General features: G+C 30.6%; 46 protein-coding genes, 22 tRNA genes and 1 riboswitch (2 of these 69 cut by a window edge). Of the genes, 63 read left to right on the top strand and 5 right to left on the bottom strand.

The window, feature by feature from the left end; genetic code table 11:
• From gltA to Q6H37_RS27030, 11 genes are all read left to right on the top strand, one after another.
• Positions 1-1,148 carry the 3' portion of an NADPH-dependent glutamate synthase gene (gene gltA / locus Q6H37_RS27080; protein WP_318737969.1) on the top strand. 241 nt of this gene lie to the left of the window's left edge, so 1,148 of the gene's 1,389 nt are visible here — the last part of the coding sequence; its start codon lies off the left edge, out of view; it ends in the stop codon at positions 1,146-1,148.
• Positions 1,149-1,400: 252 nt separating this feature from the next.
• Positions 1,401-2,291, top strand: coding sequence for a sulfide/dihydroorotate dehydrogenase-like FAD/NAD-binding protein (locus Q6H37_RS27075; protein WP_318737968.1), 891 nt, complete (start codon positions 1,401-1,403; stop codon positions 2,289-2,291).
• 91 nt (positions 2,292-2,382) lie between these two features.
• Positions 2,383-2,883, top strand: coding sequence for an NAD(P)H-dependent oxidoreductase subunit E (locus Q6H37_RS27070; RefSeq protein WP_318737967.1), 501 nt, complete (start codon positions 2,383-2,385; stop codon positions 2,881-2,883).
• Position 2,884: 1 nt separating this feature from the next.
• Positions 2,885-4,639: an NADH-quinone oxidoreductase subunit NuoF gene (locus tag Q6H37_RS27065; RefSeq protein WP_318737966.1), complete on the top strand. Its 1,755-nt coding sequence runs from the start codon at positions 2,885-2,887 to the stop codon at positions 4,637-4,639.
• A gap of 20 nt (positions 4,640-4,659) precedes the next feature.
• Positions 4,660-8,271, top strand: a complete 3,612-nt coding sequence (locus Q6H37_RS27060) for an FAD-dependent oxidoreductase (RefSeq protein WP_318737965.1) — start codon at positions 4,660-4,662, stop codon at positions 8,269-8,271.
• Between the two features lie 244 nt (positions 8,272-8,515).
• Positions 8,516-9,295 carry an RNA polymerase sigma factor gene (locus tag Q6H37_RS27055; RefSeq protein WP_318737964.1) on the top strand — a complete coding sequence of 260 codons (780 nt, stop codon included), beginning with the start codon at positions 8,516-8,518 and terminating at the stop codon, positions 9,293-9,295.
• 276 nt (positions 9,296-9,571) lie between these two features.
• Positions 9,572-10,018: a DUF3795 domain-containing protein gene (locus Q6H37_RS27050; RefSeq protein WP_318737963.1), complete on the top strand. Its 447-nt coding sequence runs from the start codon at positions 9,572-9,574 to the stop codon at positions 10,016-10,018.
• A 133-nt stretch (positions 10,019-10,151) separates the two neighbouring features.
• A complete protein-coding gene (locus Q6H37_RS27045) occupies positions 10,152-10,565 on the top strand; it encodes a C-GCAxxG-C-C family (seleno)protein (RefSeq protein ID WP_318737962.1) in 414 nt (137 codons plus the stop codon).
• A gap of 676 nt (positions 10,566-11,241) precedes the next feature.
• A complete protein-coding gene (locus Q6H37_RS27040) occupies positions 11,242-12,159 on the top strand; it encodes a DNA-3-methyladenine glycosylase (protein WP_318737961.1) in 918 nt (305 codons plus the stop codon).
• Positions 12,160-12,564: 405 nt separating this feature from the next.
• Positions 12,565-14,052, top strand: a complete 1,488-nt coding sequence (locus Q6H37_RS27035) for a 4Fe-4S dicluster domain-containing protein (RefSeq protein WP_318737960.1) — start codon at positions 12,565-12,567, stop codon at positions 14,050-14,052.
• 126 nt (positions 14,053-14,178) lie between these two features.
• Positions 14,179-14,904, top strand: coding sequence for a TVP38/TMEM64 family protein (locus tag Q6H37_RS27030; RefSeq protein ID WP_318737959.1), 726 nt, complete (start codon positions 14,179-14,181; stop codon positions 14,902-14,904).
• 11 nt (positions 14,905-14,915) lie between these two features.
• Here Q6H37_RS27030 and Q6H37_RS27025 read toward each other — a convergent pair whose 3' ends face one another.
• Entirely contained in the window at positions 14,916-15,551 is a 636-nt protein-coding gene (locus tag Q6H37_RS27025) for a TIGR01906 family membrane protein (protein ID WP_318737958.1), read from the bottom strand.
• A 365-nt stretch (positions 15,552-15,916) separates the two neighbouring features.
• Between Q6H37_RS27025 and groES the strand changes: the two genes are divergently transcribed.
• Both groES and groL read left to right on the top strand, forming a co-directional pair.
• Positions 15,917-16,201, top strand: coding sequence for a co-chaperone GroES (groES, locus tag Q6H37_RS27020; RefSeq protein WP_007061534.1), 285 nt, complete (start codon positions 15,917-15,919; stop codon positions 16,199-16,201).
• A gap of 19 nt (positions 16,202-16,220) precedes the next feature.
• A complete protein-coding gene (gene groL / locus Q6H37_RS27015; RefSeq protein ID WP_007061535.1) occupies positions 16,221-17,852 on the top strand; it encodes a chaperonin GroEL in 1,632 nt (543 codons plus the stop codon).
• Between the two features lie 67 nt (positions 17,853-17,919).
• Here the strand turns inward: groL and Q6H37_RS27010 are convergent, their stop codons facing one another.
• The gene (locus Q6H37_RS27010; RefSeq protein WP_318737957.1) at positions 17,920-18,657 is read right to left on the bottom strand and encodes a tRNA 2-thiocytidine biosynthesis TtcA family protein; all 738 of its coding nucleotides are present in this window, start codon (positions 18,655-18,657) and stop codon (positions 17,920-17,922) included.
• A gap of 437 nt (positions 18,658-19,094) precedes the next feature.
• Positions 19,095-19,192: riboswitch (purine riboswitch) on the top strand.
• Positions 19,193-19,310: 118 nt separating this feature from the next.
• On the opposite strand from Q6H37_RS27010, the gene guaB reads away from it, so the two are divergent.
• The 12 genes from guaB (at position 19,311) to Q6H37_RS26950 (ending at position 32,902) form a co-directional block, all read left to right on the top strand.
• The gene (gene guaB / locus Q6H37_RS27005; RefSeq protein WP_318737956.1) at positions 19,311-20,765 is read left to right on the top strand and encodes an IMP dehydrogenase; all 1,455 of its coding nucleotides are present in this window, start codon (positions 19,311-19,313) and stop codon (positions 20,763-20,765) included.
• Between the two features lie 77 nt (positions 20,766-20,842).
• Positions 20,843-22,375: a glutamine-hydrolyzing GMP synthase gene (guaA, locus tag Q6H37_RS27000; protein WP_318737955.1), complete on the top strand. Its 1,533-nt coding sequence runs from the start codon at positions 20,843-20,845 to the stop codon at positions 22,373-22,375.
• A 401-nt stretch (positions 22,376-22,776) separates the two neighbouring features.
• Positions 22,777-23,262, top strand: coding sequence for a hypothetical protein (locus Q6H37_RS26995; RefSeq protein WP_318737954.1), 486 nt, complete (start codon positions 22,777-22,779; stop codon positions 23,260-23,262).
• A 139-nt stretch (positions 23,263-23,401) separates the two neighbouring features.
• The gene (locus Q6H37_RS26990) at positions 23,402-24,091 is read left to right on the top strand and encodes a response regulator transcription factor (RefSeq protein WP_318737953.1); all 690 of its coding nucleotides are present in this window, start codon (positions 23,402-23,404) and stop codon (positions 24,089-24,091) included.
• Complete coding sequence (locus Q6H37_RS26985) at positions 24,081-25,190, top strand: HAMP domain-containing sensor histidine kinase (protein ID WP_318737952.1); 1,110 nt, start codon at positions 24,081-24,083, stop codon at positions 25,188-25,190. The genes Q6H37_RS26990 and Q6H37_RS26985 overlap by 11 nt, the downstream gene beginning before the upstream one ends.
• Before the next feature lie 192 nt (positions 25,191-25,382).
• Positions 25,383-26,246 (top strand): ABC transporter ATP-binding protein, encoded by an 864-nt coding sequence (locus Q6H37_RS26980; RefSeq protein WP_318737951.1) that lies wholly within the window; start codon positions 25,383-25,385, stop codon positions 26,244-26,246.
• Positions 26,247-26,248: 2 nt separating this feature from the next.
• The gene (locus tag Q6H37_RS26975) at positions 26,249-27,475 is read left to right on the top strand and encodes an ABC transporter permease (protein WP_318737950.1); all 1,227 of its coding nucleotides are present in this window, start codon (positions 26,249-26,251) and stop codon (positions 27,473-27,475) included.
• Positions 27,476-27,479: 4 nt separating this feature from the next.
• Entirely contained in the window at positions 27,480-28,595 is a 1,116-nt protein-coding gene (locus tag Q6H37_RS26970; RefSeq protein ID WP_318737949.1) for a hypothetical protein, read from the top strand.
• A 93-nt stretch (positions 28,596-28,688) separates the two neighbouring features.
• Positions 28,689-29,450, top strand: coding sequence for a prepilin peptidase (locus Q6H37_RS26965; protein WP_318737948.1), 762 nt, complete (start codon positions 28,689-28,691; stop codon positions 29,448-29,450).
• A gap of 303 nt (positions 29,451-29,753) precedes the next feature.
• Positions 29,754-30,800 (top strand): PocR ligand-binding domain-containing protein, encoded by a 1,047-nt coding sequence (locus Q6H37_RS26960; RefSeq protein ID WP_318737947.1) that lies wholly within the window; start codon positions 29,754-29,756, stop codon positions 30,798-30,800.
• A 216-nt stretch (positions 30,801-31,016) separates the two neighbouring features.
• Complete coding sequence (locus Q6H37_RS26955; protein WP_318737946.1) at positions 31,017-32,366, top strand: glucose-6-phosphate isomerase; 1,350 nt, start codon at positions 31,017-31,019, stop codon at positions 32,364-32,366.
• Between the two features lie 83 nt (positions 32,367-32,449).
• Positions 32,450-32,902: a YaiI/YqxD family protein gene (locus tag Q6H37_RS26950; RefSeq protein WP_318737945.1), complete on the top strand. Its 453-nt coding sequence runs from the start codon at positions 32,450-32,452 to the stop codon at positions 32,900-32,902.
• A 31-nt stretch (positions 32,903-32,933) separates the two neighbouring features.
• Here Q6H37_RS26950 and Q6H37_RS26945 read toward each other — a convergent pair whose 3' ends face one another.
• A complete protein-coding gene (locus Q6H37_RS26945; protein WP_007062265.1) occupies positions 32,934-33,104 on the bottom strand; it encodes a hypothetical protein in 171 nt (56 codons plus the stop codon).
• A 150-nt stretch (positions 33,105-33,254) separates the two neighbouring features.
• Here Q6H37_RS26945 and Q6H37_RS26940 point away from each other — a divergent pair, with 150 nt between their 5' ends.
• From Q6H37_RS26940 to Q6H37_RS26900, 9 genes are all read left to right on the top strand, one after another.
• Positions 33,255-35,258, top strand: coding sequence for a triple tyrosine motif-containing protein (locus Q6H37_RS26940; RefSeq protein ID WP_318737944.1), 2,004 nt, complete (start codon positions 33,255-33,257; stop codon positions 35,256-35,258).
• A gap of 88 nt (positions 35,259-35,346) precedes the next feature.
• The gene (locus Q6H37_RS26935) at positions 35,347-36,006 is read left to right on the top strand and encodes a lytic transglycosylase domain-containing protein (RefSeq protein ID WP_318737943.1); all 660 of its coding nucleotides are present in this window, start codon (positions 35,347-35,349) and stop codon (positions 36,004-36,006) included.
• A 92-nt stretch (positions 36,007-36,098) separates the two neighbouring features.
• Positions 36,099-36,815, top strand: coding sequence for a pseudouridine synthase (locus tag Q6H37_RS26930; protein WP_318737942.1), 717 nt, complete (start codon positions 36,099-36,101; stop codon positions 36,813-36,815).
• A gap of 377 nt (positions 36,816-37,192) precedes the next feature.
• Entirely contained in the window at positions 37,193-37,504 is a 312-nt protein-coding gene (locus tag Q6H37_RS26925; RefSeq protein WP_318737941.1) for a YerC/YecD family TrpR-related protein, read from the top strand.
• Positions 37,505-37,632: 128 nt separating this feature from the next.
• Positions 37,633-39,897 (top strand): DNA helicase PcrA, encoded by a 2,265-nt coding sequence (pcrA, locus tag Q6H37_RS26920; RefSeq protein ID WP_318737940.1) that lies wholly within the window; start codon positions 37,633-37,635, stop codon positions 39,895-39,897.
• 17 nt (positions 39,898-39,914) lie between these two features.
• Entirely contained in the window at positions 39,915-41,924 is a 2,010-nt protein-coding gene (gene ligA / locus Q6H37_RS26915) for an NAD-dependent DNA ligase LigA (RefSeq protein ID WP_412523891.1), read from the top strand.
• Positions 41,925-42,029: 105 nt separating this feature from the next.
• A complete protein-coding gene (locus Q6H37_RS26910; RefSeq protein WP_318737939.1) occupies positions 42,030-42,299 on the top strand; it encodes a hypothetical protein in 270 nt (89 codons plus the stop codon).
• A 191-nt stretch (positions 42,300-42,490) separates the two neighbouring features.
• Positions 42,491-42,916, top strand: coding sequence for a hypothetical protein (locus tag Q6H37_RS26905; RefSeq protein WP_318737938.1), 426 nt, complete (start codon positions 42,491-42,493; stop codon positions 42,914-42,916).
• Positions 42,917-43,015: 99 nt separating this feature from the next.
• The gene (locus Q6H37_RS26900) at positions 43,016-44,617 is read left to right on the top strand and encodes a peptide ABC transporter substrate-binding protein (RefSeq protein WP_318737937.1); all 1,602 of its coding nucleotides are present in this window, start codon (positions 43,016-43,018) and stop codon (positions 44,615-44,617) included.
• A 101-nt stretch (positions 44,618-44,718) separates the two neighbouring features.
• Here the strand turns inward: Q6H37_RS26900 and Q6H37_RS26895 are convergent, their stop codons facing one another.
• Positions 44,719-46,116, bottom strand: coding sequence for a hypothetical protein (locus tag Q6H37_RS26895; protein ID WP_318737936.1), 1,398 nt, complete (start codon positions 46,114-46,116; stop codon positions 44,719-44,721).
• Between the two features lie 86 nt (positions 46,117-46,202).
• On the opposite strand from Q6H37_RS26895, the gene Q6H37_RS26890 reads away from it, so the two are divergent.
• From Q6H37_RS26890 to Q6H37_RS26765, 26 genes are all read left to right on the top strand, one after another.
• The gene (locus Q6H37_RS26890) at positions 46,203-47,192 is read left to right on the top strand and encodes an AIR synthase family protein (RefSeq protein ID WP_318737935.1); all 990 of its coding nucleotides are present in this window, start codon (positions 46,203-46,205) and stop codon (positions 47,190-47,192) included.
• 46 nt (positions 47,193-47,238) lie between these two features.
• Positions 47,239-47,988: a ribonuclease PH gene (gene rph, locus Q6H37_RS26885; protein ID WP_007064103.1), complete on the top strand. Its 750-nt coding sequence runs from the start codon at positions 47,239-47,241 to the stop codon at positions 47,986-47,988.
• Positions 47,985-48,590, top strand: coding sequence for an XTP/dITP diphosphatase (locus Q6H37_RS26880; RefSeq protein ID WP_318737934.1), 606 nt, complete (start codon positions 47,985-47,987; stop codon positions 48,588-48,590). The genes rph and Q6H37_RS26880 overlap by 4 nt, the downstream gene beginning before the upstream one ends.
• A 3-nt stretch (positions 48,591-48,593) precedes the next feature.
• Positions 48,594-49,064 (top strand): metallophosphoesterase, encoded by a 471-nt coding sequence (locus Q6H37_RS26875; protein ID WP_318737933.1) that lies wholly within the window; start codon positions 48,594-48,596, stop codon positions 49,062-49,064.
• Between the two features lie 122 nt (positions 49,065-49,186).
• Positions 49,187-49,262: transfer RNA gene (locus Q6H37_RS26870), tRNA-Pro, on the top strand.
• A gap of 39 nt (positions 49,263-49,301) precedes the next feature.
• A tRNA-Pro gene (locus tag Q6H37_RS26865) sits at positions 49,302-49,377 on the top strand.
• Between the two features lie 50 nt (positions 49,378-49,427).
• Positions 49,428-49,501 (top strand) — tRNA-Gly (locus Q6H37_RS26860).
• A 5-nt stretch (positions 49,502-49,506) separates the two neighbouring features.
• Positions 49,507-49,583 (top strand) — tRNA-Arg (locus Q6H37_RS26855).
• 7 nt (positions 49,584-49,590) lie between these two features.
• Positions 49,591-49,666 (top strand) — tRNA-His (locus Q6H37_RS26850).
• A gap of 23 nt (positions 49,667-49,689) precedes the next feature.
• Positions 49,690-49,764 (top strand) — tRNA-Gln (locus Q6H37_RS26845).
• A gap of 3 nt (positions 49,765-49,767) precedes the next feature.
• Positions 49,768-49,843: transfer RNA gene (locus tag Q6H37_RS26840), tRNA-Lys, on the top strand.
• 79 nt (positions 49,844-49,922) lie between these two features.
• Positions 49,923-50,007: transfer RNA gene (locus tag Q6H37_RS26835), tRNA-Leu, on the top strand.
• Positions 50,008-50,030: 23 nt separating this feature from the next.
• Positions 50,031-50,105 (top strand) — tRNA-Gly (locus tag Q6H37_RS26830).
• Positions 50,106-50,110: 5 nt separating this feature from the next.
• A tRNA-Gly gene (locus Q6H37_RS26825) sits at positions 50,111-50,184 on the top strand.
• A 5-nt stretch (positions 50,185-50,189) separates the two neighbouring features.
• Positions 50,190-50,266: transfer RNA gene (locus Q6H37_RS26820), tRNA-Arg, on the top strand.
• A gap of 6 nt (positions 50,267-50,272) precedes the next feature.
• Positions 50,273-50,348 (top strand) — tRNA-Lys (locus Q6H37_RS26815).
• A gap of 9 nt (positions 50,349-50,357) precedes the next feature.
• Positions 50,358-50,433: transfer RNA gene (locus Q6H37_RS26810), tRNA-Pro, on the top strand.
• A gap of 18 nt (positions 50,434-50,451) precedes the next feature.
• Positions 50,452-50,525: transfer RNA gene (locus tag Q6H37_RS26805), tRNA-Gly, on the top strand.
• A 7-nt stretch (positions 50,526-50,532) separates the two neighbouring features.
• Positions 50,533-50,609: transfer RNA gene (locus Q6H37_RS26800), tRNA-Arg, on the top strand.
• Positions 50,610-50,616: 7 nt separating this feature from the next.
• Positions 50,617-50,692, top strand: a tRNA-Lys gene (locus Q6H37_RS26795).
• Positions 50,693-50,702: 10 nt separating this feature from the next.
• Positions 50,703-50,778, top strand: a tRNA-His gene (locus Q6H37_RS26790).
• Between the two features lie 15 nt (positions 50,779-50,793).
• Positions 50,794-50,869: transfer RNA gene (locus Q6H37_RS26785), tRNA-Lys, on the top strand.
• An 80-nt stretch (positions 50,870-50,949) separates the two neighbouring features.
• Positions 50,950-51,033 (top strand) — tRNA-Leu (locus tag Q6H37_RS26780).
• Positions 51,034-51,048: 15 nt separating this feature from the next.
• A tRNA-Gly gene (locus Q6H37_RS26775) sits at positions 51,049-51,123 on the top strand.
• Between the two features lie 5 nt (positions 51,124-51,128).
• Positions 51,129-51,202, top strand: a tRNA-Gly gene (locus Q6H37_RS26770).
• 82 nt (positions 51,203-51,284) lie between these two features.
• Positions 51,285-51,361, top strand: a tRNA-Arg gene (locus Q6H37_RS26765).
• Between the two features lie 350 nt (positions 51,362-51,711).
• Here Q6H37_RS26765 and Q6H37_RS26760 read toward each other — a convergent pair.
• Positions 51,712-53,424 (bottom strand): methyl-accepting chemotaxis protein, encoded by a 1,713-nt coding sequence (locus Q6H37_RS26760; protein ID WP_318737932.1) that lies wholly within the window; start codon positions 53,422-53,424, stop codon positions 51,712-51,714.
• Positions 53,425-54,462: 1,038 nt separating this feature from the next.
• On the opposite strand from Q6H37_RS26760, the gene ilvA reads away from it, so the two are divergent.
• The 3 genes from ilvA to Q6H37_RS26745 form a co-directional block, all read left to right on the top strand.
• On the top strand, positions 54,463-55,677 hold the full coding sequence (ilvA, locus tag Q6H37_RS26755) for a threonine ammonia-lyase (protein ID WP_318737931.1): 1,215 nt from the start codon (positions 54,463-54,465) through the stop codon (positions 55,675-55,677).
• 293 nt (positions 55,678-55,970) lie between these two features.
• Complete coding sequence (locus tag Q6H37_RS26750) at positions 55,971-57,119, top strand: double-cubane-cluster-containing anaerobic reductase (RefSeq protein WP_318737930.1); 1,149 nt, start codon at positions 55,971-55,973, stop codon at positions 57,117-57,119.
• 115 nt (positions 57,120-57,234) lie between these two features.
• On the top strand, positions 57,235-57,671 hold the start of the coding sequence (locus tag Q6H37_RS26745) for a double-cubane-cluster-containing anaerobic reductase (protein WP_318737929.1). Its footprint extends 823 nt past the window's final position; the window shows 437 of its 1,260 coding nt (coding positions 1-437); the start codon lies at positions 57,235-57,237; the stop codon falls past the right edge of the window.

Genomic DNA, 57,671 nt, shown 5'->3' with positions numbered 1-57,671 from the left:
AATCTAGTGCACTTCCAGCTGTATGTGGAAGAGTATGTCCTCAAGAAAGCCAATGTGAAGGAAAATGTGTACTTGGAATAAAAGGAGAGGCAGTAGCTATAGGAAAGCTTGAAAGATTTGTAGCAGATTATTCAAGAGAAAACAATGTAGATCTATCAGAAAAAGAAACTAGTAATGGCAAAAAGGTTGCAGTAATAGGCAGTGGTCCTTCAGGGCTCACTTGTGCAGGAGATTTAGCTAAACTAGGTTATGATGTAACTATATTTGAAGCTTTACATGAAGCAGGTGGAGTTTTAGTTTATGGAATACCAGAATTTAGACTTCCAAAGGAAACTGTAGTTAAACATGAAGTAGAAAATGTTAAAAAATTAGGTGTTAAGATAGAAACTAATGTAATTATAGGAAGAACTGTAACTATAGATGAACTTATAGATGAAGAAGGCTTTGATGCCGTGTTCATAGGTTCAGGTGCAGGATTGCCAAAGTTTATGGGAATACCAGGTGAAAACTTAAATGGAGTATTCTCAGCAAATGAATTCTTAACAAGAAATAACTTAATGAAAGCCTTTAGAGAAGAATATGACACACCTATAAAGGCAGGCAAAAAGGTTGCTGTAGTAGGTGGAGGAAATGTTGCTATGGATGCTGCAAGAACAGCATTAAGGTTAGGTGCAGAAGTACACATAGTTTACAGAAGATCAGAATCAGAACTTCCAGCTAGAGTAGAAGAAGTACATCATGCAAAAGAAGAAGGTATAATTTTTGACCTTCTTACAAATCCAGTAGAAGTAGTGGGAGATGAAAATGGCTGGGTTAAAGGCATGAGATGTGTAAAAATGGAGCTTGGAGAGCCAGATGCATCAGGTAGAAGAAGACCTGTAGAAATTCCAGGTTCAGAGTTCGAAATGGAGATAGATACCATGATAATGTCTCTTGGAACATCACCAAATCCATTGATATCTTCAACTACTAAAGGATTAGAAATTAATAAGAGAAAATGCATAGTAGCAGAAGAGGAAACAGGCTTAACTTCAAGAAAAGGAGTATATGCTGGTGGAGATGCTGTAACAGGCGCTGCAACAGTAATACTTGCTATGGGAGCTGGAAAGAAAGCTGCTAATGCTATACATGAGTATTTGAGTAAATAAATATATACAATTAAATATACATGATTTAAATAGTAGAAATTGAGTGAATGAACTCATTTCTACTATTTTTTTATACTCTTTTTGAAGAAGTTTAACTTTTATTAACGTGGTTATAGATGCCTTTTAAACAAAATAATAAATTTTATGTTATTAGAAAATCAAAAATAAGAAGTATATTTTCACAATTTGATATATATATTTATACTAGCAACTGGTTATAAAAAACAAATGTTTATATAGGGGGTAAGTAAAATGTATGAAATTCTAGAGAAAAAGGAGCTAGCAGAAAATGTTTTTTCAATGGATATAAGGGCACCAAGAGTTGCAAAATCAGCTAAGCCAGGACAATTTGCAATACTAAGAGCAGATGAAAGAGCTGAAAGAATACCTCTTGCAATTTGTGACTATGATACTGAAAGAGGAAGTGTAAATATAGTATTTCAGGTAAATGGTACTTCAACAAAAAAAATAGCTGAGTATGAAAAAGGCCAAGCCTTTGCCGATTTTGCAGGACCTTTGGGACAACCATCGAAATTAGTGAATGAAAATTTAGAAAATTTGAAAAATAACAGAATGTTATTTATAGCGGAAGGAATAGGGGTGGCATCAGTATATCCTGAAGTTAAATGGCTGCATGAACGTGGAATTAATGCGGATGTAATAGTTTCATGCAAATCAAAAAAAGATTTGATAATGGAAAAAGAATTTAGAACAATATCAACTAGTTTATATATATCAACAGATGACGGAAGTTATGGATATAAAGGTTGCAGCATAGATTTACTAAAGGAATTGGTTGAAAAAGAAAGAAAAAAGTATGATTACGTTATAGCTATGGCGTCTATGGATATGATGAGAAATATATGTAGGGTTACACAGGAGCTAGGTATTAAAACTATAGTAAGTTTAAAATCCATAATGGTAGATGGTATAGGAATGTGTGGATCTTGTAGGGTTACTGTTAGTGGAGAAACTAAATTTGCATGTATAGATGGACCTGAATTTGATGGCCATTTAGTTAATTTTGAAGAGGCTATTAGAAGACAAACCATGTACAAAACAGAAGAAGGAAAAGCATATATGGATCAACAAGAAAAGGAAGAGGGACATGTATGTCATGTAGGATTAGAACATCATAAGTAATAGTAAAAATCAGAGATATTGAAGTTTTAAGAAACAGCTAAAATAACAGCTGTTTCTGAGTTTATTTAATATGTAAAAGGAGTGATAACATATGACTAGTGAATGTGATAAGAAAATTGATTTATCGTTGATGGACAAGGTGTTTGACAAGTATTATAAAGGGAATGGAAACATTGTAAGTATGCTGCAGGATGCTCAAGATATATATGGTTACTTGCCTCTTGATGTGTTAAAAGCTATTGCAGATAAGACTGGTAATAAGAGAACAAAGGTATATGGAGTTGCCACTTTTTACTCACAATTTAGATTAAATCCAAGAGGAAAGTATATGATTCTCCAATGCCAAGGAACAGCTTGTCATGTAAACAATTCTGAGGTAATAGGAAATGCTATTTGTGATGAATTAGGTATTAATCCAGGGGAGACAAGTAGTGATGGAATGTTTTCTTTTGAACACGTTGCATGTCTTGGATGTTGTAGTCTTGCACCGGTAATAATGATTAATGGCGAGGCGTATGGAAATTTAACTCCAGATAAAGTAAGGAAGATAATTCGTGATATATATGCTAGAGAAAAAGAGGAGGCTATTTAAAATGAAGATTAGGATAGGATTTGGCAGCTGTGGTATTGCTGCAGGAGCCAAAAAAGTTAAAGATAAACTTGAAGCTATAATTGATGAAAATAAATTAAAGGTTGATGTTTCAATTACAGGATGTATAGGTATGTGTTTTTATGAACCTATAGTGGATGTTATTGATGATAATGGTGTGTTTAGTTATGGAAATGTTACACCAGAATTAGTACAGGAAATAGTTGAAAAGCATATCATCAAGGGAGAACCAGTTTATGATTATATAGTATCTACTGATAAAGAACCATATACCCAGCTAAAAAATCAAGTCAGGATTGTTTTAAAAAATTGTGGAATAATCAATCCTGAAAAGATAGAACAATATATTGATAAGGATGGTTATAAAGCTCTTAATAGAGTAGTAAAAGAAATGACTCCTAATGAGGTTATAGAAGAAGTAAAGATAGCTGGATTAAGAGGTAGAGGAGGAGCGGGCTTTCCTACCTGGTTTAAATGGGATGCAGCTAGAAAATCTAAGGGAGAAGACAAATATGTAGTGTGTAATGCTGATGAGGGAGATCCAGGAGCATTTATGGATAGAAGTGTTTTGGAAGGAGATCCACATGCAGTTCTTGAAGGTATGGCCATTGCAGGTTATGCAATAGGAGCAAAAAAAGGATATATATATGTTCGTGCGGAGTATCCACTAGCAATAGAAAGACTTAAAATAGCAATCAAACAGGCAAGGGAAAAGAGTTACCTAGGAAAAAGTATAATGGGTTCAAGTTTTGACTTTGATATATTAATTAAAACAGGAGCAGGAGCTTTTGTATGCGGAGAAGAAACAGCATTAATTGCATCTCTAGAGGGTGAAAGAGGCATGCCAAGATTAAAACCACCCTTCCCAGCTCAATCAGGATATTTTGGAAAGCCAACAAATATAAACAATGTTGAAACCTATGCTAATGTTCCTTGGATATTAGTACATGGTGGTAAGGCATTTGCAGCATATGGCACGGAAAAGAGTAAAGGAACTAAGGTATTTGCTTTAGCAGGAAAAATTAAGAATGGTGGGTTAGTTGAAGTGCCAATGGGAATGACTTTGAGAGAAGTTATATATGGTATAGGCGGAGGAATAAAAGGTGATAAGGAATTCAAGGCAGTTCAGATGGGAGGACCTTCTGGAGGATGTATACCACGAAAATTACTTGATACACCTGTTGATTATGAGTCAATAAACAAAACTGGTGCCATTATGGGTTCAGGTGGTATGGTTGTAATGGATGAAAATACATGTATGGTAGATATGGCCAGATTCTTCCTTGACTTTACTTGTAAAGAATCCTGTGGAAAATGTATATATTGTAGAATAGGTACAAAGAGAATGCTTGAGATACTTAAAAAAATATGTTCAGGAGAGGGAAGTACTGAAGATATTGATATACTCGAAGAATTGTGTATAAGTGTTAAAGATGGATCACTATGTGGACTAGGACAAACTACACCTAATCCTATTCTTACAACATTAAAATATTTTAAGGATGAATATATAGCACATATAAAGGATCATAAGTGTCCGGCTAAGCAATGTAAGAAGCTTTTAACCTATAGTATTTCTTCTGATGTTTGTAAAGGATGTACCCTATGTGCAAGAAAATGTCCAGCACAAGCTATTGAAGGTGAAACTAAAAAAGCACACAAAATAGATCAACAAAAGTGTATAAAGTGTGGCAATTGTATGACAGTATGTAAATCTAATGCTGTTATGGTGGAGTAAAAAGGGGGCGGCATAGGAATATGATTAGAATAAATATAAATAATAGAGAATTAACTGTTGAGGAAGGGACAAACATATTAAAAATAGCTACAGATAATGGAATAAAGATTCCAAATCTTTGTTATGATGGAAGAATGAAACCTTATGGAGCGTGTGGATTATGTGTTGTTGAAATAGAAGGAATACCAAAACTACAGAGAGCATGTTCAACAAAAGCAGTAGATGGGATGATAATAAAAACTAATACGGCAAGAACATTAGCAGCTAGAAAGGTAGCTTTTGAATTAATAGCGTCAGATCATAGGGGGGATTGTAGACCACCATGTGTAAATGCATGTCCAGCACATACAGACTGCCAAGGATATGTTGGGTTAATTGCTAATGGTCAGTATGAAGAAGCAATTAAACTTGTTAAAGATGTTGTTGCTTTACCAGCAAGTATAGGTAGAGTATGTCCACATCCTTGCGAAACAGCATGCAGACGTCAAAATGTTGATGAATCAATCGCAATTGCTGATCTTAAAAGATTTCTTGGAGATATAGATATAAAGAATGGAACATTTGTACCAGAAGTTAAAGAAAAGACAGGCAAAAAAATTGCTGTTGTAGGAAGTGGGCCTGCGGGAATATCTTGTGCATATTTTCTTGCCATGGAAGGTCATCAGGTTTGCATATATGAAAGTATGCCTCATCCAGGTGGAATGTTAAGATATGGCATACCAGAATATCGTTTGCCAAAAGATATATTGGATGCTGAAATAAATACATTAGTAAAAATGGGCGTGGAAATTAAGTGCAATGTTAAACTTGGAGAAGATATAAGTATAAAATATCTTAAAAAGTCATATAATGCTGTGTTTATAGCAATTGGTGCTTGGTCAAGCTCAAGTATTGGATGTAAAGGCCAGGATATGGAAGGTGTTCTTGGTGGTATAGATTTTCTGAGAAAGGCTACACAATCGGAAAAAATATATATGGGCAGTAAAGTTATAGTTATAGGCGGAGGAAATACCGCTATGGACGTAGCTAGAACAGCAGTGAGACTTGGAGCAGATTATGTACAAGTTTTATATAGAAGGACAAGAAATGAAATGCCTGCGGAAGATGTTGAAATTGTTGAAGCAGAAGAAGAAGGTGTTAAGTTTAATTATCTTGTAGCACCTATAGAAATTACAGGTGACGGAAATAGAGCAAATAATGTAAGGTGTCAGAGAATGAGACTTGGAGAGCCAGATGCATCAGGAAGAAGAAAACCAGAACCTATTTTTGGAGAAGAGATTTCCTTTGAATCAGATCTTGTTATATCAGCTATTGGACAAAGGGTAAATGCAGAATCCGTAAAGGAATTAACAACCACTAAAAAAGGAAACATTTTAGTTGATGAAAATACCTTTGAAACAAATATTGAAGGAGTATTTGCTGGAGGAGAAGCAGCTACTGGTCCAAAGATAGCTATTGAAGCTATAGCTCAAGGAAAAAATGCAGCAAAAGTAATCCATAGTTATTTAAATGGAAAAATAACACCAGTTGTTTATCCAAATTATATAGTTCAAGATGATCTGTGCGAAAAAGATTTTGAGGGACATGAAAAGCAAAGCAGGGAACATCAGGTAATGGTGAAGGCAGATAAGAGAAAACTTAGTTTTGCTCCAATATCTGAAACATTTACAGAAGAAGCTGCACTAAGAGAAGCTTCAAGATGTCTTGAATGTGGATGTCATGATTACTTTGAATGTAAGCTTGTAAATTATATAGAAGATTATAATGTAGATACTAAAAAAATATCTGGAGAAAAACATAAGAGGAAAGAAGAACAAAATCACCCATTTATAGAAAGGAATCCTGATAAGTGTATATTATGTGGCCAATGCGTAAGAGCTTGTGAAGAGTTTATAGGAATAACAGCTATAGGACTAGAGAAAAGAGGATTTGATTCTAAGGTAATTCCAGAATTTAATTTACCTCTTGAAGAAAGTTCATGCATATCTTGTGGTCAGTGTGTAGATGTATGCCCAACAGGAGCATGTATGGAAAAACAAGCTGTAAAAAAACAAGTTCCAGTAAATTTGGACAATGTAAAATCTGTATGTAATTACTGTGGAGTGGGATGCAATCTAGTACTTCAAACTAAGGGAAATCTTGTGTTTAAATCTTTACCTGATAGAAGTAAGGAAGAAGGACTATTATGCGTTAATGGTAGGTTTGGAATAAACTTCATTAATGATGGAAATGGTATAAAAGCACCTGTTGTAAGGAGAGAAAATAGTAGTACTGAGGTTACTTTAAAAGAGGCATTAACGCTTATTTCAAAAAATCTTCAATTAATTAGAGGACAATACGGAAGTAATAGTATAGCAATTCTTACATCGCCTAGGTTTACCAATGAAGAAGCCTTTGTGATTAAGAAAATTGCAGATAAGCTTGATACTGAATTTGTTGGTTCATTGGCTATGGATGAAGCTTCAGGAATGGAAAGTGTACTTGGTTATAATGCGTCATCAAATAGTTATGGAGAATTATATAGTACTGATTTAATAGTTTCTGTAGGAAATGTAGATGAAAATCACCCTATAATGGCTGTAAAAATGAAATATGCAGCACAGAAAAAAGCTAAACTTGTATCTATAAGTAGCGCTGAAACTAGAATGGAAGAGTATGCAGATGTTTCAATAAAGCTTCATAATAGTGTAGAGTTCTTAAAATCCTTTATTAAAGCTTTATTTAAAGGCGGATATGTAAAAGAAGCTGAAGTTGAAAAGAAAGCTGTTAATCTTCAGAAATTATGGGATTTTGTAAAAGACTGTGCTGATAATGAAGAAGCAAATAAACTTGCTAAGATGTATGGGGAAGCTAAAAAGGCAATAATAGTTGCTGATGATGATATGGTTACTGCTGATGGTTATAAATTATTAGCAGATGCTGCAGTAATAACAGGTAAGATAGGAAAAGCACATAGTGGAATAATTACTGTACGTTCTAACAGTAATTATCAAGGGTTTATAGATATGGGTATAAAAGCTAGCGGAAAGTCAATACTTGAACAAATAGAAGAAGGAAAAATAAAGGCTGCAGTTATCATTGGTGAAGACCCAGTGGGAGCTGATGAAAATACTACTCAGATTTTGAAAAAGCTAAAATTTATAGCAACCTTTGATATGTTTATGACTGATACAGCATTGATGTCAAATGTGGTTGTTCCAATAGCAAGCTTTGCTGAATCTGAAGGTACATTTACTAGATCAGATAGAAAAATACAAAAAATTGTTCCAGCTGTACATGTTGATTATAGAAAAACTGTATTTGATAACATGTCGAAATTAGCACAGTATTTGGATATAAATATTAAAAATTTAAAACAAGCTGTAGAAATGATTTCTTGGGAAATACCAGAGTATAGTGGATTAAATGATGTTAATGTTGAAATGGAAGATGTTTATACACTAAATACAATATCAAATACTTATGGTATTCAAGTCCTTTATACAGATGGATTTAATAAGGAAGATAAAAAAGCTGTTTTGAGTTTACCAGAAAGTGATGTAATGTTTACAAATAAAAAAGTTTATGATTCTATTAAAATGAAATTTGATGATTATTTAAAAAAGTATTATAGTTACAGGATAAAAATTTAATAAAATAATTTGTTTATAAAAAATAGCTGCATTAATCTTAATTAATGTGGCTTTTTTAGATAATTTTAACGAAGTCAAGATTATAAGATTTTTGATGAATATAATACTATTAGTATTAATAATTTTAATTGAGTTAAACTAGAATTCCTTAATTTATGAGAAAATTATTTTTGTTTCTTATGGTAGAAAAAAAGTATACTATGCATGTTATAATTAATAAAAAGTATAGAAATGAAGTGAATTGATGAATATTGAGATACTTATAAATACACATGGAACTTATATTTTTAATTATGCACTAAAATTATCTTGTGATCCTCATGCTGCAGAAGATTTAGTACAAGAAACATTTGTTAATGCATGGCTAAAAATTGAGACTTTAGAAAATTCAAATGCAATTAGAGCTTGGCTTAGAAAAATATGTTTTAATAATTTTCTTATGAAACAAAGAAAAAACAATGGATATAGTGAATTGCCTTATGAGGATATAAATCTTCTTGAAAAAGAAGAACGCCTATTTGTGAATAATACTCCCAAACCTGAAGATGAATTAGTTGTAGAAGAAGCTATTAGGGATCTACAAAATGGTTGCTTCCTTGCTATGGTAAGACGTCTCACATTGCATCAACGAATAGCATTTTCGCTAATTGATATGTTTGGGTTATCTTTAGAAGAAGTTTCAGAAATAATTGGTATATCAAAAGGTGCCACAAAGGGTCTTCTTTACCGTGCTCATATGAACCTAGATTCATTTTTTAGTAGCCATTGTAATATTTTGGATGTAAACAACCCTTGCAGTTGCAAAGCTTGGATTGAATTTTCTAAGACTCGGGATAATTTGCAAAAAAATTCTCATAAACTAATAACAAAATTAGATTACACTAAATCAAATTATGTTTTTAATGCTGAAGTACGTGGAAAGATAAACTTCTTATATAAAAATATGCCAGATAAAAAACCTTCAAAAGAATGGTATGAAAAAGTTATTAATATAATAAGTAAAATGTATATTAGTAAAAATTAAATAAAAATTTTACATAAAACGTGACTTCCTCATTTTTCATGCATCTATATAAGTGAAAAGAAATATTTTTATCCGATCGCTACCAGTGCTAATACCACATCTTCTTCAAGCTGGGGATAATCACTGTTACGCGTCTGGATAAGTTCTTCTAAGACTCAGATGGGCAAAATGCTTAAATGGCATTTTACGAGCTTTTGCTCAGGTAAGAGGTATTCCTCACAAGCAAACTCCACCTGAGTCTAAGAATCACTTGATGGAATAATAGGAGGAATTGTAATGAATAATTATGAACAAGCAATAAGAGATTTAGCTCCTTGCGGAAATGATTGCTCAAGGTGTGCAAGCTATGAAAATGGTAAAGTAGTACTATTAAGTAAAGAACTTAATGAGAATTTGGTGAACTTTGAAAATATGGCTAAAAAAATAAAAGATAGTATGCCTATATTTAATCATTATGAAGAATTTTTAGCAATTTTAGAGCACTTTTCAAAAGGAAGTTGTCCAGGATGCCGCTTTAGTGATAAGCCTATCTGTCAGTGCAGTATAAATAAATGTCACAAAAAAGAAAAAGTAGATTTTTGTTTTCAATGCTCTAAATATCCATGTAATCCTACAATGTACAGTGAATCTCTTTCTAAAGTATGGAAGAAAAATAATGACGATATGAAAAATGTTGGTATAGAAAATTTCTATAGTGCGCAGAAAGAAAAAACAAGGTATTAACTCAATATTTAAAAATCATTATATTAAGTAATGTTTTGTGATATATAAATTCAGAATATATATAATAATAGTTATTTAAAAAAATTAAATATTAAGTTATAATTTAAGAAAAGATTAAAAGGAGTGTTAAAAAATGTTAAAGGATACAGTTAGAAAGTATTATGCTGAAGAATATAATTTAAATTGTGCAGAAACTATGATATATGGTGCAAATGAAGAATACAACATGCAGCTTGATAAAAAAACATTAAAAACTATGGCTGCTTTTGGAGGCGGTATGGGTATTGAAAGTACATGTGGGGTGATAACTGGTTCTTTAGCTGTACTTGGAATATTATTTACCAAAGTAAGAGCTCACGAAAGTGAAAAAATAAAACAATTATCACAAGAATTTTTTCAAAAATTTCAGGAAAAACTAGGTACTAGTGAATGTGCGACATTGAAAGAAAAGTATAGAAATGATGAAATCAGATGTATTATTATGGTTGATACAGCATCGGAGATATTAGAAGAAATTGTGGAAAGAGAAATGAAGGCTGAAGGTTAAAGAAAAATATTTAGCCGTATAGAATAAAAATTATGCGATGTAAGATGCAGTAGAAGTTTAGATTTTAACTTTTACTACGTGATATATGATAAGTGTGTCCTCACTGCTAAATATTTTAAGCAGAGAGCCAAAATCTATGATTTTGTGCGAATCGCTTACTCCTCTGAGGAAACGAAGAGGAGTTTCTAATTTAAAATAAAGCTCAAAGATTTGGAAAGCCTAAGAACTTTGTCAAACTCGGTTCCCTCAAACAGGACTAAAGTTCTAAGGCTTTCAAAAATTTCAAGCTAAGAATAATACTAAAACAATTTAGCTAATGTGAGGACACACTTACCATATATCACTGCATAAAAGTTAAAATCTAAACTAATAACTTCAAATATACACATAAAATTATATTGCTATAGGTAATTTTGGTAATTCAAAATTATATTTAGTTATAACTTATAACGCTTAAAATTAAGGCGGAGCCTGCTGCTGTACTAATATATTTAGTTTAAAGAACAGCTTTTTTTATTTTATGGAAATACCTCGAAAGAGATTGATTATTTAGGTAGTTGAAAAGTATGTATAAGTTGGGTAATAAGTATTATAAAAGTTACCTCGCTTACATTCACTTGTGTCGCAATGTGCTCATTTTGTAACAATATAAAAGATTAAGAATAGGGGTGTTAAAATGGACTTTAGTTCTGTAGAATCATTTGAAAATGGGGTAATAGTAAAGGATGTTAAAAATTTTGAACTTACTCATATATTTGATTGTGGACAGTGTTTTAGATGGCATAGACAAAAGAATGGTAATTACATAGGGGTAGCTTATGGAAAGGTAATAGAAATAGAAAAGAAAGAAGACGATGTTATAATTCATAATACTTGTAAGGAAGACTTTGATAAAATATGGATCAATTATTTTGATTTAGATAGGGATTACTCTGAGATAAAAAATTTGTTGAGTGAAGATCCAATATTAACCACTTCGGTGAATTTTGGTTATGGTATAAGATTATTGAAACAAGAACCTTTTGAAATAATAGTATCCTTTATAACATCTGCGAATAATAGGATACCTATGATAAAAAGAGCGATTGAAAATATAAGTTCTAAATGGGGAGAAAAATTAGAATATAAGAATAATACATATTATACATTTCCAACTATTGATAAGCTAAGTTCTGTTTCATTAGAGGAATTGGAAAGTTGTGGTGTTGGATTCAGAGCAAAATATATTAAGGATACAGTTAGTAATATATATACTAAAGGAAATACTGAAAACAAAGAATATGATGAGCAGTATGACATCAAGTGGATAAAGAGTCAGGAGGCAGAAAAATGCCACAAGGAACTTCAAAAGTTTATGGGAATAGGACCTAAAGTTGCGGATTGTATAATGCTTTTTTCTATGGAAAAGTATTCCGCTTTTCCTGTAGATGTTTGGGTGAAAAGAGCTATGCAGCATTTTTACTTAGCGCCAGATGTTTCTCTTAAAAAAATAAGGGAGTTTGGTATAAATAAATTTGCAAATTTAGCTGGATTTGCACAACAATATTTGTTTTATTATGCAAGAGAGAATGAAATTAAATTTGAAGAGGATTAATTAAGCACTAAATAATTTTCCTCCTAACATTGTTAAATTGGTAACATTTACACTAAAAATAACCTGATTTTGGATTGAAATATTCCAATAAATTTTGCTTTAAAATCTGTTACATTAATTTAAAAAATCTGTTATAATGTTTGAAGAGTGATAATAAGTAAAAAGTATCTACTGTGTTATTAAAAATCAATTTAAATTCAAAATTAAAGTAATTTTATGAAAGTTAACAATTTAACTAGCAGGTTAAGAATTACAAAGTTAAAAATTATGATATAGTTTTTAACTTTCACATTTTATTTAAACATTAGCAAGTGTATTTCGTATTGTTTAAATAGCGATGAAATAGTTCAGAACAGATTAAAAAAATCTTAATTTACTAGTATATATAGGAGGATAAAGAATAAGATGATAACTTTTGAAACCCAATTAAAAAAACTTAAGTATTTAGTATTAAAAGAAGTAGCAGCTATGACAAAAGAAAACAGACTTACAAAAAGAGAATTAGAAAAAGTTCCTATGAAAGTAATACAGGGTGATAAAGCTCAATATAGATGTTGTGTATATAAAGAAAGAGCAGTAGTTTTTGAAAGAGCTCAATTAGCTGCAGGTTTTTTACCTAATGGTGATACTATAAATAATTTATCTATACCTGAAGATGATAAACAGATAATGTACGTGTTACCAGCAGCTTGTGATAAATGTCCTATAGATAAATATACAGTTACAGATGCATGTAGAGGATGTATCCAACATAAATGTATGGAAGTATGTCCAGCAAATGCTATAACTAGGGTAGCAGGAAGTGCATATATAAATCAAGAACTTTGTAAAGAATGCGGAATGTGTAGGAAATCATGTCCATATGGTGCTATAGCTGAGGTTATGAGACCATGTAAAAGAGTATGCCCTACAGGTGCATTGGAAATTAATTCAGATAACAAAATGGCAATGATTGAAAAAGAAGAGTGTATAAATTGTGGAGCTTGTATGGCAGCATGTCCTTTTGGAGCAATATCAGATAAAAGCTACATTAAAGATGTGACTAATGTATTAGTTAACAACAAGAAGGTTTATGCAGTAGTGGCTCCAGCTATAAGTGGACAATTTGGACCAAAAGTAACAGTGGGACAGATTAAAAATGCCTTTAAGAAAATAGGATTTGAAGATATGATAGAAGCAGCATGCGGAGCAGATGCTGTAACTGTACATGAAGCTAATGAATTTGTTGAAAGAATGGAAGAAGGACAAAAATATATGACAAATTCATGTTGCCCAGGGTTTATGAATTATATTGAAAAGAAATTCCCAGATCAGGTTGAAAAAATTTCTGGTACAGTTTCACCTATGGTTGCTGCAGCAAGAATGCTAAAAAGCATTGATAAAGAGGCGTTAGTAGTATTTGTAGGACCATGTACAGCTAAAAAGACAGAAATTCAAAGAGAAAGCATAAAAGATGCAGTGGATTATGTTTTGACTTTTGAAGAAATAGCTGCTTTAATGGGAGCTTTTGAAATAGATCCTGAGAATTGTGAAGATACTTTAGTAGAAGATGCTTCATGCTTTGGAAGAGGTTTTGCTCAAGGTGGTGGCCTTACAGCAGCAATACAAAATTATGTAGCGGATAAGGGTATTAAGGAAGAATTTAAACCAGTAAAAGCTAGTGGTATGGATGAAATAAAGAGATCTATGACTATGGCTAAGGTTGGAAAGCTTCCAGGAAACTTTATAGAAGGAATGATGTGTGAAGGTGGATGTATAGGTGGACCAGCTACTATGGTTTCAATTATGAGGTCCAAACCACAACTTTCAAAATTTAGTGGACAATCTTCTAAAAAGTCAGTACTTTCAAATGAAGAATTAAATAAGTTTGAAAATGTAAATTTAGAAAGATAATCTAATTAGTATTAAAAGCAGCTTTAAATGCAAATAGCATTTAGGGCTGCTTATTTCGTTTACTTTTTTCAAGTTAATTGATAATATATAATAAATGTTTATTATATATAGAATTAAGGTGAAAGTATGTTTGAAGATTTCCCTAGGAAAATTTTAAATAAAATTAAACAATATAAGTCATATATTGTTTTAAGTATAATATTTATATTTCTAATTTATTCAGCATATGAATATTATAGTAAGTATTTTTTCTTGTTTAAGGACCCTAATAAAATAAAACACATAATAATGTCTTATGGAAAGTACAGTATTATGGTATTTTTTATGCTTCAGGTTATACAGGTTGTAGCATTTTTTATTCCGGGAGAAATTGTGCAAATTGCAGGAGGATATATATATGGAACAATAGGTGGAAGTATTATATCTTTATTAGGAATAACTGCTGGAAGTATGATTGTGTTTTGGATTTCTCATTTTTGTGGTAAGCCTCTAATAGATAAAATAATATCTAATAAGGATACAAATTTTTTTAAAAGAATTTTAAATTTGGGTCATATGAATTTTGTGGTTTTTTTGTTGTATTTGATACCAGGCATACCTAAAGATGTATTAGCGTATATATGCGGCGTTTCAAATGTGACTTTTAAAGATTTTATGATATATTCTACATTAGGAAGGATTCCAGGAATATTTATATCTGCATATTTTGGTGCTAAAATTGGTTCTGGTAATAAAACCATATTGATACTTATAGCTGTTGTTATGACTTTATTATTTGCTATAGGAGTATTTAAAGGTGAGATATTAGTAAAGAAAATTATTAAACGTAGTTCCTTTAGAAATGGGAAATAGATTATATTTATCTATTTCCCATTTTTATTTTTAATATATATTATTTTTAAAAGCAAGCTTCCTATAAGTGTAATTAAAATTATTAAAATAGCACAATGAAAAAAATATTTTTCAGGCAAAATGTTAATTACCGGGTCTTTATTAGGATCAAATAACCAATAGTTATTTTTAAAGACTGTTTCATGAAAAAAGTTAAAGCTTTTGTTGAAATTTACATAAAACGGTATCCAGGTAAATAAGCATATAAATAAAAGTAAGTTGAATGCCCAGTTGAAAATAGAAAAAAGTTTATATTTATAAGCATATAAAATACCTAAAATACTTATTGTAGTAAAAATAAAGAACATAGAGTTTAATTTGCTAAATAGATTTTTAACTTCTAAAAAATGAATTTTACCTTCATTAGAAGATGTAAGGGTTGGTATATTAAATGTTTCGTTTTTTGGACCATTTATATAATCTATTAAATAATCATAAGTAATTTGTATTTCCTTTTTTGATAACGAGGTACTATTTTCTATATTTAAATGATTTATATCGAAATAATAAAGATATTTAAAGTTTAAAGTAGTCTTTATAGAAAACAATAATATGAATATGGATATGGAAATAGAAAATATAATTTTAAAGTATGTGCTTAGCTTCATAATAAAAATCCTCCTGGGGGTTTTTATTTAGTTTTCAAGTATAACTAAAATTATTGATTTATATTGTGTATTATAACCTGATAAGTAAAAAATAACAATAATAAGCAGGGGTATAATTTAGAAATTATTTTGAATAATTAGTATATTGATGAAATGTTTAGAAAAAAGGCGAAATACTTATCTATAGCGTGATTATTTGATTATTTTACAGTAAATAATTTAATAAGTATGAAATTGAAATTTGAAAATATAGACATTATTCATTATTATAATAATTGTGTTAGCACTCAAATGAAGTGAGTGCTAATAATAAAAGCTAATTAATTATATAAAATAAATTAAAAGTAATTTAAGGAGGGGTTTAAATGAACATTAGACCACTTGGAGACAGAGTCGTTATTAAAAGATTAGAGGCAGAAGAAACTACAAAAAGCGGAATAGTTTTACCAGGAGCAGCAAAGGAAAAACCACAAGAAGCTGAAATTGTGGCTGTAGGACCTGGCGGAGTAGTTAATGGAAAAGAAGTTAAAATGGAAGTTAAAGTTGGAGAGAAAGTTTTATTCTCCAAATATGCAGGAAACGAAATTAAAATGGATGGTGTTGAATACACTATTTTAAAACAAGATGACATATTAGCAGTAATAGAATAATTGTATAGGAGGTTTTAATATGGCAAAAAGTATTTTATTTAGTGAAGAAGCAAGAAGAGCAATGCAGGCAGGGGTAGATAAGCTTGCTAATACTGTAAAAGTTACACTTGGACCAAAAGGAAGAAACGTTATATTAGATAAAAAATTTGGCTCACCACTTATAACTAATGATGGTGTTACTATAGCTAAAGAAATAGAATTAGAAGATGCATATGAAAATATGGGAGCACAATTAGTTAAAGAAGTTGCTACAAAGACAAATGATGTAGCAGGAGATGGAACTACTACAGCAACATTACTTGCACAAGCAATTATAAGAGAAGGATTAAAAAATGTTACAGCTGGTACTAATCCAATACTTATAAGACAAGGTATAAGAATGGCTGTTAATAAAGCTGTTGAAGAAATAAAGAAAAGTTCAAAAACAGTTAACGGAAAAGAAGATATAGCAAGAGTTGCTGCAATATCAGCTGCTGATGAAGAAATAGGTAAGCTTATAGCTGACGCTATGGAAAAAGTAGGCAACGAAGGTGTTATAACTGTTGAAGAATCAAAAACTATGGGAACTGAATTAGACGTTGTTGAAGGTATGCAGTTTGACAGAGGATATGTAAGCCCATATATGGTTACAGATACAGAAAAGATGGAAGCTAACATAGAAGATGCATATATATTAATTACTGATAAGAAAATATCAAATATTCAGGATATATTACCAGTACTTGAACAAATAGTTCAACAGGGTAAAAAATTATTAATCTTAGGTGAAGATGTAGAAGGAGAAGCATTAGCAACTTTAGTTGTTAATAAGCTAAGAGGAACTTTTACTTGTGTAGCTGTTAAAGCTCCAGGTTTTGGTGACAGAAGAAAAGAAATGCTTCAAGATATAGCTATACTTACTGGTGGAGAAGTAATATCTGAAGAATTAGGAAGAGAATTAAAAGATACTACAATAGAAATGCTTGGAAGAGCTGAATCAGTTAAAATCACTAAAGAAAATACTACAATAGTAAATGGAAAAGGTGATAAGACTGCTATTCATGATAGAGTATCTCAAATAAAGAAACAAATAGAAGAAACTACATCAGATTTTGATAGAGAAAAATTACAGGAAAGACTTGCAAAACTTGCTGGTGGAGTAGCTGTAATCAAAGTTGGTGCTGCAACTGAAACAGAATTAAAGGAAAGAAAATTAAGAATAGAAGATGCACTAGCTGCAACAAAAGCTGCTGTTGAAGAAGGAATCGTTGCTGGTGGTGGAACAGCATATATTAATGCAATTCCAGAAGTAGCAAAACTTACTTCAGATGTTTATGATATAAAAGTAGGTATTGATATAATAACAAAAGCTCTTGAAGAACCAGTAAGACAAATAGCTACAAATGCGGGAGTTGAAGGTTCAGTTATAATTGAAAAAGTTAAAGCTAATGAAGCTGGAGTAGGATATGATGCTTTACATGATACTTATGTAAACATGTTAAAAGTAGGTATAGTTGACCCAACTAAGGTTACAAGATCAGCACTTCAAAATGCTGCATCAGTAGCTTCTACATTCTTAACTACAGAAGCTGCAGTAGCTGATATTCCAGAAAAGAACAATGCACCAATGCCAGGTGGAGCACCAGGAATGGGAATGGACGGAATGTACTAAAATTAAGTCAAAAATAATAATCAGATTGTTCATAAACCCAGCACTTTTAAAGTGATGGGTTTAACTTTTACTTTTTATTCCATAAGCTTTCATAATCAACGTTATCTAAAGATTTTATAATTTTATCAGCAGCATCCTCATAAATGTTTTCAAGAGAAAATAATAAATTTTTCATTTCTTCCCTTGTAGTTTTTTTATCTTCAGGGCAAAGACTTTTTATTACAGGCAAATTTAAATCTTTAACAAGCTTTTCTATTAAAGGTTCTCTTAAATATATCATAGGTCTTATTATATTCATCTTGTTGTCTTCATGATATATGTTAGGATGAAAGACACCTAACTTGCCAACTTTTAGTACATTCATAAAGAGAGTTTCTATTACATCATCTGTGTTGTGGCCTAAAGCTATTTTATTAATATTATTAGCTTTTGCAACTCTTACTAAAGCGCCTTTCCTTAATTTAGAACATAGAGAACAAGGACTTTTTTCCTTCCTTTCTTCAAAAATTACTTCAGCTATATTAGTCTTTTCTATAATTATAGGTATTTCATTTTCATTACAAAAGTTTATTAAAGGAGATATGTCCATTCCAAGCCCCATATCTATATTAACTCCCATAAGGCTAAAGTCTTTTATATGGGTCTGCTGAATTAGTTTAAGACAGAAAAGTAGAAATACACTGTCTTTACCTCCAGAGAGGCCTACAGCTACTCTGTCACCGCTTTCAATCATATTGAATTTAGATATAGACTGTATAATTTTTTTTAAAAACATTCTATTGTATTTTCTTTCAAAATTTATCATATGTAAGTAAAGCTCCTTTTCATACTAATTCATTTTATCAAGCATATTGTTATTATTGAAATGCAGTTATATTATACATAATACTAATTATAATAGGAAGCTTTTTTAGTTAAGAGTTAATAATGAATAACTAATAGTTTTGTAAGTATTGGAAGTTTGATAATGATAGGATTAAAGGAAAAATAAAAAAAGATTGAATTCTTTTTTTATCATTTATTTTCAGTGAAGCAATTTTTACAGTTTTCTTTGAAAACGAAATATTATTTTTTTACTTTATTTTATGAATTTTGTAGAATTTTATTATGAAAACGTATATATATGTGTTAAAACATCCCGATTTTAAAATAAAATAATTGACAAAGGTATAAAAATTGAATAAAATAATGTAAATAGTTCAAATAATATAGATTAATAAGTTGCAATTTTATTAATATATGAAACAAAAGTTTCATTCGACTCATATATCCCCTGGATATGGCAGGGAGTATCTACCGGAAGCCGTAAATTTCCGACTATGGGTGAGGTTATTGTGTATAAACATATTAATTTCACTCTTTGGTGATTTAATGTGTTTTTTTTTACAAAAAATCTAAAAATATTTAATGATTTGTTTATTAATTATTGTTTATAATATAAGAGGGAGTTGATTTAGAATGGGAAAAATTTTAAAACAAGCATATACTTTTGATGATGTACTATTAGTTCCAAATAAATCAGAGGTGTTGCCAAGAGAGGTTTCTTTGACTACTAATTTGACTAAGAAGATAAAATTAAATATACCACTTATGAGTGCTGGTATGGATACTGTTACTAACTCTAAAATGGCTATAGCTATGGCAAGAGAAGGCGGAATAGGTATTATACATAAGAATATGAGTATAGAAGAGCAGGCTATGGAAGTAGATAGAGTAAAAAGACAGGAAAACGGAGTAATAACAGATCCATTTTCTCTTTCACCAGATAACAGCATAGAGGATGCATTATCACTTATGAGTAAGTATAGAATATCAGGTGTTCCAATTACTGTAGCTGGAAAACTCGTTGGAATAATAACAAATAGAGATATTGTGTTTGAAACAGAGTATTCTAGAAAAATAAGTGAAGTAATGACTAAAGAAAATTTAATAACTGCCCCAGAAGATACTACTATAGAAGAAGCAAAGGAACTATTAAAAAATCATAGGATAGAAAAACTTCCATTGGTAGATAAGGACAATAATCTAATAGGACTTATAACTATAAAAGACATTGAGAAAGTTAAAAAATTTCCTAATAGTGCAAAGGATGCAAGAGGAAGACTTTTATGTGGAGCATCAGTAGGGGTTACTGCTGATATGTTAGAACGTGTTGCAGCTTTAGTTAAGGTTGGAGTAGATGTTGTAAATTTAGATACAGCTCATGGACATTCTAAGGGAGTTATGGATTCTGTTAAATTAATAAAGGAAAACTATCCTGATCTTCAAGTTATTGCAGGAAATGTTGCAACAGCTGAAGCAACAAGAGATCTTATTCTTGCAGGAGCAGATTGTGTTAAGGTTGGTATAGGACCTGGTTCTATATGTACTACAAGAGTTGTATCTGGTGTTGGAGTACCTCAGCTTACTGCAGTAATGGATTGTGCAGAGGAAGCAAAGAAATATGGAGTTCCAATTATTGCAGATGGTGGTATAAAATATTCAGGAGATGTAGTAAAAGCATTATCAGCTGGAGCAAAAGTTGCCATGATGGGATCAATGCTTGCTGGATGTGACGAAGCACCAGGAGAAACTGAAATATATCAAGGAAGAAGCTATAAAGTATACAGAGGAATGGGATCATTAGCTGCCATGGCTTGTGGAAGTAAAGATAGATATTTCCAAGAAGGAAATAAGAAATTAGTTCCAGAAGGTGTTGAAGGAAGAGTTCCTTATAAGGGATATGTAGCAGACACTATATTCCAACTTTTAGGTGGAATACGTTCAGGTATGGGATATTTAGGAGCTAGAACTTTAACTGAGTTAGATGAAAATGCTACATTTGTAGTACAGACATCAGCAGGACTTAGAGAAAGTCATCCACATGATATATCAATAACTAAAGAAGCACCAAACTATAGTGTTAATCAATAAAATTTAATAGTTTACAGTTAAAGTTAAGAATTGTAGCTTACAATTCTTAATTTTAATTAAAATATTTGGAGGTAATTATGCAAAGAGAATTAGTTCTTGTAGTTGACTTTGGTGGTCAATACAATCAAACAATAGCTAGAAGAGTAAGAGAAAATAATGTTTATTGTGAGATAATACCTTATACATATACAATAGATAAAATAAAAGAAAAAAATCCTAAGGGCATAATTTTTACAGGTGGACCTAACAGTGTTTATGGCGAAGGTGCTCCAAGAATAGATAAAGAAATATTTAACTTAGGGGTTCCTGTACTTGGAATATGTTATGGAGAACAGCTTATAGCATATACTTTAGGTGGAAAAGTTGAAAGTCCAGATGTAAGAGAATATGGAAAAGCAAATGTAAAATTAAATAATAAATCTGCATTATTTGATGGAATGGATGAAGAGCAAAGCTGCTGGATGAGTCATACGGATTATGTATCTCATGCTCCAGAAGGATTTAATGTAATAGCTACTACAAGCCAATGTCCTGTAGCTGCTATGGAGAATCCTGATAAGAAAATATACGGAGTTCAGTTCCATCCAGAAGTAGAGCATACTCCTTTTGGTAAAAAGATGTTTTCAAATTTCCTATTTAAAGTTTGTAATTTAAAGGGAGATTGGTCAATGACTTCTTTTGCAGAAGAGCAGATTAAAGGTATAAAAGAAAAGGTTGGCGACAAGAAAGTTATATGTGCTTTATCTGGTGGAGTTGATTCATCTGTTGCCGCTGTACTTGTTCATAAAGCTATTGGAAAACAACTTACATGTATATTTGTAGATCATGGTCTTCTTAGAAAAGATGAAGGAGATCAAGTTGAATCAATATTTAAGAAACAATTTGATATGAATTTAATAAGGGTAAATGCTAAAGATAGATTTTTAGGAAGGCTTGCAGGTGTAAGTGATCCTGAAAGAAAGAGAAAGATCATAGGCGAAGAGTTTATAAGAGTGTTTGAAGAAGAAGCAAATAAGCTTGGAGAGATAAGTTTCCTTGTTCAAGGAACTATATATCCAGATGTAGTTGAAAGTGGGACTAATACTTCTGCTACAATAAAAAGCCATCACAATGTTGGTGGACTTCCAGAAGACATGCAATTTAAACTAATAGAGCCTTTAAGAGAACTATTTAAGGATGAAGTAAGAGCTGTTGGAGAAGAACTTGGAATTCCTCATAAATTAGTTTGGAGACAGCCTTTCCCAGGACCTGGGCTTGCAATAAGAGTTCTTGGAGAAATAACAGAAGAAAAGTTGGAAATAACAAGAGAAGCAGATGCTATCTTCAGAGAAGAAATAGCTAATGCAGGATTGGATGAAAAGATATGGCAGTACTTTGCATGCCTACCAAATATTCAATCTGTAGGAGTTATGGGAGATGAAAGAACTTATTGCCATACAGTAGCTTTAAGAGCAGTAACATCTTCTGATGCAATGACTTCTGACTGGGCAAGAATACCTTACGAAGTTTTAGACAAAGTAAGCAGAAGAATTGTTAACGAAGTTAAAGGAGTAAACAGAATTGTTTACGACGTAACTTCAAAACCACCTGCTACTATTGAGTGGGAATAGCAGTTACAGATAGGTATGTCAATGGCTTAACAAAATAGAGATAAAAATATATATGAAAAAAGTGTTTATGATATTTCTTAAATTAACAGAATATCATAAGCACTTTTTTATGTTTTTTGTGCTTAAAAAGAGGGTGTTTTAGAAGTAAAGCGTGGAGAAATCGTGGGGTGTTCATAATTGGAAAAAACTTAATAAGGAGAAGAAGTAGTATAATGAAATTTATGAACAATTTATACAACAACTAAAAATTAAAGGCAAAGCACAAAAAAACAATTAGTTCAATTTTAGTATGATTAATAGTAACTTCTAGAGTAATTCCTTTATTTGCTATATAATTGGATTAATGATGTAGTAATTATTGTGAGTTAAAGAATATTTAAATTCTGCTTGGAGGATTTTGAATGATATATAACAAGGAAATGGAAAGTTATTTAAATATAAGTTCTAAATTAAATGAATCTAGTAGTAGCATAAATTTATACATATTGCGAGGAGTAAATTGTGATGGTGAACCTTACTTTTATTTAAAAAATAACTGCTGTAATTTAATTGATAACGATAATGTAAAATTCACTGAAGAAATGCTTACTAAATTAGAATGGGATTGTAATGAAATATATATAAACGATTCAGAAGATATTATATGTTTGTTACAAACTGCATTATTTACAGTAAAGTTAATAAAAACTATTTTAAAGACTCAGTATTCTTCTCAATCATTTGATATTGTTATGAGTCTTGATGATGGAAAGGAGTTTGAGGTCTTACCATCTGCAACTATACGATTTTATGCCATTCGCAATAATTATTATTATATTTCTCATGATAAGTTAAACTTAGAAAGTTTTTCACAACCAATTTTGATTGAATCAGTAAAGGTGAAATGATGTAATATTGTAATGAATCCATGTTGGATTTAAAAAAGACATAAATGATTATGAGTATACTAATTTTATTTGGTATAATTGTACTCGCATGTAACCAATAAATTATAAGTTTTTGGGGACAAACACGTGGAGGAATCAAATGGAAAAAATATTGATTGTAGAAGATGATAAAGATATCAGAGATATATTAAAAATCTATTTAAAAGCTGAATCCTTTGAAGCATGGGAAGCAGAAAATGGTAAAGAGGCTTTTGAAATTCTTGAAAATAGAGAGCCAGACTTAGTTATTTTGGATTTAATGCTGCCAGATACAAGTGGGCTTAATATTTGTAAAAATATACGAACCAAATATAAGTACCCTATAATAATGCTCACTGCCAAAACAGCAGATCAAGATAAAATAATAGGTCTTACTTATGGTGCAGATGATTATATTACTAAACCTTTTAATCCACTGGAAGTTATGGCAAGAGTTAAAGCTCAGCTTAGACGATACAAGGAGTATGGAGAAAACACCAAAGAAGATAGCACCATATATTATAAAGGTTTAATTTTAGACAGAAAAAGTAGACAGGCTAATTTAAATGGAAAGGAGCTAAAGTTGACACCTACAGAATTTAATCTTCTTGAAATATTGCTATTAAATAGAGGACAAGTTCTAAGTGGGGAAAAGTTGTTTCATTTGCTTAGAGAGGATGAATACTATTCGAAATCTACAAATACAGTAACAGTTCATATTAGAAATTTAAGAGAAAAAATGGAAGAATCTTTTGAACATCCTGAATATATAAAAACTGTATGGGGGGTAGGTTATATCATTGAAGCGTAAAAAATGGAAATGGAATTATTATATTTTAGCTTTTCTCATATTTATAATTTTAATGTTCCTCATTGATTTAAAATTTGAAGGATTAGTAGCAGAATATTTCCAAAATCAAATATTATTTGACAGCGAAAAAGTATTGTTTTTAGGAGTGGAGCGTTCTAAAGGTATTTTCTACTGGCCGCGGCTTAAAGATATATTAACATTCATAGCTGTTTTGGGTTTTATTCTTTTAGAAATAGTTGTTTACGTTACAACAAAATACTCACAAAATAAAGAACGGAAAATGACAATAGATGAGTTAGAACAACGTATATCTTTATTAATAAAAGGAGAAGTTCCACAAAAAGTTCAGGAGTTAAAAATCATTGATTCAGAAATAAGTAATCTTATGCATGAGAATGACCTTGTAAAGCAGGAAATCTCACTAGAGATGAGCAAAAAAAATGACCTTGTAACTTATTTAGCACATGACTTAAAGACTCCCCTTACAAGCATTATTGGCTATCTCACAATTTTAGATGAATCTGAAATACCGGAAGATGTGCGTAGAGATTATATTAAAAAACTTTTGAAAAAAGCCTATAGATTGGAAGATTTAACGAATCAGTTTTTTGATATTACTCGCTTTAATCTTCAGCAAATTCCTTTGAATAAAAGTTTATTAGATGCAGATTTTTTCTTAGAGCAGTTGACAGAAGAACTATATCCTATGCTTCGTGATAAAAACTTAAAATTTGATATAAATCTGCCTCCTAATACGAAACTTTACGTTGATGGATCACTATTTGCCAGGGTACTTAACAACTTATTAAAGAATGCTATAGCATATAGTCATAAGGATTCTATCATAAAAATAAAGGTCAAAGTTGGGAAATACAGTACACAGTTATTTCTAGAAAATGATGGTGATGTAATAAGTGAGCAGGAATTAAAACTTATATTTGAAAAGTTTTATAGAAGAGATCAGTCAAGAAGTCAATCAGCTGGAGCAGGACTAGGGCTTGCTATTGCAAGAGAAATTATAGAAAGACATCAGGGATCAATAGAGGCAGAAAGTAAGAGTGGACATACTACATTTACTATCACTTTACTTAATGCATAATAAATATGGTGAATTTATATATATTTTCCTTAATAAAATCTTTATAATTGCTAAATAATTTATGAATAAACCTTTCTTTTATCTTAGTTATACTTAGGATAAAAGAAAGGTTTTTTATTATATAACCTTCTTAGAGATGGACTAAGAGGTTATTTCATAATGCGTATTTATAAATTTTGAGGAGGAAGAAACATGAAGTTAACAATTTACGATCTTTCTAAGGAGTTTAAAGATTTAAAGGCTGCCAGTAATATAAATCTTGAATTTACTCCAGGGATTTGGGGACTTTTAGGACCAAATGGTGCAGGGAAAACTACATTAATGAGAATGTTGGTTGGTAATATAAAGCCAAGTAGTGGAAAAATAATGCTTAATGATGTAAATATTGGTGAACTTAATGGTAAATATTTAGATAAAATAGGATATTTGCCTCAGCAATTTGGATATGATAAAAATCAGTCAGTGGAAGATTTTCTTCATTACATTGGAGTTTTAAAAGGTATTAATAAAGAGTTAAGAAATGAAAGAATAAGTGAATTATTGAGTCAATTTAATTTATTGGAAGTTAGAAAGAAAAAGGTGGATAAGCTCTCAGGAGGTATGAAGCGTAGAGTTGGAATATGTCAAGCTATGTTAAATAATCCTGATATTTTAATAGTAGATGAGCCTACTGCTGGTTTAGATATTGAAGAGAGAAGAAGATTCCGTCAATACTTAACCACAATAAGTAAAGAAAAAATTGTTATTTTGTCTACACATATTGTTTCAGACATTGAATTTATTGCTAATTATCTTGTACTCATGGAAAAAGGTAAAGTAATCGCAGAGGGAGAAAGTCGTTCTCTAATTGAAACACTTGATGGTAACGTATTTGAAACAGTTGTTCCAGAAAGAGATATGGCAGAGGTAGAAAAAGAATATAGGATTATGAATTTCCGAAATGAAGATAAGGGACAGGTTGCAATTCGTTATATTGCAGATGTTCCTTTGCCAAATAGTAAATTAGTTTCACCTTCTCTTAATGATTTTTATCTTTCAAAAGTGAAGGAGGTATAAAAATGGATGTATTTTTTCAAGAGTTAAAAAGACAGCTTAGCTTTAAAAGACTGCTGACATATATTTTAATTTCAATTATGCTGGCAGGATTATGGGCTTGGTTTATTGTAGGGGGAGCCACTGAAGATTTTATGCAGACAGGATGTTACAAAGGCTATAAAGGCAAATCGGCAATAGAAGCAGCAGCTAACGATAGAAATGTTACTGCAGGAGAAATGACTGAAGATAAATTTCAAAGGGGATGTGATGCATTACTTCACTCATTAAAGGGCGAGAAAGATAGTGACATTGTGATGAGTAAAGATTTATTGAAACATGCTGTTTATGCTGATGTCTTAGTTGTGCAGGAGTTAAGACTTAGAAATATGAGAGGAGAATCTACAAAGGATCTTTTGCATATTCCTAAGGATGCGGGAAAGCATTTTTATAAAAATGAAGACTTATATTATCGTAATTATATTGATAAAAATGCACATAACCAAAGTGAAAAGACATTAGCTCTTTCAACTTGGCATAAGGTGAAAAAACCTTATATTTATTACAGTGGATTTAAACAATGGGATGAAGGAATTGGACACATGATGATTTTTTCATTTGTGCTTATGGTTATGGTGGGAATTTTTGCAGGTTCTATTATAGCAAGGGATAAAGAAAATGGAATGGATGAAATTATAAAAGCTACAATGAAAGGTAGAAAAAGTCTTATTGCAGCAAAGATTGTTATACCTTTGATTATGGCATCTATTGTCTATCTTTGTGGAGTGGGTGTTTATGTTATACTTCTTAGTCAGTCGTTACCTCACAATGCTTTAAATACATCAATACAGGTTTCGGGCAAAAGTTTTTTTCACTACAATGAAGGGGAATTAATAAAAAAATTATTTGGTTTTGGAGCAGTAGGAATTTTAACTATAGCAAGTTTTGCTACATGGATTTCGTCTATAGTTAAAAAATCATCAAGAGCCATTGAGCTTTGTGTATTGACAATATTAGGGGCTTTTCTTTTCGGCATATTTATCAATATGAACGCTCCTGTTATTGATGCAATTAAGATATTGTTACCAGGAGGAGTAGTATTTTCATATCTAGAATTTGTAGAATTATCAAAGTTTCCCATGACAACAATTTTGGGAAAAGTTTTTTGGATGCCGTCAATTTTACTTATGGTGAGCGGAATTACATTCTTACTTAGTACAGTATTCACAGCATTAAACTATAGAAGGAGGTAAAGAGGTGATATATCAAGAATTAAAGCGCCGACTTTTTACAAGGTATGTACTTTTCTCAATAATAGGAATGTTTCTTTTGACCGCTGGATTAAGTGCAGCACTGATAGGAGGAGAAAAAAATCTACATGAAGTGATGAAAGAGGAGGCTATATATTCCGGTGAAATGACTGAAGATAAATTATGGCTGGGACTAAAAAATGTGAGAGATCAAAAATCAGAGGAAATAAAATATCAACCACTTGTAACTTTTATACAGGGTTTAGTGGAGGTTTATCCTGGAATGCTGTACTGTGAAAAAAGAATTCAAGATTACCCTGATGCTTATGCCAAGAATTTTTATGGATACTGGAGAAAAAAATCAATTGCACTTATAGAAAAAATCCCTCAAAAGGATCAGGAAAAGGCACTTAAAGAATTGAACAAGGTAAAAACACCATTTGTTAAGTATCCTGGATGTTATTTTTGGAATTTAGGAATTGATAATCTTAAGTTTCCTTATCTAATAATTATCTTTATGGTCACATTTTTTGCAGCATACACTTATTCTGAAAGTATGGAAGATGGTAGTATGGAAATTATTTATGCAACAAAACTAGGGAAAAAAATGATGGCTCTTCGTCTTTTGCCAATTATGATATATGGTCTATTGTTAACATTAATAGCAACACTTAGTACAGTGCTAATTCTAGGTTCGGTTACAGGATTTCAGACTTTGAAGAGTAGTTTGAAAGTAATAGCACTATTTTCTATAGGAAATTTTACATTAGGAGATGCAGTAATTTTGATGTTTATAAGCGAATTTTTAGGAGTAATGGCTTTAACAACTATTATGGGATGGATATCCTACAAAACAGCAAATACAAATTTGGCTATAGCAGTAGGAACTGCAATAAATATTTTCTACATAATTATGGCTTTATTTATTAATGTACCATGGAGATTTTCGCAATTTATCTTAAATGCACTTCCAATGGCATCCTCACAGGTGATACGAGAGGTTTCTGGATTTCGTTTTGATATGTGGATTTGGAGACCATATGCAGTTATGATGAGTATGTTTGTAGTGTTTATTGTATTTGGTATGCTGCTTAATTACACAATTTCAAAAGAAAAAATGTAATTAAATGATTTTATAAAATAATGATTACAAACTGATTATATAGACCAGAATTATAAGGAAACTTTTAATTTATTCCATAGAAAAGGAGAAAATATGGTTACATTAGATTGGATTTTTGTAATGATTATTGGTCTTATAATAGGAAGTTTTCTTAATGTATGTATAGATAGAATACCTAGAGGAGAATCAATAGCATATCCTCCATCTCATTGTACTGACTGCGGAAGTAAAATAAAGTGGTATGATTTAATTCCTATTTTCAGCTATATATTATTAAAGGGGCGGTGCAGATATTGTGATGAAAGGATATACATTAGATACCCTATTATAGAATTTGTAACAGGAATTTTATTTTTGTTAACTTACTTGGAATATGGTCCTAGTATTCAATTTGTAAAGTATGTAGTTCTTATAGCCATTTTAATTGTGGTTGGAATGATTGATCTAAATACTACAGATGTGTATTTCAGCACTAGTGTTATAGGAATAGTACTTGGAATTATATTTATATTGGTGGGTGCTTACTGTCATGATGATTTTAAACAATATATTTTTGGTGCATTATTTGGTGGAGGATTATTAGCTGCTATAGCACTTTTTACTAAAGGCATGGGATTAGGTGATGCTGAAATATGTTTTTATTCAGGACTATTTCTTGGGATTAAGCTAACAGTTATAAGCATTTATTTTTCGTTCATATTTGGTTCGATTATAAGTTTACTATTAATTATCTTAAAGAAAAAGGAAAGGAAGGATTACATTGCATTTGGTCCGTTTATTGCATTAGGTACAATTTTTACTATGTTTATGGGAAACAAAATACTAATGTGGTATTTTCAAAATGTGCTATATTAAAAAACATGTTACAGGAAAATATTTACAAATAGTTTTTAAAAAATAAACATTTAGTACACAATTGAGTTATAAAATAATTAATGTCCTAAGTTAAATAACTTAGAGAAATAAAAGCTAGCTTTTTTAATAGGCATTAGTTATATACTAATGCCTAATTCCATTTAAAAAAATTATTAAAATAGTTGAATTTTTAAGCACTAAAACTGCATTGATTTAGGCCATTTATATGATATAATAATAAAAAAATGTAAATTAAGTTAATATTATATTCAAAGCAAAAAATATTAAATTGGGGGAGTTATTATGATAAAAATTACTAATGGTACAGATGTAGATTTTGATGCTCTAGAGATAAAAGATGTTATTGATATTGATTTACTTCAAAAATTTCAAGATAATTTTGCAGAAAGCATGGATATTGCCAGTGTAACTGTAGATATGAATGGAAAACCAGTAACTAGGCCAAGCTCCTATACAGATTTTTGTATGAAATTTACACATTCTACTAAAGTAGGCGATGATAGGTGTGCTGAATCTCATAGGAGAGGTGGAGAAGAAGCTGCAAGGACAGGAAGACCATATATTTATACTTGTCATGCAGGATTAATTGATTTTGCTGCACCTATATTAATAGATGGTAGGCAAATAGGAACAATTTTAGGTGGACAAATATTAAATTCTTCTCCAGATGAATCTAAGTTTAGAAAGACTGCAAATGAAATAGGAGTTAGCGAAAATGGATATGTTGAAGCAGTAAATAAAGTAAAGATTACTACTGAAAAAAGTGTAAGAGCAGCTGCAGAAGTATTATACATAATTGCTAATGCACTTTCTAAAATAGGCTATGAAGAATTAAAAATTAAAGACATGTCTCAAGTGCTTTCAGATAATTTTAATCAAATTTCAGCAACCATGGAAGAGTTATCAGCATCCTCAGTTAATGTTACTAATAATCAGCATACCTTAAGTGAAGAAATAGTTAATGTAAAAAATATATCTATGGAAATTAATACAATACTTGATTCAATAAAAAGTATTGCAGACCAAACAAAAATGCTTGGCCTAAATGCCGCTATAGAAGCAGCTAGAGCTGGTGAAGTTGGAAGAGGTTTTGGTGTTGTTGCAACAGAAATAAGAAGCTTATCTCAAAATTCTAAAGAAACAGCTTTAAAAATATCAGAGCTTACAAACAAGATAGAGAATTCTGTAGATAAAACTATAGAATCATCTGGTGCTACATTAGAAACTACAGAACAACAATCTGCTGCAATTCAAGAAGTTACTGCAAATTTACAGCAGGTTACAGAGCTTATAGATAAATTAAATAGATTAGCAAATTCTCATAAATAAAATCAAATGATTGGTATGTAAGAAATGATCATACCAATCATTTTATTTTGTTTAGAAACCTTTTTTATAACAAATAATATAAATGAAAATAAAAATTATAAGTAAATGTTTACATTTTCATTTTTATGAAAAATATGTATTTATTATCTTGATTTATATAAATAAATAGAATAGAATTTCAATAGAACTAATTAATAAGGATTTGGAGGAAAGAAAATGTCAAAAAATTTAACATTAGATTTAAGTAAAACTATGCCTTATTTACAAGAACATGAAATACAAAGTTTACAACCTTTTGTAAACTCAGCACATAAAATGCTTCATGAAGGAACTGGTGCTGGTAGTGATTTTTTAGGATGGGTAGATCTTCCTATAAATTATGATAAAGAAGAATTTGCAAGAATAAAAAAAGCAGCTGAAAAAATTAGAAAGGATTCTGATGCTCTTATAGTTATAGGAATTGGTGGATCATATTTAGGTGCTAGAGCTGCAATAGAAATGCTTTCACATACTTTTAGTGCTAGTATATCAAAGGATAAGAGAAAAAGTCCTGCTATATTTTATGTAGGAAATAATATAAGTTCAACTTATATGGCTGATTTATTGGAAGCTATAGAAGGTATGGATATATCTGTTAATGTTATATCAAAATCAGGAACAACTACTGAACCAGCTATAGCTTTTAGAATATTTAAAGATTTATTGGAGAAGAAATATGGAAAGGAAGGAGCTAGAGAGAGAATATTTGCTACTACTGATAAAGCAAAGGGAGCATTAAAAACCTTAGCTGATGCAGAGGGATATGAAACATTTGTAATTCCTGATAATGTAGGTGGCAGATTTTCTGTTTTAACTCCAGTAGGATTACTTCCAATAGCTGCAGCAGGAATAAATATAGATGAAATGATGCAGGGTGCTGCTGATGCAAGAGAACAATATAGTTCATCAGATCTAAATAAAAATACTGCATATAAGTATGCAGCTGCTAGAAATGCTCTATATGCAAAGGGTAAAACTACAGAGATGTTGGTAAATTTTGAGCCTTGTTTACATTACTTTGGAGAATGGTGGAAACAATTATTTGGAGAAAGCGAAGGCAAAGACAATAAAGGAATATTCCCAGCAGCAGCAGATTTTTCAACAGATTTGCATTCTATGGGACAATACATTCAAGAAGGTTTGAGAGTTTTAACAGAAACATTTATAAACGTTGAAAAGCCAAGAAAAAATGTAATTATAGAAGAGAATAAGGATAATTTAGATGGATTAAACTTTCTAGCAAAGAAATCCATGGACTTTGTAAATCAACAAGCATTTAGAGGAACTATTTTAGCTCATAGTGACGGAAATGTTCCAGCTATGGTTGTAAATGTTCCAGAATTAACACCATATTATTTTGGAAATATGGTATATTTCTTTGAAAAAGCTTGTGGTATTAGTGGATATTTATTAGGAGTAAATCCATTTAATCAACCTGGTGTTGAAGCATATAAGAAAAATATGTTTGCCCTTCTTGGAAAACCAGGATATGAGGACATGAAGGCTGAATTAGAGCAAAGACTTTAATTTACATAGTAAAAATATTGCGAAGCTTTGCTTCGCAATATGCTTAGATTGTAAGTTTATGGTTGATTAAAAAGGAGCATTATATGAGAATAATAGTAGATGCAGATGCATGTCCAGGAAGACATATTATTGAGAAAGCAGCCAAAGAAAATAGCATAGATGTGATTATGTATTGTGATATATCCCATATGATAACTAGTGAATATAGCACTGTAAAATATGTGGATAAGGGATTTCAAAGTGTGGATGTAGCATTAACAAATGCTGCTAAAAAGTATGATATTATAGTTACACAGGATTATGGTGTGGCAGCTATGGCTCTTGGAAAGAAAGCTTATGCAATAAGTCCTAAAGGTTATATTTATGACGATAGCAATATAGATAAGCTTTTATTTGAAAGGCATATATCAGCTAAAGTAAGACGGAGTGGTGGAAAAACTTCAAGTCCTAAAAAAAGGACAAAAATAGATGATGAAAGGCTTTATAAAAATTTAATTAGGTTAATAAAGGGTAATTTAGAAGAAGGAACTTGGTAAACATGGTATTTATTAAGTTCCTTCTTGAATTTTAATCAAAAGGTTTAACATCATTCATATCCACATTATTTTGGGGCCCTTCAGGAAAAATAAGACCATTGGTAGTTCTTTCAATAATAGGATAGCCTTCTTCAGACACACCAGTATCTATGGTGTCTTTTTTATAAGCGTAATTTGGATCATATTTACTAATTTTATCCATAGTATCACTCTCCTTTAAAATATATTTACCCAAATATCATTAAATATAACTAAATTATTAAGATATAAAATCAATAAAAGACTATTACAAAATATGGAATTATAGTATAATATAAATTAAATATGTTATCTATCAAGGGTAGGTGAGAAGATGAATGAGTTAGAAATAAAATATAATTTGGAAAGTCCACAAGAAAAAAACTCGAAAATTCTCATTAGTATAAACAATGTATTAGAAGAAAAATTAATGTTTAAATACATGGTAGGCTTAAATGGAATTTGGAGTACTTTAAAAGATTTTGGTGAGGCGACTAGTGTTGAATGGGTACCAGAAGAAGATGGCAAATACATAATAATGGTACAAGCTCGTAGAGAAGATAGTCAAAAAAGCTTTGATTATGTATCAAGAGAAAATTATATAATAGGAAAAGTTGAAGAAAAATTAATAAATAGTATAGGTTTAGATAAATATAAATTTAATTTGGGTGAGAAAGTTAATTTATTTGTAAATACAAATAAACTTCCACTCATGTTTAGGTATTGGCTCAAAATAGATGATAAGTGGGAAATTATAAAGGATTATTCACCAGATAATACACTTTCATGGACAGTAAAGTCTGAAGGAAAAGGCGAAATGTTAGTGGAATGTAAAAATATTGATTCTCAAAACAGTTATGATGACTTTCAAACTGTAGAATTTGATGTAATGGATTTGAAGAGAGTAGAGATACAGGATTTTAATGCTGTTAATTTAGATTTGATTGAAGGTAATGAACTTACGTTTAAGGTAGAAACATCTCACGAAGAAGGAAGAAATATTCTTTATAAATTTATTAAAATAAATGGTAATGGTGAAACGGAATGCATTCAAGATTATTCAACAAAAAGAATTGTAAGTTATGTAGAGAATAGAAGTGGAGAATATAGACTTTTATGCTTAGTGAAGGACATGTATTCAAGTAAAAGTTTTGATGATAGGGCTATAATAAATTTTTTGGTAAAGAAGTACAAGGATATTTGCATAAAAAGCTTTACTACAGATTTGAATTCTCCGCAGTTATGTGAAACAGTTATAAATTTAAAGGCAGATGTTATTGGAGGAAAAGAGTTATTATATAAGTATATTATAGAAGGAAATTGTAATGAGGATTCAGGATATATAAGAACTAATAGTTATGATTGGAAAACTAAGAAACCAGGAAATTACAAAATATACTTGTGGGTTAAGGATAAGAGTTCAGAAGAAAAGTACGAAGCTTGTGAATGTATTGAATTTACAGTAGATGAAAAAAGTAAAGAACCGGTAAAAATTAATGATGTTATTATGGATAAAAAACATAAGGTGTTGATAGATGAGCCTATAAAGGTAAAAATCAATGCATCTGGAGGAACAGATTTAGAATATGGCTTTATAATAAGAAGAGAAAATAGAGTTTTAGAAACAATTAATTATGATAAAAATAATACTATAACTTTTATACCTAAGGAAGAAGGAAGTTATCAATTTGAAGCTAGGGTAAAAGACAAATATTCTGATAGGAAATTTGATTGTCATTACGTGTTTAATTTAGAGGTGTTTAAATTTATACCTGGAGAAATAGAGTATGTTTTGTTCCCTTTAAAAGATTACTATGTAGTTGGAGATAAGGTTATGCTAAATGTAATAACTCAAAATACTAGTAGTATTTTAGTTAATTATGTTTTAAGAATAAATGATCATAAAGTTGAAGAAACAGGATATACAGAAGATAAGAGATATTCATTTGTGCCAAAATGTAGTGGTTTATATACTGTAGAAATGTATGCTAAAAATAAAGAAAGTGATAGGATATTTGATTGTAAAAAGTGTATTTCAGCAAAAATTCATGAAGCACTTCCAGTAACTAATACAAAAATAAGTTGTGATAGAACAAAGTTTTTATGCAATGATTCAGCAACTTTCACTGTCAAAAGTGAAGGTGGAAAAGATGTTCTATATGAATTTTTCATAATGGAAAAAGGAGATTGGACTTTAGTTCAAAATTATAGTAAAAAGAAGTATTATACGTTTATACCATTTAGTAAAGGCAAGTATAAAATACTAGTTTTAGCTAAAAGCCAATATTATAAGGGATCTTATGAAGACTATGATATAATAGATTTCTTTGCAGAGTAGTGTATTTTTAGTAGTATTAGATTTCTAAAGTTTTACTAAAGTATTACGATAAAATTAATTAAGGTATATATTAAGGGTTGGTGAGAAAATGAATGTTGATAACAATAAAAAGGTAGAACAACTTTTACAAGCTCAACTTATGACTCAAATTTTTAAAAGTGCTTTTGGGAATTCAGATTCCTTTGGACTTATTTTAGAAAGTTTAACTAAAGCATTTAGTGATAGTGATGGAAATATGGATTTTAGTAAGTTGGCCTTGGGAGAAACTGATTTAAGTAAGCTTGGCTATGGAGCAGGTGAAAGACTTAATTCTATATACAAAGATTTAAAAAGTGATATAAAAAGCAGTAATTTAACTATAGATGAAGCTGTAAGAAAAGCCTCACAAAAATATGGTGTTGATAGTAATTTAATAATGGCAGTAATAAAACAGGAATCAGATTTTAATCCTAATTCTGTTTCAGAAGCTGGAGCAGAAGGTCTTATGCAGTTAATGCCTGGTACAGCTAGTGAACTTGGAGTTTCGAATCCTTATAACATAGAACAAAATGTAGAGGGTGGTACGAAATATTTAAAGTCTTTACTTAATATGTATGCTAATAATAAACAATTAGCGTTAGCAGCTTATAATGCAGGTCCGGGTACCTTACAAAACAGAGGAGTATCAGATGTTTCAGGAATATCTAGACTTCCTTATGAGACAAGAGATTATGTAAATAAAGTTATGAAATATTATTCAGGAAAATAAACTTAAAAACAGTCTTATATATAGGCTGTTTTTATTTTGGGTATAACAGGATATAATACTCATATAAACCACTCAAATATAGGAGGATTTTTATGGAAAGATTGGATAAGATTCTATCAAATTTAGGATATGGAACAAGAAAAGAAATTAAAGCCTTAGTAAAACAAGGTTTAGTAGAGATTGATAATGAAGTTGTAAAAGACAGTGGAATGAAAATAGATCCCGATGATAAGGAAATAAGAGTTTCAGGTGAAATGGTAAATTATAGAGAAAATATATATTTAATAATGAATAAACCAGATGGTGTAGTTTCTGCTACTTTTGATAATTATGATGAAACAGTAGTAGACCTACTTGATCCGGAACATCAAGCATTTAAACCATTTCCTGTAGGAAGATTAGATAAGGACACAGTAGGGCTTTTATTGCTTACAAATGATGGAGAACTAAATCATAGGTTAATATCTCCAAAATGGCATGTAGATAAGATTTATTATGCTGAAATAGATAAACCTGTAGACCAAGATGATATAGAAAAATTTAAAATGGGTATAACTTTAGATGATGGATATAAATGTCTTCCAGGGAAACTTAAAATTTTAGAGTCTGATGAAAATGGGTCGAAAGTTGAAGTCACCATACAGGAAGGAAAGTTTCACCAGGTTAAAAGAATGTTTAATGCTTTGGATAAGAATGTAGTTTATTTAAAAAGAATAAAGTTTGGACCAATGGAGTTAGACTTGGATTTAGAAGAAGGAGAATATAGAGAATTGTCTGAGGATGAGATAAAAAGCTTAAAAAGCATTTAAGTGAAATAAAACTTGCACATATTATCATTAAGTGCAATGCTATGAACCAAAAAAATCAATTTTTACCAATGAAATTTTCAAAAATAACTTGAAATTTATAAAGAATTTTAATATAATATAGGATGCAAGGATAAATAATAAGGATAAATAGCCCCCTTTTTATTTATGAGCAGGCAGCCCATGCCCCAATGGGCTGCTTTTATTTTCAGTGTTTTTTGTATTATGTTATATAAAATTCATGTTTACCTACCAAAATAAATAAAAAAATTTATTTTTGTAAAATTACTTTAATTTTATAGATTAATACGTTAAATCGTGATAAAATTATATGAAACATATAACGATTAAAATGTAGATAAATAAGGAGTGTGGAACTCATGGAAGAATATAAATCCAAATTAGCAAGTGAGGAAATGGATTTTTTATGCGAGGCTGTATTAAGTTTAAAAACAAAAGAAGAATGTTATAGGTTTTTTGATGATATATGTACTATAAATGAAATAAAGGCTTTAGAGCAAAGACTTCAAGTAGCTAAGATGCTAAGAAATAAAAGAACATATTTGGATATTGCAGCAACTACAGGGGCAAGCACTGCCACCATAAGTAGAGTGAATAGATGCTTAAATTATGGAAGTGAAGGATATAAAGTAGTTTTAGATAGGTTAAGTGAAGATAGTAACAATAGATAGTTTGGGTTAAGTATTTTAAGAATAAATGTGTTGATTTAAATCAACACATTTTTTATGTTAGTGATGATTAAATCAGTGCTAAAAATGATATAATATTAAACATAGTAAAAAACCAGGGAGTGGATGGTATGGATTTAAAAATGCTTTTAAATAAAGAACAATATGAGGCGGCTGTACAGGTAAACGGACCGCTATTAATTTTGGCAGGAGCAGGTTCAGGAAAGACAAGGGTGTTAACTTATAGAATAGCTCATATGATAAATGATTTAAACATATATCCTTCAAAAATTTTGGCCATAACTTTTACAAATAAAGCTGCTGGTGAGATGAAGGATAGAGTAAGAAGTTTGGTAGGAAATGAAGCAGACAATATGTGGGTTTCCACTTTCCATTCAAGCTGCGTAAGAATATTAAGAAGAGAAATAGATAAATTAGGTTATAATAAGAACTTTGCTATATATGATACTTATGATCAAAAAATATTAATAAAGCAATGTATGGACGAGTTAAACATAAATGATAAGGACATAACAGATAGAGAAATAATAAATAAAATAGGAGAACAAAAAGACAATTTAATATCACCAGATAGATATAAAAAAGAAAATGAAGGTAATTATAGATTAAATAAAATTGCAGATGCATATGTGTTATACCAGAAGAAATTAAAGAGTAATAATGCTTTGGATTTTGATGATTTAATCTATAAAACTGTAGAATTATTCAAGAAAAATGAAGAAGTTTTAGATTTTTATCAAAGAAAATTCCAATATGTTATGGTAGATGAGTATCAAGATACGAATAAATCACAATATGAATTGGTAAAACTTCTAGCAACTAAACATAGAAATATATGTGTAGTTGGAGATGATGATCAGTGCATTTATGCTTGGAGAGGTGCAGATATAAAAAATATATTAGGGTTTGAAAAGGACTATCCTGAAGCAAAGGTTATAAAATTAGAGCAAAATTATAGATCCAAAGGAAATATATTAAAAGCTGCTAATGATGTTATAAAAAATAATGCAGAAAGAAAACGTAAAGTTCTTAGAACAGAAAATGAGGATGGAGAAAGAATAAAAATATATAGAGCTTATTCTGACATGGAAGAAGCAAATTATGTAGCTTCACAAATAAGAAAAATTACTAAGGATAATAACAAAAAATATAAAGATTTTGCTGTACTCTATAGGACAAATGCACAGTCCCGTACTTTTGAAGATGTCTTTATGAAATCCAATATACCATATAGGATAATTGGAGGACTAAAGTTTTATGATAGAAAAGAAATAAAGGATATATTAGCCTACTTAAAATTTGTAAATAATCCTCTTGATGATGTGAGCTTAAGAAGAATAATAAATGTACCTAAAAGAAGCATAGGTGATGCTACTGTAAAAAAGGTTCAAGAATTTGCAAATTCTATGGAAGAATGTATGTACAGTGTACTTCTTGATATAGAGCAGGTACCAAGTATACCTACAAGAGGAACTGCATCCATAAAAAAATTTGTAAGTCTTATAAATAGCTTTATAAGAAGTAAAGATGAAATAGCTGTTTCAAGTCTTATAAAAGAAATATTGGATACTACAGGTTACTTAGAAGAATTAAAGGACTCTCAGGATGTGGATGCATTAAGTAGAATTGAAAATTTGAAAGAATTGGTGTCAGCTGCAGTGGAATTTGAAAGTACCTCAGAAGATAAATCATTATCAGCATTTTTAGAAAAAGTTACTTTAGTTTCTGATATAGATAATTTTAATGAAGATGCAGATACTGTAGTTATGATGACTGTACATAGTGCTAAAGGTTTGGAGTTTCCAGTAGTATTTATGGTTGGTATGGAAAATGGTATATTTCCAGGAAGTCAATCATTAAATGATTTTAGTGAAATGGAGGAATCAAGAAGACTTTGTTATGTTGGTATAACTAGGGCAAAAGAGCAATTATATATGACATCAGCAGAGCAAAGAAGAGTTTTTGGAAGAACTGTATCTTATTCTGAGTCCGACTTTATAGGAGAAATATCTAAGGATTTAAGAGAAAATGACAATATGGCAGCGAGAAATCCTATTAAATCAAAAAGCTTTAGTACATACAGCAATAGAAGTACTACTATAACTAATAGTGTAACTAGTCATATAAATAGAAGTGTAAATAATACTATGTCGTCTTCCTTTGGTGAATCTAGTTTAAATAAAAATAAAGAGAATGCTAACTCATTAAAAATTGAAGATATTAAGGCAGGATTAAAAGTTAAGCACGATAAGTTTGGAATAGGAACTATTGTAGGTGTTTCAAAAAGCGGAGAATACACAAAGCTTACCATAGTTTTTGATAAGGCTGGAATTAAAAATTTAATGTATGGAGTAGCATCACTAGAATTTGTATAAGGGGGCAGTTATAAAATATGAGTACAATTGATACTAAAAAGAAACAAATTGAAAAATTAGTTGAGGAGTTAAATAAATATGCACAGGAATATTATCTTTTAGATAATCCAAGTGTTTCAGATAAAGAGTATGATTTAAAATACGATGAATTGTTAAAACTTGAAAAAGAAACAGGAATAATATTGCCCTATTCACCTACACAAAGGGTTGGAGACAATATATTAAAAGAGTTTCAGAAATATACTCATAAAGGTAAGTTGTGGAGCTTAGACAAGTCACAAACTGTTCAAGGGATTATAGATTGGCATATAAGAAATAAGAAGGCTGTAGATGATTATAATTCTACTCATGAGGAAAAATTGCCACAACTTGAATATGTTATTACTAAGAAGTTTGATGGGCTTACTATAAACTGTACTTATGATGATAATGGAATTCTTATAAAAGCAGCTACAAGAGGAACAGGTGAAGTGGGTGAAGACATAACTGCACAAGCGAGAACTATAATGTCACTACCTTTAAAAATAAATAATAGTAATGTTATAGAAGTTCATGGTGAGGCTATAATGACTCGAGAAGCTTTTGAAGAATATAATAAGGCCGCAGCTGTACCTCTTAAAAATTTGAGAAATGGAGCAGCAGGTGCTTTAAGAAATTTAAATATAAAGGAAACAGCTAGAAGAAAACTTTCAGCTTTCTTTTATGATGTTGGTTATAATGAAGGTGCTCCTTTTAAGACATATTTTGAGATGATGAATTTTATAAAGGATATGGGATTTCCTTTAGATAATTATATTAAAATTTGCAGCAGTATAGAAGAAATAGAGAATGAACTAAAGTATGTAGAGGAAATAAGATCTGAATTAAATTATGATATAGATGGAGTAGTAATTGCTATTAACGATATGAAAACAAGGGAGATTCTTGGATATACCATAAAATTTCCTAAGTGGGCAATTGCATATAAATTTGAAGCAGAGGAAGCTACCACAAAGCTTCTGGATGTAGAATGGAATGTAGGAAGAAGTGGAAGAGTTACACCTACAGCAATATTAGAACCAGTAGAGTTAGCTGGGGTTACAGTAAAGAGAGCTACGCTTAATAATATGGATGACATAAAAAGAAAAGAAGTTAGAATTGGATGTAGTGTTTTTGTAAGAAGATCTAATGATGTAATCCCAGAGATAATGGGAGTGGTTCAGGATACATTAGAAGGAAGTATAGAAATACAAGCACCAGAAAAGTGTCCTTACTGTGGTAGTGAGCTAGTACAAGATGGTGTTCATTATTTTTGCGATAATACTTTATCATGTAAACCACAAATGGTAAAAAGTATAGTGCATTTTGGAAGCAGGGAAGCAATGAACATAGAAGGTTTTAGTGAAAAAACCGCTGAGCAGCTTTTTGAAAAACTTGAAATAAAATCTATACCTGATTTATATAGAATAAAAAAAGAGGATTTAATGCAGCTGGATAAGTTTGCTGAAAAAAAGGCTCAAAATCTTGTAAATGCTATAGAAAAGAGTAAAAATTGTAGTTTGGCATCTTTCATATATGCATTAGGAATACCTAATATAGGGAAGAAAACTGCTACAGATTTGGTTAAGAATTTTAAATCCTTAGATAATATAATACAAAGTAGTGAGGAAGAACTTGTATCAATTCAGGATGTAGGAGAAATTGTTGCGAAAAGTATAATAGAATTTTTTAATGAAGACAAAATAATAAATAGTATAAATGAACTTTTAGAATTAGGAGTAAAACCAATCTTTGAGGAAGAGGAAGTATCAAAAAGTTTATTTAGTGATAAAACTGTAGTTGTAACTGGAAGTTTGGAAAATTACACTAGAACTACTATAAAAGAAAAATTGCAATCAGTTGGAGCAAAAGTATCAGGAAGTGTAAGTAAAAAGACAGATTATGTTTTAGCGGGAAAAGAGGCTGGTTCCAAATATGATAAGGCCTTAGAACTTGGTGTGAAAGTTATAAATGAAGAAGAGTTTGAGAAAATGTTAAGTGAATTGTAAAATAATGGTGAACGTTTTCCTTGGCTATTTACAAAATACTGAAAAAGGTTTATGATAAAAATGGTTTAGCTTGTACATAATTGTACTATATGTGGAGGAGAGAAAATGAAAAAAACTATAAATCTACTAGGGTGGATAGGGGTTTGTTTAACTATTCTTACATTAGTATTAACACTCCTTACTACATATCAATTTACATATGTAAAGTATTTTAACAGTTATTACACTATGCAATGGTGCATATTTTTCACTATGCTCATTTGGGCTGCAAAAATGTTTGATTTTAAAGCTAATCGAAATGATATTGTATGTCCTATAACTTGTGTACTAATTGCAATTGGAACTATCTTTTTTATATTTATGAAAGTTTACTAAAATTAATTTAAATTCAATAATTCATTAGGCAATCTTTTTATAAGGTTGCCTTTTTTATATTTCTTATCTTTTAAAAATTCTTTATTCACAATATTATAATATGAAAGTTAAATGCTAAATGTGACTTGTGTCAAAAATGTTTATACAATCATATAATGAATTAATACTTAGTTATTTTCGGAGGGGGAAGTGTGAATAACTTATTTCACAAACCATGTTTCACTGGACAAAAAACAGAATTTTATAAGATGAAATTGAAAAAGGTAAGTATTAATGAAATATCAGATAATATTACTAAAAGTTGTTGGAATTATAATATACAATATGAAATGATTTTAAAAGATTCACATACATTACTTATAGATCTTATTGGAAAAGAAAAAGAGATTTTGCTAAAGTACCACAAAAAAGATATTATAACGAAAAATGATTATGAAGGATTTATAAATTATTTGGAAAACTATGAAATAGAAAGAGGTATTTATATTACTACAGGCTTTTTTGAAAAACACATATATGATAATTTACATAAGAAAGTTAAAAAGATAGATGTAAAAAGATTTATAAAAAAGCAACCTAATATTGATAAATTAAGTTTTTTACAATACCTACCATAAAAATTAAAAAAATAAACAAAACTTATTATATGAGTTTTGTTTATTTTTTTGTATAACTGCTAATAATTTAGATATATTGTTATGTAAGGGAGATGCTATATGAAGAAAATTATTTGCTGTTTGCTAATTATAAGTTTTATGTTTTTTAATGGGTGTGTTGAAAAGGATGTACAAACCAGTAAAAGCGAACAGATAAGAAATTATATAGTATATAATATTGGAAAAATACCAAAAGATTTATTCATGCTTGATGATTCTAATATAAGACAACAGGATTTACTAAACAATTTATTTGAAGGACTTGTAAGAGTTGATGATACTGGAAAGATAATTCCAGCAATAGCACAAAGTTGGACTTTAAGTAAGGATGAAACTTGTTATACCTTTAAAATAAAGGATAATGCAAAATGGAGTGATGGTACTTATATTACAGCAGAAGATTTTGTGGATTTTTTTAAAGAAATTTTGAGCAAGGATGTTGAAAATATATATGCAGAACAGCTTTATTGTATATTTGGAGCTGAAAATTATAGAAGTGGAAAAACTGATTTCAGTAACGTAGCAATTAGAGCACTGGATAAAAAAAGTTTAGAAATAAGATTGAATTATCCATGTTGCTATTTTTTAAATTTATTGGCACAACCTATATATGGAATAAGGAAAATAGATGCTAACTTAAAAGATTGGAGTAAAAGTTATAAAAACATATTGTATTCTGGATATTTTACAATAAGTGATTTTAAAAATAATAATGAAATGATGTTGATAAAGAACAAGAATTATTGGAATAAAGATAGTGTTAAAAGCGATAAGATATGTATAACCTTTAATGATGGCAGTGAAGCGTCATTAGCAGCTTTTCAAAATTCTAAAATTAATTTATTTACAAATCCGCCAATAAGTGAAGTTAAAAATCTTATGAATAAGGGTAGTATTATAGAACAACAGTCACTTTCTGCAGGAGCTTTAGTTTTCAACTTAAAAAGGGATACTATAGTGAAAGATGTGAATTTTAGAAAAGCAGTATCTGAATGTATAGATAGAAATGCTATATCAAAAAATATACTGAATGATTCAGCAAAATCAGGATTATCATTTATACCGCAAGGAGTAAGTAATGGTATTAATGGAGTTTACATAAACAAGGAATTTTTCTCAGCCAGTATACAAAAGGATAAGGCTGTAAATTTCATTAAAAATAGTAAATATAATAAAGATTCAGATCCATTGAAAATAATTTATTTGGATACAGTAGAAAACAAAAAAGTATGTGAAAATATAGCTAAAAATCTAAGAGATAACTTGCAAATAAAGGTGGAATGTGAAGGCTATAGTACAGAAGAATTAAAAGATGAGATAAAAAAAGGCGATTATGATATGGCAAAAATACAATATGAGGCTGCATATAATTATCCACTATCATTCTTAGAACAATGGCAATCATCTTCTAAAAATAATGTTTATGGATACAGCAATATAGTATTTGATAATATGGTGGTAAAGGCGAGGATAGAAAGTGATGGAAGTAAAAAAATAGCTGAATTAAGGACAGCTGAAGACATATTAATGGAAGAGTTGCCTGTTATACCGATGTATTTTAATAAGATATTAATTTGTAAAAAATATAATATAAAAGGTGTTTCTATAAATCAAAGGGGTAATCTGGATTTTCATAATTTAGAGATAGTAACTGAAGCATAAAAAATTAATATTTTTCATAAATAAAAACCATGTAAATAAGAAAGTTTTCTTTCTTATTTACATGGCCTTTGTTTTTTTGAATAGTCTCCAAATTATATATCTTAGGATTTTAGGAGATATATAATAAGAAAGAATATAACCATGTTTTTGTAACTATCAAAAGAAGTTTTAGATGGCTCAAAGGTTTCTTTCTTTCTACTGTAAACAACATGCTTTACAAATACTGAAGTAATTTCACAGCTTTCTGGAGTAGGTAATGAAGATGTTCTAAAGTACTGTTCATCTATTAAATCTTCAGATTTTAGAGTATAGTTTTTATATCTTTCTATATCATTTAAATCAGGAATATCTGGCCAGCTTAATATAATACCTGAATCAATAAGCTGGCGTTTAAATACATCTAATATAACCAAATTATTGTCGCTTTGTTCTTTGCTTATGTTTTCGTGAATTAGGCATACAAGCAAATATAATGATATTTCAATACAAGAAAATGTTATATCTTTCTTTTCAGTATGTTTTATAAAAATGCCTTTTTCAGGATCATAAAGATTTAAAAGCTTGTTATGAACCTTTTCAGCATCTTCCTTGAACTTTATAATTCCTGTGTTTTTATAGAAAAGGAAGAAGTTTATATATTTTAGACAGTCATATTCTAGTTTATCATCGTAAGATATAAGAGGAGTATTAGTATTATTAAACCTGTCATATATCAATTCGCATAAATCTAGTAAAAGTAATTTGCATTGTTTATTTTTTGAATAACCATAAAAAATATTTAAGCTTAAAGTTAATTTTAATATTTCATCAAGAGAAAGCGCATATATATCTTCTTTAAATTCAATAAACATATTAAGAATATCCAATGCAAAATTTTCATAGGAAACTTTTTCGTCATCATCACTTAGAGAAGCATATCTATAATATGCATCCATAAATAAAGCTTGTGATGAAAACTTAAATTTTTTGTTTTTTTCTTCAAAACTTACTTCTTCATTATAAGAATCCTTACTTTCTTTTTTGTCGACAAAAACGCCATCTGAATTTCTAAAATGGGTGGCATAAAAATCAAGTTGATTTTTACAAATGCACATATAAAGCTTAGCTAAGTTAAATTTTTTGTTATTAATACCTTCAAATTGTTTATAATAATTACATAATTCAAGAAGAGAAAGAGTCATAAATGCATTACTATCAACATTTATTTCTCTTTTAAAGCTTTCAGCATTCCAGCATAGGTTATCATCAATATTCGTAATTTTAGGATTCCCCTTCTTATATAGACATAGAAGTGGAGAAACATTACCAAATGTGTTAATATCAGAACTAGATAAACTTTTTATTTTAAGTTCTTTAATGGGGGTATATACTCCACACTTAGAATGTAGTACAATTTGATTTAAAGATTCTTTTGCTAAGAAAAAGAGTTGATGTTCTATGTTTTCTTTTTTTAATTTATTAATTCTTAAAAATGGGCCAATATATTTCAAAACATACACCTACCATAAATTAATCCTTATATAAATAATATGAAGTAGAGTGTGAAATAGTGCTTATTTATTTTTATAGAAAGGAAGAAATTTTGATGAAAGTGGGAAAACTAAATTGGGATGATTTAAAAAACATAATAGATGATTCTAGGGGAGCAATTAGAAATGATGTTAGAATTAGAAGTGGAATAGGAGAGGATTGCAGCGTAATAGATTTTGGGGAATATGAGTGTGTAGTATCAACAGATCCTATTACTGGAGCAGAAAAAAATTCCGGAAAATTAGCAGTAAATATAAATTGCAATGATATAGCATCTGCTGGAGTAGAACCACTAGGAATATTAGTGACAATATTGGCACCAGAGGGTTCTTCTTTAGAAGATATAAAAAGTGTTATGAAGGAAATAGGAGAAGAAACTAAAAAATTAAATGTTGAAATTTTAGGAGGACACACAGAAATAACTAGAGCTGTAAATAAAATGGTGATATCCTGCACTGTCATAGGAAAGGGCCTAAAGGATAAGTCCATTGCTACTTCTGGAGCTAAAGAAAATGATGATATAATAGTAACTAAATTATTATGCCTTGAAGGAACAGGTATAGTTGTAAATGATTATGAGGAAAAAATTAAAGGCATTTTGACACATGAAGAAATAGCAGAGGCTAAAACATATCTAAACAGCTTAAGTGTAGTAAGAGAGGGCGTCATAGCGGGAAAATTTGGAGTTAATTCAATGCATGATATAACTGAAGGTGGAGTTTTAGGTGCATTATGGGAGGTCGCTAAAGCTAGCAATTTAGGATTTAAGGTATATAAAGAAAAAATGCCTATAAGTCATATAACTGAAAAGATATGCAAAAAATATTCAATAGATCCTCTAAGACTTATATCTTCTGGAAGTATGCTTATAACAACTAAAAATGGAGATAAACTGATAGAGGTATTAAAACAACAAGGTATAGAAGCATCTATAATAGGCAAAATTGTTAAACAGAAGGGCGTTTTGATAGAAGGAAATATTGAGAAGGAAGTGCTTCCTCCAGAAAGAGATGAATTGTTTGTATTAGAAGAAAGAATAATGTAGTTTGATTGTTGTGTAATTTATATTAAGTGTCATTGGAGGGATAAATTTGAGAATAGATGGTAGAAAAAATGATCAAATTAGACATACAAAAATTACAAGAAACTATACTAAATATGCAGAAGGATCTGTATTGATAGAAGCAGGAGATACAAAAGTAATTTGTACGGCTTCAATAGAGGATAAAGTACCTCCATTTTTGAAAGGCAAAGGTGAAGGATGGATTACTTGCGAATATAATATGATACCTAGATCAACTAAAGTTAGAAAAGTCAGGGATATCAATAGAGGAAAAATTGATGGAAGAACTATGGAAATTCAGAGGATAATTGGAAGAGCACTTAGGTCTGTAGTAGATCTAAAATCAATAGGGGAAAAAACAATATGGATAGATTGTGATGTTATACAGGCAGATGGAGGAACAAGGACAGCTTCAATTTCAGGAGCTTTTATAGCTTTAGTAGATGCAGTAAATAAGCTGCACAAACAAACTCCTTTTAATGTATATCCAGTGAGAGATTTTGTAGGTGCTATAAGTGTAGGAATTGTAGGAAATGTGAAGATGTTAGATTTATGTTATGAAGAAGATTCCAAAGCTAATGTTGATATGAATGTGGTAATGACAGATTCAGGAGAATTTATAGAAATACAAGGCACAGGAGAGGAAAAACCATTTTCCAAACAGGATTTAAGTGAACTTCTTTCGTTAGCTGAACAAGGAATAAATCATGTAATTCAAATAGAAAAAGAAAGTTTAAAGATGGATTCATTATGGATTGGAACAGGTGAGAGAAAATGAAAAAGTTAATAGTTGCAAGCAACAATAAAAATAAAATAATAGAGATTAAAGAAATACTTTCGAAATATTCTATAGAAGTTTTGTCTCTTAAAGAAGCAAATATAAATATTGATGTTGAAGAAGATGGAACTACTTTTATGGAAAATTCCTATAAAAAGGCTAATGAGATACATAAAATTTTAAAAAATGAAATGGTATTAGCAGATGATTCAGGACTTGTGGTTGATTGTTTAGATGGAGCACCAGGGGTATATTCAGCAAGATTTGCAGGTGAGCATGGAAATAATAAGAAAAATAATGAAAAGCTTTTAGGGTTATTGAAAGAAAAAGATAATAAAGATAAAAAAGCAAAGTTTGTATGTGCTATGGTGCTAATATCGGACACAGGTAAAGTTATAAAGGTTCAGGAAGAAATAGATGGAATAATAATAGACGAAGAAAGGGGATCAAATGGATTTGGATATGATCCAGTATTTTATATACCAGAATATAAAATGACTTTTGCAGAAATGAATTCTGATTTAAAAAACTCCATAAGTCATAGGGCCAATGCTCTCAAAGAATTGGAGCGTGAAATTATAAATCTTATGGGGGATGAGTAAAAGTTGAAGATAGGTGTAATAAGTGATACTCATAGGTATATATGGGTTATTGAAAATGCCATGAAAAAGATAGGCGATGTAGATGTATTAGTACACTTAGGAGACAATGTACAAGATGTTAAGGAAATAAAAAAGTATTATAAGGGTAAGATTATAAATGTTAAAGGAAATTGTGATTTTGCAGTGGATATACCTAGTGAAAAAATAGAAGTTATCGCAGATAAAAGAGTGTTTATAACTCATGGTCACAGATACGATGTAAAATATGATTTGTCCAGAATAAGGTATAAAGCTTTAGAAATTGAAGCTGATATAGTTCTTTTTGGACATACACATGTATCGCAAATTGCTTATGAGGATGGTATATGGTTTGTAAACCCAGGAAGTCCTGCAGTACCAAGAGATGAGTTTTATAGTGTAGCTATAATAGAGATAAAAGATGGTAAGATTAATCCAGGTATAAAGGGAGTTTAAATAAAAAAACTAAAAAAATTTTAAAATATGTATTGACGAATTCAAATATATCGTGTAGAATAATCTATGTTGTCGGGAGTTGATAACAACTTCTAAGAACATTCAAGATAAATCTTGAATGTCGGGGTGTGGCGCAGATGGGAGCGCGCGTGGTTTGGGACCATGAGGTCGCAGGTTCAATCCCTGTCACCCCGACCATTGAAAAGATATATTTAAATGATTAAGTCACTGAAATACCGGGGTGTGGCGCAGATGGGAGCGCGCGTGGTTTGGGACCATGAGGTCGCAGGTTCAATCCCTGTCACCCCGACCAAGAAGCTTAGTGTTAAAAAGTTAATAAGTTTCTATTATGTTTGATAATTTGCGGGTGTAACTCAATGGTAGAGTGCTAGCCTTCCAAGCTAGTTACGAGGGTTCGATTCCCTTCACCCGCTCCAAATATGCGTTTTTAGCTCAGTTGGATAGAGCAACGGCCTTCTAAGCCGTGTGCCAGGGGTTCGAATCCCTTAAGACGCACCAAATTGCGGTGAACGTAGTTCAGTTGGTAGAGCGCCAGATTGTGGTTCTGGTTGTCGAGGGTTCGAGCCCCTTCGTTCACCCCACAAATATAATAAGTAATAAATATTGGGGTGTCGCCAAGCGGTAAGGCATAGCACTTTGACTGCTACATTCGTAGGTTCAAATCCTGCCATCCCAGCCATATGGTTTACTAGCTCAGTTGGTAGAGCACATGACTTTTAATCATGTTGTCCGGGGTTCGATTCCCCGGTAAGCCACCAATAAATAATAAAGTATAGTTCAAAAGAAATAACTTTTGAATAGTACCTATTACTTATAAGATATAATTTAAAAATACATGCAGGTGTGGCGGAATTGGCAGACGCACTAGACTTAGGATCTAGCGCCTAACGGTGTATGGGTTCGACTCCCTTCACCTGCACCATGTATTCTGAATCAACAAAAATTGCGGGAGTGGCTCAGTGGTAGAGCGTCACCTTGCCAAGGTGAACGTCGCGAGTTCGAATCTCGTCTTCCGCTCCAAACATGCGGGTGTAACTCAATGGTAGAGTGCTAGCCTTCCAAGCTAGTTACGAGGGTTCGATTCCCTTCACCCGCTCCAAATATGCGTTTTTAGCTCAGTTGGATAGAGCAACGGCCTTCTAAGCCGTGTGCCAGGGGTTCGAATCCCTTAAGACGCACCATAATTTGTGCCATTAGCTCAGTTGGTAGAGCACCTGACTCTTAATCAGGGTGCCCAGGGTTCGAGTCCCTGATGGCGCACCATAAACCCACCGGGGTGTGGCGCAGATGGGAGCGCGCGTGGTTTGGGACCATGAGGTCGCAGGTTCAATCCCTGTCACCCCGACCATTTAAAAAAGACATATTTGCGGGTGTAACTCAATGGTAGAGTGCTAGCCTTCCAAGCTAGTTACGAGGGTTCGATTCCCTTCACCCGCTCCATATATATGCGTTTTTAGCTCAGTTGGATAGAGCAACGGCCTTCTAAGCCGTGTGCCAGGGGTTCGAATCCCTTAAGACGCACCACATATTTGTGCCATTAGCTCAGTTGGTAGAGCACCTGACTCTTAATCAGGGTGCCCAGGGTTCGAGTCCCTGATGGCGCACCATTTTTTTATGGTGGACGTAGTTCAGTTGGTAGAGCGCCAGATTGTGGTTCTGGTTGTCGAGGGTTCGAGTCCCTTCGTCCACCCCACTTTAACATAAATATGGTTTACTAGCTCAGTTGGTAGAGCACATGACTTTTAATCATGTTGTCCGGGGTTCGATTCCCCGGTAAGCCACCAATAAGTAATAAAGTATGGTGCAAAGAAGTTAAACTTTTAAGCAATACTTGATACTTATAAGCTACAATTAAAAAATACATGCAGGTGTGGCGGAATTGGCAGACGCACTAGACTTAGGATCTAGCGCCAACGGCGTGGGGGTTCGACTCCCTTCACCTGCACCAGTATTTATAAATTATGCGGGAGTGGCTCAGTGGTAGAGCGTCACCTTGCCAAGGTGAACGTCGCGAGTTCGAATCTCGTCTTCCGCTCCAAATACGCGGGTGTAACTCAATGGTAGAGTGCTAGCCTTCCAAGCTAGTTACGAGGGTTCGATTCCCTTCACCCGCTCCAAATATATGCGTTTTTATGTTTTAAATATTAAGTTTTAATTCAGAGACCTGGAAGTAAGTAAAACGCACAAATATCCTAATGAGCGCCCATAGCTCAGTTGGATAGAGTGATGGACTTCGAATCCAGAGGCCGCGGGTTCAAATCCTGCTGGGCGCACCAGAAAGAATTAAAAGCACTATGGTTAGTGCTTTTTTAATTTTTTGCATTTTTAAATTTTCCCTACAAAGTCTTTCATGAAGATTTATTCAACATTAAAAAAGGTCATTTATTTTATCAATTGCTTTTATTTTTGTAAAGGCATTATACTTAGCTAAAGAACAGATTATGAAAAAGTAGACTTCACCTAGTCAGAACTCTGGTCTTTAACATTGGCTCAACTCAACATAATGTTTGAAGATAGGCTTAAACAATATATAAAATTACTACTGATGTATATATCAGTAGTAATTTCTAAATAAACTTTATCATATCAATTCAAATTTACACAAAGCTATGTGCATTTTCTAGAATTATACTTTAAATTTATGAACCATTTCATTAAGCTTTTGTGCAAGTTCAGCTTGACTTTGAGCAGATTTAGAAACCTCACTTACAGCCTTTGTTATCTCATTTATACTGCTCATTATCTCCTCTGAACTAGCTGCTGATTCTTCTGAAGTTGCTGATATATTTTCAGCTGAGCCGCTTATATTACCTACAGCGTTATCCATTCGTTTTGAAGAATCTGAAATTTCTTCGGCCATGTTTTTTATAAATTCAGCATCTTTTTCATATTGTATACCTGTATTCATAAGAAGTTCATAGTTAGGATTTACATTATTTGATATATAATCTAATATATCTTGTCCGCTTTTTGATAAAGAATCAAAGGCGTTTTTTACTTGAGAAACCATGTTTTGTATGTTTAATACAGCTTGAGAAGATTGTTCTGCCAAATCTCTCACTTCATCTGCAACTACAGCAAAACCTTTTCCTTGTTCCCCAGCTCGAGCAGCTTCTATTGCAGCGTTTAATGCAAGGAGATTTGTTTGTTCTGCTATATTTCCAATAGAATCAGCCATAATTTTAACTTGTTCAACAACTTTCCCATCCTCAATAGATTTTATAATATTATCGTGTTTTTCTTTATATATTGCATTTCCGTCCTCTATATTTTTAGCTGCTTTATTTTTTATTTCAACTGCACGTTTAGTTATTTCGTCTGAAGAATTTTGTGCGCTTATTGATTTCGCTAACAATTCACTAGTTGAACTAGAAATCTCTTGCATGGAAGCATTTACTCCTTCTGTTGTTGAACTTAATTCTTGGGCACCTTGCGCTATTTGTTCAGTGGATTCATTTGCAGCTTCCATCATAGATGTAATTTCCTCAGTAGTTGCAGATAGCTCTTCACTAGAAGCACTTATATCTCCAGCACTATTCATTATTGAACTTATTAAATCTTTCATGTGCTCACAAGCTTTATTTAAGGCTTTTCCTAAATTTCCTATTTCATCGTTTCTATCCACTTCTATGGATTTAGTTAAATCTCCATCTTCCAAAGCTTTTGCTAACTCTAAAACCTTAGTAATTTCCTTTGAAATCATAAATGCTATAAATAAACCAAGCATAATTGCAACCATTAAGCCTAGAACAATTATAATAGTCGTAATAATCAAAGATGATTTATATGTAGTCTCATTTTGAATATCTGCTTTATCTGCTTTATCAGAATTTATTTTTATTAAATTATCCATATCTTCATAAATTTTTGTTCTTGCCTTAGTAATATCAGAAAATTTTTCTTGTGCATCTTTATAGTTGTTTTCGTCAACAAATTTTAGTACAATATTAAAAGCATTTTTATATGTATTTCTATCCTCTTTTAGTTTTGAAAAAGTTGATTTTTCCTCATTAGATAATAGTGTATTTTCATAATTACTTATACTTATATCATTTTTACCAACTAAATCATTGACTTCATTTTTTAAGTTATTTTTATCACTTAAGTTTTGTTGGTAAACAATTTTTAATAAATCTGATCGAATATCTGCATAATTTTGCTTCATAGTCATTAGAGTTTCTATTGACTTAAGATTATAATCATGCATAGAATTAGCATTAGAATATATGAACTTCATGTTATGTACTCCAATAAATCCAACTCCGCCAATGAATAATGCTACTAGAATAAATGAAGATATTAATTTTTGTGCCATCTTCAAATTTTTAAACCACTGCATAATTATACCTCCTTAAAATTTTATTGTAATTTGATGCATATACTTTAAGTTTTTAAACCACTGCATAATTTATACCTCCTTAAAATTTCGTTGTAATTTGCTGCACATATCCGATTTTTTATATGTATTTAGGTAATCAATTATAAATGGTGTTTGGACAATTGATTATAACAACTAAATTATAAAATCTTTGAAAATAACTTAAAATCCTTCATATTTAGCGAAAATAACAATTAAGATGGATACTATATATATATTCGACAAGAATGCTAGTACTCTTTAATGAAATCGTAAAATATTATTCTAAAATTAAATTGGAAAATTACGGTGAATTAGCAGACTGTTTCATGCTTAAAATAGCGAACCTATTTATACATTGAATAAATTAACTATACCTACATTTATAAATTAATTATTGAACGTGGGTTAAGTGTTTAAAATAAAGGATTTACGTGGGATTTATAATTACCTCCATAGTGGGCACAATATAAATACTTGATACATTTGGTACCTTAAATGTATTTATTAATGTAGTAATTTCCACATAATATCATATTTAGTTTTAGTAACGTGATAATTTAGATTTTTATCATAGTAGGGAAAAATAATTAAAATCCAGTTTTTAGGGCAATAATGCATTTTTTAAAGGAAAATGAAACATTTTTTTCTATACGTGAAATAAAAAATTCAAAATTTATAAAATATCTCGCAAAAAAATGTAATTTGAAGTAAAATATAATTGTAGAAAACGTTTAAGTGTGATAAAATATAATCAGACGTTAAGAAAATATAAAATTAATTTTACACATATTCTAGTGAAATTATTAAAAAAAGCGTATATCTGCGTACAACGAACAAGTGTAAACGTTTGATAGAAAGACAAAATGTAAAATATTTCAACAAAGCAAAAATGTGTAATTTAAAAGCTTTAATAAAAAATATATGCAATATTTAATTCAAAAATTATAAAAAATGCTACAAATTATCCATACATGGATGAATTATATAAAATATTTATACAAGCAGGGGGAATAAGTTATGGAATTAAATTTAGAAAGAATTAAAAAAGCTCAAGAAAACATTAAGGAAGTAGTAAGAAAAACACCTATGTTTCATACAAGTACTTTCTCAAAAAAATGTAATTGTAATGTATACTTAAAGTGTGAAAATAAACAGAAAACTGGTGCTTTCAAATTGAGAGGAGCATATAACAAATTAGTTAATTTAACAGAAGAAGAAAAGAAAAGAGGAGTTATAGCTTCTTCAGCAGGAAATCATGCTCAAGGAGTTGCTTACGCTGCAACATCATTTAATGTTAAATCTACTATAGTAATGCCATTAACTGCACCACAAGCAAAAGTAGCAGCAACAAAAGGATATGGTGCTGAAGTTATTCAAGCAGGTCAAGTATATGATGAATGTCATGATAAAGCTGTAGAAGTACAAAAAGAAACAGGAGCAACATTTTTAGAACCATTCAATGATATAGATGTAATGGCAGGCCAAGGAACCATAGCTCTTGAAATGTTAGAAGATTTACCTGAAGCTGATGTTATAGTAGTTCCAATTGGTGGTGGTGGATTAATATCTGGTATTGCCGTAGCAGCTAAATCAATAAAACCTTCAATAAGAATAGTAGGGGTTGAACCAGAAATAGTACCATCTGCAAAAGCTGCACTAGAGAAAGGAAAAGTTACTACTGTACCAGGAGCAAAATCTTTAGCTGATGGTATATCAGTTAGTACAGTAGGAGACGAATGCTTTAAATACATTCAAAAATATGTAGATGAAGTAGTTACAATAAGTGAAGATGAAATAGCTCATGCTATGTTCCAAATAATGGAGAGAAATAAACTAATAGTTGAAGGCTCAGGAGCAGCACCTTTGGCAGCTTTATTAGCTAAAAAAATAGATGGAATAGAAGGCAAAAATGTTATTGCTCTAGTTAGTGGAGGAAATGCTGACATAGCAACTACAGCTAAAATAATAGAAAGAGAATTAGTTTTTGAAAAGAGAAGAATAAGATTTGAAGCAGAACTTCAAGATAAAGCAGGAACATTAGGAGCTTTAATATCTGAAGTAGGAGCAATGGGAGGAAATGTTGTTACAGTAAGACAAAACAGCAACTGGAATGAAAGAGGACTTGAATCTGCTGATGTATCATTTGAAATTACAGTTCAATCTCAAGAACATGGTGAAAGTATAATAAAAAGCTTAAGAGATAAAGGATATGTTATAAATATAAAAAAATAAATTAATATCCTCTTAAATTTATAAAGTTAGATTTGTTGAATAAATATCAGCCTTTTGGCTGATATTTATTTTTGTAAATTTATTAGCATATAATAATAATTTTTAAGTTATAGTATTAATCAACTATATGAATTCGTTATAGACATATGGACATTTATAAATAAATCCAATGAGTAGCAGTAGTGCATATATGCTATTATAAAATTGATAATGTTTATATAATGGTATGTTTTCACAATGTATTGGAAGATACTGCTTTCAATAATTTTAATGTATAAATTGGAGGATTTAAAATGAATGAATTGCCACAAAAAATAAATGAATTTGGGGAAAAGAGAAGAAAAGGTTTTGTAACTATAAAAAATCTTAAGGATGAAGGAAAAAAAGTTGTAGGTGTGTTTTGTGCTTTTACTCCAAAAGAGGTAATTTCTGCAGCTGGAGCTATACCAATAGGGATATGTGGAACTAGTGAAGAGCCAATACCTGATGCGGAAAAGCATTTACCAAGAAACTTGTGTCCTCTTATAAAATCCAGTTATGGTTTTGCTATAACTGAAAAGTGTCCTTACACATATTTTTCAGATTTAATAGTAGGAGAAACTACTTGTGATGGAAAGAAAAAAATGTATGAAATGCTTGGAAAGATAAAAGATGTACATGTAATGCAGTTGCCTCAGACTACAAAAGGTGAAGATTCTTATAAGCTTTGGAAAAATGAAATTATTAAACTAAAAGAAAAATTAGAAAAGAAATTTGATGTAGAGATAACTGAGCAAAATTTAAAGGATGCAATTAAATTGAAAAATAGAGAGAGGGAAACTTTAAGGGAATTTTATGAACTAGGAAAAATGACTCCTCCTCCTATTGAAGGTATAGATATATTAAAGGTTCTTAGAGGTGCAGCTTTTAGCTATGATAAGGAAGAGGAAATAAAAACTATAAGTGATATGACAAAAAGTATTAAAGAGGCTTATGAAAAAGGAGAAAAGAAAGTATCTAGTTCAGCAAAAAGAATACTAGTAACGGGATGTCCTTTAGGTGAGTCTACTGATAAAATAATCAATACAATAGAACAAAATGGAGGAGTGGTTGTTTGCTTCGAAAATTGTGGAGGAGTTAAAGATATAGGATTTTTAGTAGATGAAAACATTGATCCTATAGATGCACTTACAAGCAAGTATTTAAATATAGCTTGTTCTTGTATGACACCAAATAATAATAGAATAGAATTATTATCTAATCTAATAGATGAATATCAGGTTGATGGAGTTGTAGATGTAATACTTCAAGCATGCCACACTTATAATGTAGAGACTTATACAATAAAAGAATTTGTAACAAAAGAAAAAAATATACCTTATTTAAGTATAGAAACTGATTACTCTCAAACAGATATAGGACAACTTAAAACTAGAATTGGCGCTTTTATAGAAATGATTTAATTTTTGAAAAAGAATAACTTATAGATGAAGTAGGTACTATTAAATATTAAAATAACGTTTTCAATATATGTTGTGTTAATATGTATGTATAAAAATTTAGTTGGAGGTAGTTATAGTGGGAGATTATAGAGAATTATGGACAAACCTAGGAGTAGATTTGGAAAAGCATGATAAATTATGTGCTGTATTACCAGAACTTTATGGTGATACATATTTAACTCAAGAAGATCGACCAGAAGGTATGAATTATTTCAATTTTGTTGTTGCCGAAGTACACGGACTTAGAATACAAGAATTAGACGAACATAGAAAAAAAGGTGGAAAGGTTATAGGTACTTTTTGCGTATTTGTACCAGATGAAGTAATACTTGCAGCTAATGCTATTGGAGTTGGACTCTGTGCAGGTTCACAATTTTGGATAGAAGATGGAGAAAAAGTTTTACCAAGAAATATGTGTCCTCTTATAAAAGCATTTATGGGAGCTAAAGTTGGTGGTACATGCCCATACTTCCAATCTTGTGATATGATAATAGGAGAAACTACTTGTGATGG

This window comes from Clostridium sp. JS66 (assembly GCF_033561535.1).
GTDB lineage: Bacteria > Bacillota > Clostridia > Clostridiales > Clostridiaceae > Clostridium_AM > Clostridium_AM carboxidivorans.
This window is presented reverse-complemented; position numbering and strand designations above follow the sequence as displayed.

Coding starts and splice junctions, on each gene's coding strand:
- Q6H37_RS27075 (WP_318737968.1), top strand. CDS start 1,401: ATGTATGAAATTCTAGAGAAAAAGGAGCTAGCAGAAAATGTTTTTTCA.
- Q6H37_RS27070 (WP_318737967.1), top strand. CDS start 2,383: ATGACTAGTGAATGTGATAAGAAAATTGATTTATCGTTGATGGACAAG.
- Q6H37_RS27065 (WP_318737966.1), top strand. CDS start 2,885: ATGAAGATTAGGATAGGATTTGGCAGCTGTGGTATTGCTGCAGGAGCC.
- Q6H37_RS27060 (WP_318737965.1), top strand. CDS start 4,660: ATGATTAGAATAAATATAAATAATAGAGAATTAACTGTTGAGGAAGGG.
- Q6H37_RS27055 (WP_318737964.1), top strand. CDS start 8,516: ATGAATATTGAGATACTTATAAATACACATGGAACTTATATTTTTAAT.
- Q6H37_RS27050 (WP_318737963.1), top strand. CDS start 9,572: ATGAATAATTATGAACAAGCAATAAGAGATTTAGCTCCTTGCGGAAAT.
- Q6H37_RS27045 (WP_318737962.1), top strand. CDS start 10,152: ATGTTAAAGGATACAGTTAGAAAGTATTATGCTGAAGAATATAATTTA.
- Q6H37_RS27040 (WP_318737961.1), top strand. CDS start 11,242: ATGGACTTTAGTTCTGTAGAATCATTTGAAAATGGGGTAATAGTAAAG.
- Q6H37_RS27035 (WP_318737960.1), top strand. CDS start 12,565: ATGATAACTTTTGAAACCCAATTAAAAAAACTTAAGTATTTAGTATTA.
- Q6H37_RS27030 (WP_318737959.1), top strand. CDS start 14,179: ATGTTTGAAGATTTCCCTAGGAAAATTTTAAATAAAATTAAACAATAT.
- Q6H37_RS27025 (WP_318737958.1), bottom strand. CDS start 15,551: ATGAAGCTAAGCACATACTTTAAAATTATATTTTCTATTTCCATATCC.
- groES (WP_007061534.1), top strand. CDS start 15,917: ATGAACATTAGACCACTTGGAGACAGAGTCGTTATTAAAAGATTAGAG.
- groL (WP_007061535.1), top strand. CDS start 16,221: ATGGCAAAAAGTATTTTATTTAGTGAAGAAGCAAGAAGAGCAATGCAG.
- Q6H37_RS27010 (WP_318737957.1), bottom strand. CDS start 18,657: ATGATAAATTTTGAAAGAAAATACAATAGAATGTTTTTAAAAAAAATT.
- guaB (WP_318737956.1), top strand. CDS start 19,311: ATGGGAAAAATTTTAAAACAAGCATATACTTTTGATGATGTACTATTA.
- guaA (WP_318737955.1), top strand. CDS start 20,843: ATGCAAAGAGAATTAGTTCTTGTAGTTGACTTTGGTGGTCAATACAAT.
- Q6H37_RS26995 (WP_318737954.1), top strand. CDS start 22,777: ATGATATATAACAAGGAAATGGAAAGTTATTTAAATATAAGTTCTAAA.
- Q6H37_RS26990 (WP_318737953.1), top strand. CDS start 23,402: ATGGAAAAAATATTGATTGTAGAAGATGATAAAGATATCAGAGATATA.
- Q6H37_RS26980 (WP_318737951.1), top strand. CDS start 25,383: ATGAAGTTAACAATTTACGATCTTTCTAAGGAGTTTAAAGATTTAAAG.
- Q6H37_RS26975 (WP_318737950.1), top strand. CDS start 26,249: ATGGATGTATTTTTTCAAGAGTTAAAAAGACAGCTTAGCTTTAAAAGA.
- Q6H37_RS26965 (WP_318737948.1), top strand. CDS start 28,689: ATGGTTACATTAGATTGGATTTTTGTAATGATTATTGGTCTTATAATA.
- Q6H37_RS26960 (WP_318737947.1), top strand. CDS start 29,754: ATGATAAAAATTACTAATGGTACAGATGTAGATTTTGATGCTCTAGAG.
- Q6H37_RS26955 (WP_318737946.1), top strand. CDS start 31,017: ATGTCAAAAAATTTAACATTAGATTTAAGTAAAACTATGCCTTATTTA.
- Q6H37_RS26950 (WP_318737945.1), top strand. CDS start 32,450: ATGAGAATAATAGTAGATGCAGATGCATGTCCAGGAAGACATATTATT.
- Q6H37_RS26945 (WP_007062265.1), bottom strand. CDS start 33,104: ATGGATAAAATTAGTAAATATGATCCAAATTACGCTTATAAAAAAGAC.
- Q6H37_RS26940 (WP_318737944.1), top strand. CDS start 33,255: ATGAATGAGTTAGAAATAAAATATAATTTGGAAAGTCCACAAGAAAAA.
- Q6H37_RS26935 (WP_318737943.1), top strand. CDS start 35,347: ATGAATGTTGATAACAATAAAAAGGTAGAACAACTTTTACAAGCTCAA.
- Q6H37_RS26930 (WP_318737942.1), top strand. CDS start 36,099: ATGGAAAGATTGGATAAGATTCTATCAAATTTAGGATATGGAACAAGA.
- Q6H37_RS26925 (WP_318737941.1), top strand. CDS start 37,193: ATGGAAGAATATAAATCCAAATTAGCAAGTGAGGAAATGGATTTTTTA.
- pcrA (WP_318737940.1), top strand. CDS start 37,633: ATGGATTTAAAAATGCTTTTAAATAAAGAACAATATGAGGCGGCTGTA.
- ligA (WP_412523891.1), top strand. CDS start 39,915: ATGAGTACAATTGATACTAAAAAGAAACAAATTGAAAAATTAGTTGAG.
- Q6H37_RS26910 (WP_318737939.1), top strand. CDS start 42,030: ATGAAAAAAACTATAAATCTACTAGGGTGGATAGGGGTTTGTTTAACT.
- Q6H37_RS26900 (WP_318737937.1), top strand. CDS start 43,016: ATGAAGAAAATTATTTGCTGTTTGCTAATTATAAGTTTTATGTTTTTT.
- Q6H37_RS26890 (WP_318737935.1), top strand. CDS start 46,203: ATGAAAGTGGGAAAACTAAATTGGGATGATTTAAAAAACATAATAGAT.
- Q6H37_RS26880 (WP_318737934.1), top strand. CDS start 47,985: ATGAAAAAGTTAATAGTTGCAAGCAACAATAAAAATAAAATAATAGAG.
- Q6H37_RS26760 (WP_318737932.1), bottom strand. CDS start 53,424: ATGCAGTGGTTTAAAAATTTGAAGATGGCACAAAAATTAATATCTTCA.
- ilvA (WP_318737931.1), top strand. CDS start 54,463: ATGGAATTAAATTTAGAAAGAATTAAAAAAGCTCAAGAAAACATTAAG.
- Q6H37_RS26750 (WP_318737930.1), top strand. CDS start 55,971: ATGAATGAATTGCCACAAAAAATAAATGAATTTGGGGAAAAGAGAAGA.